Annotated in this window: 52 protein-coding genes and 1 pseudogene (2 of these 53 only partly in view); 38 read left to right on the top strand and 15 right to left on the bottom strand. The window is 70.2% G+C overall.

All coding sequences use genetic code 11. The features are described 5' to 3' along the window. From frr to purU, 5 genes are all read left to right on the top strand, one after another. On the top strand, nucleotides 1-456 hold the 3' portion of the coding sequence (gene frr / locus AC1DXJ_RS09230; protein ID WP_477636862.1) for a ribosome recycling factor. Its footprint begins 102 nt before the window's first position; the window shows 456 of its 558 coding nt (coding positions 103-558); its start codon lies off the left edge, out of view; it ends in the stop codon at nucleotides 454-456. Nucleotides 457-488: 32 nt separating this feature from the next. Then, on the top strand, nucleotides 489-1,451 hold the full coding sequence (locus AC1DXJ_RS09225) for a phosphatidate cytidylyltransferase (protein WP_477615448.1): 963 nt from the start codon (nucleotides 489-491) through the stop codon (nucleotides 1,449-1,451). 40 nt (nucleotides 1,452-1,491) lie between these two features. Further along, nucleotides 1,492-2,754, top strand: coding sequence for a 23S rRNA (adenine(2503)-C(2))-methyltransferase RlmN (gene rlmN, locus AC1DXJ_RS09220; protein ID WP_477615447.1), 1,263 nt, complete (start codon nucleotides 1,492-1,494; stop codon nucleotides 2,752-2,754). A gap of 116 nt (nucleotides 2,755-2,870) precedes the next feature. Beyond that, nucleotides 2,871-4,073 carry a monooxygenase gene (locus tag AC1DXJ_RS09215; protein ID WP_477615608.1) on the top strand — a complete coding sequence of 401 codons (1,203 nt, stop codon included), beginning with the start codon at nucleotides 2,871-2,873 and terminating at the stop codon, nucleotides 4,071-4,073. A 28-nt stretch (nucleotides 4,074-4,101) separates the two neighbouring features. After that, nucleotides 4,102-4,986: a formyltetrahydrofolate deformylase gene (gene purU / locus AC1DXJ_RS09210; RefSeq protein ID WP_477615446.1), complete on the top strand. Its 885-nt coding sequence runs from the start codon at nucleotides 4,102-4,104 to the stop codon at nucleotides 4,984-4,986. A 23-nt stretch (nucleotides 4,987-5,009) separates the two neighbouring features. Here the strand turns inward: purU and AC1DXJ_RS09205 are convergent, their stop codons facing one another. Both AC1DXJ_RS09205 and AC1DXJ_RS09200 read right to left on the bottom strand, forming a co-directional pair. Beyond that, on the bottom strand, nucleotides 5,010-6,065 hold the full coding sequence (locus AC1DXJ_RS09205) for a hypothetical protein (protein WP_477615445.1): 1,056 nt from the start codon (nucleotides 6,063-6,065) through the stop codon (nucleotides 5,010-5,012). Beyond that, nucleotides 6,062-6,580: a SigE family RNA polymerase sigma factor gene (locus AC1DXJ_RS09200; protein ID WP_477615444.1), complete on the bottom strand. Its 519-nt coding sequence runs from the start codon at nucleotides 6,578-6,580 to the stop codon at nucleotides 6,062-6,064. Before AC1DXJ_RS09200 ends, AC1DXJ_RS09205 begins: the two co-directional genes overlap by 4 nt. 165 nt (nucleotides 6,581-6,745) lie before the next feature. Here AC1DXJ_RS09200 and AC1DXJ_RS09195 point away from each other — a divergent pair, with 165 nt between their 5' ends. Then, on the top strand, nucleotides 6,746-7,783 hold the full coding sequence (locus AC1DXJ_RS09195; protein WP_477615443.1) for a hypothetical protein: 1,038 nt from the start codon (nucleotides 6,746-6,748) through the stop codon (nucleotides 7,781-7,783). An 8-nt stretch (nucleotides 7,784-7,791) separates the two neighbouring features. Here AC1DXJ_RS09195 and AC1DXJ_RS09190 read toward each other — a convergent pair whose 3' ends face one another. Together AC1DXJ_RS09190 and AC1DXJ_RS09185 are read right to left on the bottom strand one after the other, a co-directional pair. Continuing rightward, complete coding sequence (locus AC1DXJ_RS09190) at nucleotides 7,792-8,310, bottom strand: DUF1990 family protein (RefSeq protein ID WP_477615442.1); 519 nt, start codon at nucleotides 8,308-8,310, stop codon at nucleotides 7,792-7,794. Further along, nucleotides 8,307-9,449, bottom strand: coding sequence for an LOG family protein (locus AC1DXJ_RS09185; protein ID WP_477615441.1), 1,143 nt, complete (start codon nucleotides 9,447-9,449; stop codon nucleotides 8,307-8,309). The genes AC1DXJ_RS09190 and AC1DXJ_RS09185 overlap by 4 nt, the downstream gene beginning before the upstream one ends. 45 nt (nucleotides 9,450-9,494) lie before the next feature. Between AC1DXJ_RS09185 and AC1DXJ_RS09180 the strand changes: the two genes are divergently transcribed. Then, nucleotides 9,495-10,493 carry an aminoglycoside phosphotransferase family protein gene (locus AC1DXJ_RS09180; protein WP_477615440.1) on the top strand — a complete coding sequence of 333 codons (999 nt, stop codon included), beginning with the start codon at nucleotides 9,495-9,497 and terminating at the stop codon, nucleotides 10,491-10,493. A 9-nt stretch (nucleotides 10,494-10,502) separates the two neighbouring features. On the opposite strand, the gene AC1DXJ_RS09175 is transcribed toward AC1DXJ_RS09180, so the two are convergent. Genes AC1DXJ_RS09175 through AC1DXJ_RS09160 form a run of 4 tightly spaced genes read right to left on the bottom strand, consistent with a single transcriptional unit; the run spans nucleotide 10,503 to nucleotide 14,221 of the window. Continuing rightward, nucleotides 10,503-10,892, bottom strand: coding sequence for a pyridoxamine 5'-phosphate oxidase family protein (locus tag AC1DXJ_RS09175; RefSeq protein WP_477615439.1), 390 nt, complete (start codon nucleotides 10,890-10,892; stop codon nucleotides 10,503-10,505). Between the two features lie 14 nt (nucleotides 10,893-10,906). Beyond that, nucleotides 10,907-12,286, bottom strand: a complete 1,380-nt coding sequence (locus tag AC1DXJ_RS09170; protein WP_477615438.1) for an NAD(P)/FAD-dependent oxidoreductase — start codon at nucleotides 12,284-12,286, stop codon at nucleotides 10,907-10,909. 16 nt (nucleotides 12,287-12,302) lie between these two features. Next, a complete protein-coding gene (locus tag AC1DXJ_RS09165) occupies nucleotides 12,303-13,739 on the bottom strand; it encodes an aspartate aminotransferase family protein (protein ID WP_477615437.1) in 1,437 nt (478 codons plus the stop codon). Beyond that, entirely contained in the window at nucleotides 13,736-14,221 is a 486-nt protein-coding gene (locus tag AC1DXJ_RS09160) for an Lrp/AsnC family transcriptional regulator (RefSeq protein WP_477615436.1), read from the bottom strand. The genes AC1DXJ_RS09165 and AC1DXJ_RS09160 overlap by 4 nt, the downstream gene beginning before the upstream one ends. A gap of 171 nt (nucleotides 14,222-14,392) precedes the next feature. Here AC1DXJ_RS09160 and AC1DXJ_RS09155 point away from each other — a divergent pair, with 171 nt between their 5' ends. From AC1DXJ_RS09155 to ispG, 12 genes are all read left to right on the top strand, one after another. Further along, a complete protein-coding gene (locus tag AC1DXJ_RS09155; protein WP_477615435.1) occupies nucleotides 14,393-15,850 on the top strand; it encodes a gamma-aminobutyraldehyde dehydrogenase in 1,458 nt (485 codons plus the stop codon). A gap of 57 nt (nucleotides 15,851-15,907) precedes the next feature. Next, nucleotides 15,908-17,134: a polyamine ABC transporter substrate-binding protein gene (locus tag AC1DXJ_RS09150; RefSeq protein ID WP_477615434.1), complete on the top strand. Its 1,227-nt coding sequence runs from the start codon at nucleotides 15,908-15,910 to the stop codon at nucleotides 17,132-17,134. After that, entirely contained in the window at nucleotides 17,134-18,243 is a 1,110-nt protein-coding gene (locus tag AC1DXJ_RS09145) for an ABC transporter ATP-binding protein (RefSeq protein WP_477615433.1), read from the top strand. Before AC1DXJ_RS09150 ends, AC1DXJ_RS09145 begins: the two co-directional genes overlap by 1 nt. Then, a complete protein-coding gene (locus tag AC1DXJ_RS09140) occupies nucleotides 18,243-19,157 on the top strand; it encodes an ABC transporter permease (protein ID WP_477615432.1) in 915 nt (304 codons plus the stop codon). The genes AC1DXJ_RS09145 and AC1DXJ_RS09140 overlap by 1 nt, the downstream gene beginning before the upstream one ends. Nucleotide 19,158: 1 nt before the next feature. Further along, complete coding sequence (locus tag AC1DXJ_RS09135; RefSeq protein WP_477615431.1) at nucleotides 19,159-19,959, top strand: ABC transporter permease; 801 nt, start codon at nucleotides 19,159-19,161, stop codon at nucleotides 19,957-19,959. Nucleotides 19,960-19,965: 6 nt separating this feature from the next. Next, the gene (locus AC1DXJ_RS09130; RefSeq protein WP_477615430.1) at nucleotides 19,966-21,243 is read left to right on the top strand and encodes a saccharopine dehydrogenase family protein; all 1,278 of its coding nucleotides are present in this window, start codon (nucleotides 19,966-19,968) and stop codon (nucleotides 21,241-21,243) included. A 34-nt stretch (nucleotides 21,244-21,277) separates the two neighbouring features. After that, entirely contained in the window at nucleotides 21,278-22,372 is a 1,095-nt protein-coding gene (speB, locus tag AC1DXJ_RS09125; RefSeq protein WP_477615429.1) for an agmatinase, read from the top strand. Further along, on the top strand, nucleotides 22,372-23,832 hold the full coding sequence (locus AC1DXJ_RS09120) for an NAD-dependent succinate-semialdehyde dehydrogenase (protein WP_477615428.1): 1,461 nt from the start codon (nucleotides 22,372-22,374) through the stop codon (nucleotides 23,830-23,832). The genes speB and AC1DXJ_RS09120 overlap by 1 nt, the downstream gene beginning before the upstream one ends. Nucleotides 23,833-23,915: 83 nt before the next feature. Next, nucleotides 23,916-24,983, top strand: coding sequence for a DnaB-like helicase C-terminal domain-containing protein (locus AC1DXJ_RS09115; protein ID WP_477615427.1), 1,068 nt, complete (start codon nucleotides 23,916-23,918; stop codon nucleotides 24,981-24,983). Nucleotides 24,984-25,067: 84 nt separating this feature from the next. Next, nucleotides 25,068-26,336, top strand: a complete 1,269-nt coding sequence (gene dxr / locus AC1DXJ_RS09110; protein WP_477615426.1) for a 1-deoxy-D-xylulose-5-phosphate reductoisomerase — start codon at nucleotides 25,068-25,070, stop codon at nucleotides 26,334-26,336. Then, nucleotides 26,336-27,697 (top strand): M50 family metallopeptidase, encoded by a 1,362-nt coding sequence (locus tag AC1DXJ_RS09105; protein ID WP_477615425.1) that lies wholly within the window; start codon nucleotides 26,336-26,338, stop codon nucleotides 27,695-27,697. The genes dxr and AC1DXJ_RS09105 overlap by 1 nt, the downstream gene beginning before the upstream one ends. 88 nt (nucleotides 27,698-27,785) lie before the next feature. After that, nucleotides 27,786-28,946 carry a flavodoxin-dependent (E)-4-hydroxy-3-methylbut-2-enyl-diphosphate synthase gene (gene ispG / locus AC1DXJ_RS09100; RefSeq protein ID WP_477615424.1) on the top strand — a complete coding sequence of 387 codons (1,161 nt, stop codon included), beginning with the start codon at nucleotides 27,786-27,788 and terminating at the stop codon, nucleotides 28,944-28,946. Between the two features lie 91 nt (nucleotides 28,947-29,037). Here the strand turns inward: ispG and AC1DXJ_RS09095 are convergent, their stop codons facing one another. Further along, on the bottom strand, nucleotides 29,038-30,405 hold the full coding sequence (locus AC1DXJ_RS09095) for an esterase-like activity of phytase family protein (RefSeq protein WP_477615423.1): 1,368 nt from the start codon (nucleotides 30,403-30,405) through the stop codon (nucleotides 29,038-29,040). A gap of 284 nt (nucleotides 30,406-30,689) precedes the next feature. Between AC1DXJ_RS09095 and AC1DXJ_RS09090 the strand changes: the two genes are divergently transcribed. From AC1DXJ_RS09090 to AC1DXJ_RS09035, 12 genes are all read left to right on the top strand, one after another. After that, complete coding sequence (locus tag AC1DXJ_RS09090; RefSeq protein WP_477615422.1) at nucleotides 30,690-31,535, top strand: GNAT family N-acetyltransferase; 846 nt, start codon at nucleotides 30,690-30,692, stop codon at nucleotides 31,533-31,535. 33 nt (nucleotides 31,536-31,568) lie between these two features. Further along, nucleotides 31,569-31,808, top strand: a complete 240-nt coding sequence (locus tag AC1DXJ_RS09085) for a hypothetical protein (RefSeq protein WP_477615421.1) — start codon at nucleotides 31,569-31,571, stop codon at nucleotides 31,806-31,808. Nucleotides 31,809-31,938: 130 nt separating this feature from the next. Beyond that, nucleotides 31,939-33,876, top strand: coding sequence for an HNH endonuclease signature motif containing protein (locus tag AC1DXJ_RS09080; RefSeq protein WP_477615420.1), 1,938 nt, complete (start codon nucleotides 31,939-31,941; stop codon nucleotides 33,874-33,876). A 78-nt stretch (nucleotides 33,877-33,954) separates the two neighbouring features. Further along, nucleotides 33,955-34,353: a DoxX family protein gene (locus AC1DXJ_RS09075; RefSeq protein ID WP_477615419.1), complete on the top strand. Its 399-nt coding sequence runs from the start codon at nucleotides 33,955-33,957 to the stop codon at nucleotides 34,351-34,353. 392 nt (nucleotides 34,354-34,745) lie between these two features. After that, entirely contained in the window at nucleotides 34,746-36,548 is a 1,803-nt protein-coding gene (locus AC1DXJ_RS09070) for a proline--tRNA ligase (protein WP_477615418.1), read from the top strand. Beyond that, on the top strand, nucleotides 36,548-37,309 hold the full coding sequence (locus AC1DXJ_RS09065; RefSeq protein WP_477615417.1) for an HAD family hydrolase: 762 nt from the start codon (nucleotides 36,548-36,550) through the stop codon (nucleotides 37,307-37,309). The genes AC1DXJ_RS09070 and AC1DXJ_RS09065 overlap by 1 nt, the downstream gene beginning before the upstream one ends. Continuing rightward, on the top strand, nucleotides 37,310-38,092 hold the full coding sequence (locus tag AC1DXJ_RS09060; protein WP_477615416.1) for a TSUP family transporter: 783 nt from the start codon (nucleotides 37,310-37,312) through the stop codon (nucleotides 38,090-38,092). A 6-nt stretch (nucleotides 38,093-38,098) separates the two neighbouring features. Beyond that, on the top strand, nucleotides 38,099-38,821 hold the full coding sequence (locus tag AC1DXJ_RS09055; RefSeq protein WP_477615415.1) for a nucleoside/nucleotide kinase family protein: 723 nt from the start codon (nucleotides 38,099-38,101) through the stop codon (nucleotides 38,819-38,821). An 86-nt stretch (nucleotides 38,822-38,907) separates the two neighbouring features. Beyond that, entirely contained in the window at nucleotides 38,908-40,383 is a 1,476-nt protein-coding gene (locus AC1DXJ_RS09050) for a ferredoxin reductase family protein (RefSeq protein ID WP_477636861.1), read from the top strand. Between the two features lie 8 nt (nucleotides 40,384-40,391). Beyond that, nucleotides 40,392-40,889 (top strand): FMN-binding protein, encoded by a 498-nt coding sequence (locus AC1DXJ_RS09045; RefSeq protein WP_477615413.1) that lies wholly within the window; start codon nucleotides 40,392-40,394, stop codon nucleotides 40,887-40,889. A gap of 8 nt (nucleotides 40,890-40,897) precedes the next feature. Next, nucleotides 40,898-41,674 (top strand): FAD:protein FMN transferase, encoded by a 777-nt coding sequence (locus AC1DXJ_RS09040; RefSeq protein ID WP_477615412.1) that lies wholly within the window; start codon nucleotides 40,898-40,900, stop codon nucleotides 41,672-41,674. A 46-nt stretch (nucleotides 41,675-41,720) separates the two neighbouring features. Further along, entirely contained in the window at nucleotides 41,721-42,341 is a 621-nt protein-coding gene (locus tag AC1DXJ_RS09035) for a histone deacetylase (protein WP_477615411.1), read from the top strand. Here the strand turns inward: AC1DXJ_RS09035 and AC1DXJ_RS09030 are convergent. Next, complete coding sequence (locus AC1DXJ_RS09030) at nucleotides 42,319-44,295, bottom strand: thioredoxin domain-containing protein (protein WP_477615410.1); 1,977 nt, start codon at nucleotides 44,293-44,295, stop codon at nucleotides 42,319-42,321. The genes AC1DXJ_RS09035 and AC1DXJ_RS09030 overlap by 23 nt on opposite strands. A 74-nt stretch (nucleotides 44,296-44,369) precedes the next feature. Then, nucleotides 44,370-44,771 (bottom strand): L,D-transpeptidase, encoded by a 402-nt coding sequence (locus AC1DXJ_RS09025; protein ID WP_477636881.1) that lies wholly within the window; start codon nucleotides 44,769-44,771, stop codon nucleotides 44,370-44,372. Between AC1DXJ_RS09025 and AC1DXJ_RS09020 the strand changes: the two genes are divergently transcribed. After that, a complete protein-coding gene (locus AC1DXJ_RS09020; RefSeq protein ID WP_477636883.1) occupies nucleotides 44,724-45,155 on the top strand; it encodes a hypothetical protein in 432 nt (143 codons plus the stop codon). The two genes, AC1DXJ_RS09025 and AC1DXJ_RS09020, sit on opposite strands and share 48 nt — an antisense overlap. On the opposite strand, the gene AC1DXJ_RS09015 is transcribed toward AC1DXJ_RS09020, so the two are convergent. The 3 genes from AC1DXJ_RS09015 to AC1DXJ_RS09005 form a co-directional block, all read right to left on the bottom strand. Next, the gene (locus AC1DXJ_RS09015) at nucleotides 45,145-45,990 is read right to left on the bottom strand and encodes an ice-binding family protein (protein WP_477615408.1); all 846 of its coding nucleotides are present in this window, start codon (nucleotides 45,988-45,990) and stop codon (nucleotides 45,145-45,147) included. The genes AC1DXJ_RS09020 and AC1DXJ_RS09015 overlap by 11 nt on opposite strands. Nucleotides 45,991-46,160: 170 nt before the next feature. Next, nucleotides 46,161-48,767 (bottom strand): hybrid sensor histidine kinase/response regulator, encoded by a 2,607-nt coding sequence (locus AC1DXJ_RS09010; protein WP_477615407.1) that lies wholly within the window; start codon nucleotides 48,765-48,767, stop codon nucleotides 46,161-46,163. Next, nucleotides 48,764-49,180, bottom strand: a complete 417-nt coding sequence (locus tag AC1DXJ_RS09005) for a response regulator (protein WP_477615406.1) — start codon at nucleotides 49,178-49,180, stop codon at nucleotides 48,764-48,766. Before AC1DXJ_RS09005 ends, AC1DXJ_RS09010 begins: the two co-directional genes overlap by 4 nt. A gap of 234 nt (nucleotides 49,181-49,414) precedes the next feature. On the opposite strand from AC1DXJ_RS09005, the gene AC1DXJ_RS09000 reads away from it, so the two are divergent. The 5 genes and pseudogenes from AC1DXJ_RS09000 to AC1DXJ_RS08980 all read left to right on the top strand — a co-directional run. Next, complete coding sequence (locus tag AC1DXJ_RS09000; protein ID WP_477636860.1) at nucleotides 49,415-49,777, top strand: response regulator; 363 nt, start codon at nucleotides 49,415-49,417, stop codon at nucleotides 49,775-49,777. Next, the gene (locus AC1DXJ_RS08995) at nucleotides 49,777-50,130 is read left to right on the top strand and encodes an Hpt domain-containing protein (RefSeq protein WP_477615404.1); all 354 of its coding nucleotides are present in this window, start codon (nucleotides 49,777-49,779) and stop codon (nucleotides 50,128-50,130) included. Before AC1DXJ_RS09000 ends, AC1DXJ_RS08995 begins: the two co-directional genes overlap by 1 nt. 23 nt (nucleotides 50,131-50,153) lie before the next feature. Then, nucleotides 50,154-51,116 carry an alpha/beta fold hydrolase gene (locus AC1DXJ_RS08990; protein ID WP_477615403.1) on the top strand — a complete coding sequence of 321 codons (963 nt, stop codon included), beginning with the start codon at nucleotides 50,154-50,156 and terminating at the stop codon, nucleotides 51,114-51,116. Next, complete coding sequence (locus AC1DXJ_RS08985) at nucleotides 51,113-53,278, top strand: molybdopterin-dependent oxidoreductase (protein ID WP_477615402.1); 2,166 nt, start codon at nucleotides 51,113-51,115, stop codon at nucleotides 53,276-53,278. Before AC1DXJ_RS08990 ends, AC1DXJ_RS08985 begins: the two co-directional genes overlap by 4 nt. Before the next feature lie 18 nt (nucleotides 53,279-53,296). Next, nucleotides 53,297-54,535: pseudogene (locus AC1DXJ_RS08980) on the top strand (wax ester/triacylglycerol synthase family O-acyltransferase); the annotation flags it as partial. 40 nt (nucleotides 54,536-54,575) lie between these two features. Here the strand turns inward: AC1DXJ_RS08980 and AC1DXJ_RS08975 are convergent. Further along, entirely contained in the window at nucleotides 54,576-55,994 is a 1,419-nt protein-coding gene (locus AC1DXJ_RS08975; RefSeq protein WP_477615401.1) for a cation:dicarboxylate symporter family transporter, read from the bottom strand. A 115-nt stretch (nucleotides 55,995-56,109) separates the two neighbouring features. Here AC1DXJ_RS08975 and AC1DXJ_RS08970 point away from each other — a divergent pair, with 115 nt between their 5' ends. Then, a protein-coding gene (locus AC1DXJ_RS08970; protein ID WP_477615400.1) for a sensor histidine kinase crosses the window boundary here: on the top strand, nucleotides 56,110-56,510 show its beginning. Its footprint extends 1,210 nt past the window's final position; 401 of the gene's 1,611 nt are visible here — the first part of the coding sequence; it begins with the start codon at nucleotides 56,110-56,112; the stop codon falls past the right edge of the window.

The raw sequence follows: 56,510 nt of genomic DNA, 5'->3' as shown, positions 1-56,510 counted from the left end.
GGCATGTTCAACAAGCTCACCGTCGACTACTACGGCGCTCCGACCCCGCTGCAGCAGCTGGCGTCGTTCCAGACGCCGGAGGCACGCACCATCCTGATCACGCCGTTCGACAAGTCGGCGACGCACGAGATCGAGAAGACGCTGCGCGACTCCGACCTGGGTGTGAACCCCAGCAACGACGGCAATGTCATTCGCTGCGTGCTGCCGATGCTCACCGAGGAACGTCGCAAGGACTACGTCAAGCTCGCTCGGCACAAGGGCGAGGACGCCAAGGTGTCGATCCGCAACGTCCGCCGCAAGGCCAAGGACGAGCTGGACAAGCTGGTCAAGGACGGCGACGTGGGCGAGGACGACGGCAGCCGCGCCGAGAAGGAGCTGGACGCGAGCACCAAGAAGTACGTCGAGCTCATCGACGAGCTGCTGAAGGGCAAGGAGACCGAGCTGCGCGAGGTCTGAGCGCTCGTCCTCAACCTCAGCCAGCGCTGGTCATGAACATGTCCCAGTCCCGTCGCGACCGTCGCGCGGCCTCTGCCGCCGCGGGCTCTGGCGTGCCCGGAGGGTCGACCTCGCCGGACACCTCCCGAGACGGTGCGGCTCCCGACGAGTCCGTCCCCGCGTCGGCCCGGGGCGGTCGGCCGTCGAGGGCGGGGCGCAACCTGCCCGCAGCGATCGGGGTCGGCCTCGGCCTGGGTGCACTCATCATCGGCTCGCTGGCCCTGCGCAAGGAGCTGATGCTCGGGATCATCGTCGTGGCCATCGTCGTCGGCGTGTGGGAGCTACGTCGCGCGCTGGCCCAGGTGTCCATCAACGTGCCCCTGGTCCCCAGTGTGGTCGGCAGCGTCAGCATGCTCGTCTCGGCCTACGTCGGCGGCGGGGAGGCCCTGGTCGTGACCGTCGGCCTGACCTGTGTCGGCATCCTGTTGTGGCGCATCGCCGACGGCGTGCTCGACGCAGTGCGCGACATCGCCGGGGGATTCTTCGTCGCGGTCTACCCCTCCTTCCTCGCGGGCTTCGCCGCCCTCATGCTGGCCACGCCGCACGACGGCGCCCGCCGGGTCTTCATCTTCCTCCTCGTCGCGGTGCTCAGCGACGTGGGCGGCTACGCCGCCGGGGTCCTGTTCGGCAAGCACCCCATGGCGCCGTCGGTCAGCCCCAAGAAGTCCTGGGAGGGCTTCGCCGGCTCGATGGTCGCGTGCGTCGTCGGCGGTGCGATCGCGGTCGTGCTGACCCTCGACGGGCCGTGGTGGGGTGGCGCGCTGCTGGGAGCGAGTGCAGCGGTGGCTGCCACCGTGGGTGACCTCACCGAGTCCACGATCAAGCGCGACCTGGGCATCAAGGACATGGGCACGCTGCTGCCCGGGCACGGCGGGATCATGGACCGGCTCGACTCCGTGCTGCTCGTCGCGCCGCTGGCCTGGGCCCTGCTCGCCTGGGTCGTCCCACCCGCCTGACACCACGGCATACCCGCGCACCTGCGAGACTGGGGGCACCATGACCACGGACCTCCCCGAGCCCACCAGCGAGCGCCCCCAACCTGGCCAGCTGACCTTCACCGCCCCTCGTCGGGGCAAGCCACCACGGCATCTGGCCGACCTGTCTCCGGCTGAGCGCAAGGAGGCCGTCGAGGCGCTGGGGCACAAGGGCTTCCGGGCCAAGCAGCTGTCGACGCACTACTTCGAACGGCTGGTCGCCTCGCCCGAGGAGATGACCGACCTGCCCAAGGCGATCCGCGACGAGCTCGTGGCCGACCTGCTGCCGACCTTGCTCACCCCCCTCGTGCAGCGCACGGCCGACGACGGCATGACGATCAAGAACGCCTGGAAGCTGCACGACGGTGCCATCGTCGAGTCGGTGCTGATGCGCTATCCCAAGCGCGTCACCATCTGCATCTCGAGCCAGGCCGGCTGCGGCATGAACTGTCCCTTCTGCGCGACCGGACAGGCCGGGCTCACCCGGAACATGAGTGCGGCCGAGATCGTCGAGCAGGTCGTGGCCGGTGCGCGGCTGCTGCGCAGTGGCGAGCTCGCGCAGGGCGCGGGCGGCGCCGGAGCGCGCAGCCAGCGCACTGTCGGGAATGCCGAACACCAGGCCGAGCTGGGCGACGAGGACGGCACCGAGGACGGCGACGAGCGTCCCGTCGAGGCGACGGGCCCCACCCGCATCTCGAACGTCGTGTTCATGGGCATGGGCGAGGCGCTGGCCAACTACAAGGCCGCGATCGGCGCGATCCGGCGGCTGACCGACCCCGCGCCGGACGGCCTCGGGATGTCGGCGCGGGGCATCACCATGTCGACGGTCGGCCTCGTCCCGGCGATCGACAAGCTCGCCGCGGAGGGGATCCCGGTCACGCTGGCCCTCTCGCTGCACGCGCCTGACGACGAGCTGCGCAACGAGCTCGTGCCGATCAACACCCGGTGGAGCGTTGACGAGGCCCTCGACGCTGCCCACCGCTACTACGAGGTGACGGGGCGCCGGGTGAGCATCGAGTACGCGCTCATCAAGGACATCAACGACCACGCGTGGCGGGCCGACCTCCTCGGAAAGAAACTCAATGCGCGTGGCCGGGGCTGGGTGCACGTCAACCCGATCCCCCTCAACCCCACGCCGGGCTCGAAGTGGACGGCCTCCCGACCCGGGGTCGAGCAGCAGTTCGTCGAACGGCTGCGCGCCCACGGCATCCCGACGACGATCCGCGACACCCGGGGCCAGGACATCGACGGCGCCTGCGGCCAGCTCGCGGCCTCCACGGCCTAGCGATCACCAGACCAGCCTCGGGTGTGACGCTGTGGTGCTCGCCACACCCGCTGAGAGCGTCCGGTCACAGCGATCGAGCACCGGGCGGGGGCTGGTCTGCCTATGCTCGTGCGGTGATGCTGCGTGCGCCGATCCTGACGGCTGGGGCTTTCCTCCTGCTCCTCACTGGTTGCGCCGCCGGCGACCCCGAGCCTGGGGCCGCCCCGACGTCGCGCGCGACCCAGTCGACGCCAGCGGCTCCCGCGGGGACCTCGACACCGTCGTCCGGTCACCAGCACTCGGGCAGCACTGCACCGCCTGAGGCTGCATTGCGCACGGGGGAGCGCTTCGTCACCCTCCGAATGCCCACGGCATACACCCCCAAGGCGCCGGCCGCCCCGGGAACGGACGACTACCGCTGCTTCCTGCTCGACCCCCAGCTGACGGCCAAGTCGGTCGTGACCGGGATCAACGTGCTGCCGGGCAACCCCGATGTCGTGCACCACGTGATCCTGTTCCGGGTGCCGCCCGACAAGGTGGCCGCTGCGGAGGCGATGGATCGAAGCCAGACCGGCCAGGGCTGGACCTGCTTCGGTGGGACCGGCGTGGAGAGCCAGGGTGCCGGCCTCAACGGGGCGCCGTGGCTGGGTGCGTGGGCGCCCGGTGGTGGCGAGCGGGTCCTCGCCAAGGACCTCGGTATGCCGGTCGAAGCCGGCTCGCGCATCATCATGCAGGTCCACTACAACCTGCTCGCGGGACGGTCGCCCGACCTGAGCGCCGCCAAGCTGCGCGTGGCCGCCGACGACGGCTTGCGCCAGACCCTGCAGACGGTGCTGCTCCCCGCGCCGGTCGAGGTGCCGTGCCGGCCCGGGAAGAAGGGTCCGCTGTGCGACCGGGCAGCGGCGATGGCCGACGTGCAGCGTCGCTTCGGGGGCGCGAGCCGCGCGGGGGACGCGCTGCACCTGCTGTGCCCCGGCAACAAGGCCGGCCCGACGCAGACCTGCACCCGGACGGTGACCCAGGGGTCGACGATCCGGGCGGTCGCCGGGCACATGCACCTGCTCGGCACCAAGATCTCGATCACCGTCAACAAGGGGAAGGCCAACGAGCGCACCGTCCTCGACATCCCGATCTGGGACTTCGACGACCAGGGGAGCCGCCCGGTCAACCCGGCCGTCAGGATCAAGATCGGGGACACCCTCACGGTGTCGTGCACCCACGACCAGAGCCTGCGCGACAAGCTGCCGTCGTTCCAGGGCCAGCCGGAGCGCTACATCGTCTGGGGCGAGGGCACCACCGACGAGATGTGCCTCGGCATCGTGATGGTCACCCGCCCGTAGTCCTCCCGTCCGCCCCTAGGCTGGCCGCGTGAGCTCCACTCCTGCCGCACCTGCCGAGACGGGCCGAGAGTTCGTCCTGACCGTCTCGTGCGCAGATAGGCGCGGAATCGTGCACGCCGTCTCCGGGGTGATGCTGGACCTGTCGATGACCATCCTCGACAGCCAGCAGTTCGCCGACCTGAGGGCGGGGGAGTTCCACCTGCGGATGCACCTCTTGCGCGAGGGTTCTGCCCTGCCCGTGGAGGCGTTGGACGCCGCGATGGCAAGCGTCGCAACGGAGTTCGCGATGACGTATGCCGCGCACGACCTGTCTCGGCGACGCCGGGTGCTGGTCATGGTGAGCCAGCAGGGTCACTGCCTCAACGACCTGCTGTTCCGGGTCGAGAGCGGGTCGCTGCCGATCGAGGTGCCGGCCATCGTCTCCAACCACGAGGACTTCCGCGCGCTGGCGCAGTGGCACGGCATCCCCTACCACTACATTCCCGTCACTCGCGACACCAAGCCGGCGGCCGAGGCCGAGCTCCGGCGCCTCGTGGAGCACTACTCGGCCGACACGGTCGCCCTGGCGCGCTACATGCAGATCCTGTCGGGCGAGCTGTGCACCGACTTCCAGGGTCGCATCATCAACATCCACCACTCGCTGCTGCCGAGCTTCAAGGGGGCCAAGCCCTACACCCAGGCCCACGACCGCGGGGTCAAGGTCATCGGTGCGACGGCGCACTACGTCACCGCGGACCTCGACGAGGGCCCGATCATCGAGCAGGATTTCCGGCGCGTCGACCACCGGATGAGCCCGGCCGAGCTGGCGTCGGTGGGACAGGAGCTGGAAGCCATGGCGTTCGCGCGGGCGCTGCGCTGGCACGCCGAGCACCGCGTGGTGCTGCGCGGCCGTCGCACCATCGTCTTCGACTGAGCGCCCCGCCCTCCGAGCTCAGCTCAGCTCGGGGGGACGAGGGCTCGCAGTGCCGCTGTGGTCTGGGCTGAGGGGATGAATCCAGTGCGGTTCACTCCACGGACCCAGAGCTCGTCGAGGCACGCGGTGCTCAGCCTGCGCTCGTCACCGGCTTCCGTCACCCCCACGATGGAGTAGGTCCAGTGACCTTCGCCGCTGCAGCCCTCGTTGCCCCCGAAGAAACTGGGCCAGCGGGAGCTCACGTCCGCGTTGAGCTGGGCGAGGGTGTCGGAGGGGACGGGGATGGACCGGTAGCTCCGCGCGGTCAGGGGCTCCACCGGGCTCACCGGATCGCCGGATAGGAAGCTCGGTGCAAGGCAGAACGTCGCAGCCACGAATGGCGAGTGAAGCTCGTGTGTCAGGGAGCCAGGCTTGCGGGTCGTGAGCCAACTCTGTTCGCCGCGGCAGGCGTACTGCGGACGGCTGGCCGACCGCGCTCGCACGTCAGCCTCTTCCTCCGCGAGACCATTCAGGAAAGAGGCCAGCGCGCGGCTGCCATCGCAGGCGAGCTCGCGACTCCGGAAGGTGCGCAGCTGTCCGGTGCCCGACTCCACCGTGACGGTGAAGGCCGGGCCGGGGCGCCCTGTGCCACAGGGCCACTGGTCGCTTCGACCGAGGAGGTTCAGCATGCCCGTCTGCCGACCAGTGATCCGATCGGTTGGCAGTATCCAGCCGTTGTCCGTGCCGTTCGAGGTCTGGGTCCCCGCCGGGGTGGCGTCAGGGCACACCCAGGCGGCGCGCAAGCCAGCCAGGTCGGGACCGTTGACGCTGGCGATGGTGGTGACCCGCGCTTGGCGGGTGCAGTCAGCGGGCGTCAGGAAAGGCCCCGCGGGCACGACGCGGGTTGGCGGGTCGAACGAGCCCAGCAGCAGCCCGGCGGCGACCAGGATGGCGGCCGTTGCGCCGGCGACTCCGAGCTGGCGGGCCCGTCGGGCACGCGCGGCGTAGTGGCGTGCCCCGTCGGCCAGCCCGTCGGTGGCTGGTTGGGCCGGGGCGAGCTCGTGCAGGGCCTCACGGAGTCGGGTGTCGAGGTCGCTCATCGAAGTTCTCCCTCGGTCACGGCGAGTGCAGGACACTGGCGCAAGGTCGCCAGCGCCCGCGCGCTCTGGCTCTTGACGGTCCCGACGGTGCAGCCGAGCAGCTCCGCCGTCTGGACCTCTGTGCGGTCCTCGAAGTAGCGCAGCACGATGACGGCACGTTGCCCCTTCGGGAGGGAGGCGAGCGCCACCAGCAGGTCACGACGCTGGTCGGGGTCGACGCCCCTGGCGGGGAGCTCGGGCAGCTGCTCCGTCGGGTACTCGGCGTTCCACCGCCGACGCCACCAGGCGATGTAGGTGGTCAGCATGACCTTGCGGACGTACGCCTCCCGCGGACCGACCTCGATGGAGTCCCATCGGGGCCAGGTCTTCCCGAGAGCCGTCTGGACGAGGTCCTCGGCCCTCTGCCGGTCGCCGGTCAGGAGGAAGGCGGTGCGCAGGAGGGCTGGGCCACGCGCCGTGACGAAGGCGTCGAACCCCGCCGTGGTGGCGTGCTCGGCGGTGCCCACGACGGCCATGCCCCTCTCCTCTCGCTCCACCAGGAAGAGCGGCCGACCCACCCACAAGGTTGTCATCGGGAGCCAGGTCCACCAGCGCCATTCTCCTCGTCCGGCACGAAGTCGACACCGACAACCTTTTGCCGCCCCCAAGGCCTCGTGACGGATAGACGGAAGGGAGGAGCCATGTCGGCAACTCGAGTGCTCGGTGCCGTGTCGGGGGTGTTGCTGCTGGCAGTGGCCGGCTGCAGCGGGGAGGACTCGGCGGCGGCCACGTCGCCACCAGTCACGTCAGGCACCACCGCCACCAGGTCGACCCCGGCCGCGGCTCCCGTGCCGGCGGTGGGTGAGGAGTGGCTGGCCTACCAGGACAGCACATTCCGGATCCAGCTCGTGCGTCCGAACGGCTCGGACGAACATGCCCTCGACACCGTGAGCACCGGACCGGAGGACAACCCCGACTGGTCTCCCGACGGGACGCGCCTGACGTTCGTGGGCTCGGGCGACCAGGCGGGCAGCAACGCCGGGCTGTGGGTGATCGGCACCGACGGCAGCGGCCTGACGCGGGTCGTCAGCTGTGAGACGCCCTGCGAGTACCTCGACGACCCGGCGTGGTCACCCGACGGGTCGCAGATCGCCTACAGCCGCATGCAACCTCACGGTCAGACGGGCGGCACCCTGGAGACCGTGGAGGTGGGGACGGGCAGGACCAGGACGTTGCTCAGCGCGAAGGCGGGGGAGTTCTTCTCCGGCGTACGCTACGCGCCCTCGGGGAAGGCGCTCGTGGTCGAGTGGGTGCTCGCGACCCCCAAGGACCACGAGGACATCAAGGGGGTCACGCTGGCCCGCGTCGACCTCACGAAGACACCGCCAACGGTGAAGCGGCTGACCCCTCCTGCGGTGTTCGCGCAGACACCCGACTGGAGTCCCACCGGCGACCTCATCGTCTACGCCGCACTCCCGAAGGCCGGCTCCTCCGCCAACGACCTCTACCTCGTGCGACCTGACGGCGGCGCCCCCCGACGCCTGACGAACCTCGTGGCCGCAGGGAGCGGGGCCCTCTACCCCGACTTCACCGAGGACGGGTCCGCCGTGGTCTTCCTCGGCGCCGACGCGTCCGGAAAGCCGCGCTTCAGGGTCGTGGACCTGGCCACCGGCGCGGTGTCGCCGGCCCTCGGCGGCCTCGTCGCCGGGGTGCATCCACGATCCAGGCCCGTGCCGTGACCCGACCGTCACGAGCCGTGGTCGACCGCTCGCTGTACCGCCCTGAGGTAACCGAGCGCGGCGACGTGTTGAAGCCTGCGGGTCAGCGGACCGCCGAGACGCGTCAGCCAGCCGGCGGGTCGTGAGTAGGCGCGCACGACGGCGTACACGTCGGCGCCGCGGCGCTCCACGAGGAAGCCCTCCTCGCCGCTCTCGACGTGGCCCTCGAGGGTGCCGTAGCCGAACCCGGTGCGCTCCGGGCCCTCCTCGGCCCAGACGATGCGGCACGGCACGCCGACGACGAGGAGACGGCTCAGGATCTCCACGCCGACGGCAGCCCGCGGGGCCGTCGCCTGTGGCCGCAGCCCCAGTCCTCGCTGGGCCCCATAGGTCATCACGGACTCACTGGCCGATCGGTATGCCGCGTCGCCGGCTCCCAGCCGCCGCTCCACCGCGAGGTGGTGGTAGCCCTGGGGCAGCGGGCCGTCGAGCGTCAGGCCTCGCGGCTGGTAGGTGAACTGGCGTGCGGCCAGGTCAGCGAGCTTCACGGAGCCTCCTCGGTGCGCTCCGCGGTGGACGCGAGGACGATCTGGACGGCTTGCTCGGCGGTCTCGACCAGGTGGATCACCGAACCCATGCCGCGCTCCTGGCCCAGGGCCCGCACGGCGGCCCAGACCGGCACCGTCTCCGACCAGTACTCCTGGCCGACGAGGACGAGCGGCGCGAGCGGGGACTCTCCCGGCGCGTAGAAGAGAGGGGTGACCGCCTGGAAGATCTCCTGCACGGTGCCCGCCGCTCCCTCGAGGACGACCAACCCCGCGGTGGCCCGGGCGAGGAGGCCGTCCTCGCGGATCGCGTTGGAGAAGTACTTGCCGATGCCGTCACAGAAGACGTTCGGCGGCTCGTGGCCGTAGAACCACGTGGGGATGCCGAGGCTGCCCGCGTCGTCAGCGCGCGGCAGCTGCGCCCGCACCGCCAGGGCGGAGCTCACCCAGGCAGAGACCGACGGTCGGAACGACGGCACTGCCGCGAGCTGCTCGAGGGCAGCTGCGACCGAGGACTCGTCGCGGGCGAGGGCTCCGAGGTTGGCGGCCTCCATCGCACCGGGTCCGCCACCAGTGGCGACGACCAGTCCTCCCGCAGCGAGGGAACGCCCGAGTCCCGCCGCGGCGGCATACGCCGTGGTGCCACGCGCCAGTGCATGGCCACCCATGACACCGACGACGGGGCGCCCTGCGACGAACTCGTCGAGGGCATCCGTGATGGAGTCGTCGTGGATCGCCCGCAGGAGGGTGACGAAGGCGTCACGGTGCACCGCGCCGTCCCTCATCCATTGGTACGCAAGGAAATCCGGTGTCGACTCGTAGCCGCCTCCAGCGAGTCCGGCATACAGCTCGTCGGCGGTGTAGAGCGAGGCGCGATAGGGGTCGATCGGTGCGTGCGGGTCGGTCGGGAACACCAGCGCGCGGTGCGCACCGAGGTGCGCGCCCAGGGCGGGCGAGAGGCGCCCACCGAGGACCACGAGCCCCTCGACGTCGGTTCGAGCGAGCAGGCTGTCCTCGTATGCCGTGAGGTCGAGGTCCTGGAAGCGCAGGCCGGTGAGCGGGCGGCCTGACGAGAGCACGGCGTCGAGGTCGGCAAGGTTTTCGACCTCCGGGTCGGGGGTGCTCCTGCGGGCGCCGTCCATGGCCTGACTCTAGACGCGGCCGTGGCCTGTCTAGAGTCGGGTGGCATGGACGCGGGCTTCTCACAGGAGGTGGCGACCGACGCCTGGCGCGCCGAGGCAACGCGGTGGATCACCGACGAGCTCGCCGCGGTTGGTCTGGGTGTCACGGGGGACATCGAGCAGCCGCGGATCCGACCGTGGTCGACCCAGCTCGTCGTGCCGAGCGACCACGGCACGGTGTGGTTCAAGGCCAATTGCCCCTCGGCCGCGTTCGAGCCGGCCGTCCACCTCGCCCTCGCGGAGCTCGAGCCGGGGGAGGTCGAGGCGCCGCTGGCGATCGACGCCGAGCGCGGCTGGATGATGACGGCCGACCGCGGGCTGACCCTGGGGGAGCGCCACGACGCCACGCTGGCGGACTGGCAAGCCGTCGTCGCCCGGGCGGCACGCGTCCAGCGTCGTGTGGCAGGCCATGGCGGGACGCTGGTCGAGCGCGGCCTGCCGGACTGCTCTCCGGGCACCGTCCCTCAGCGGTACTCGTGGCTCATCGAGCAGCTGGCCGTCCTGCCGGCCGACCATCCGTCGCATCTCGCCGCTGACGAAGCGCGGTCCTTGCGTGGTCGGTCAGCAGTGGTGGACGCCGCCGTGGAAGCACTGCTCGCAGCGCCGATGCCTTCGAGCCTTCAGCACGGTGACCTGCACCCCCGCAACGTGTTCGTCCTCGACGACGGACTGCGCTTCTTCGACTTCGGCGATGCCCAGTGGGCACACGTGCTGGAGGTCCTCGCAGTGCCCTACGGCTTCGCGACCCGGGTCACGCACCAGCCCTGGGCCGAGATCCTCGACGCGTACGCCGCGGTCTGGTCCGACGTCATCGATGCCGAGGCGCTCCAGGCGCTGATGGGCCCCGCGATGGTCACCCACGCGGTCAACCGGTCCTTCACCTGGTTCGGTGCCGTCGTGGGAGCGCAGCCCGACGAGCTGGCCGAGTGGGGCGACGCGCCGCTGTACTACCTCAGGCTGGCACTCGAACCGTTCCCGCCGGCTGACCCGGAGTCCGGCCCGTAGCGACCGACGCTAGACGTTGCCGAGCACGCGGTCGACGGCGATCTCGACAACGACCCGTTCGGGGTTCTCCCGTGGCACGCGGTAGCGGGCGGCATAGCGGTCGACCGCGTCGGCCACCGCTGCCGCGTCGGTGAGCACCCGGGCCGTCCCCTCGAAGGAGAGCCAGTGCCGGCCGTCCACCTGGCACACGACTGCGCGACCTCCCAGGGCGGCGTTGCGGGCCTTGCGACTGCTGCCACTGGTGATCACGCGAACGACGAGTTCCGCGCTGTCCCAAGTGAATCCGACCGGCACCACATGGGGTGACCCGTCGGCGCGCAACGTCGTGAGCGTGGCCAGGTGTCGGGCCGTGACGAACTCGAGGGCGGCGGGGGACAGGTCAGCGGGGGCGGTCGACACGAGTGGAGTCTTCCCTAGTGGCCGGTGAGGGCGCTGAGCAGCCTGCCGAGCCGGGCCGGACGGCCGGTGCGCGCCTCCTCGAGGTCGGCGGCGTGAGCCAGCCTGAGACCCGCGTTGATGCCGGCCCACCGCAGGGGTTCGGGCTCCCAGCGTCGGCTGCGGTGCCCGACCCACGGCAGCTCGGTGAGCGGTGTGGGCCGACCAGTCACCAGGTCGGCCAAGGTGCGTCCCGCGAGGTTTGCGGCTGCGACCCCGTCCCCGACGTAGCCCCCTGCCCAGCCCAGGCCGGTGGACCGGTCGTGGCCCACGGAGGGGTGCCAGTCGCGCGCGATCCCCAGCGGGCCACCCCAGGCGTGCGTGAAGCGGACGCCTTCCAGCTGGGGGAGGAGGTCGGTGAGGGTCGCGCGCAGGTCGGCGAAGACGGTGGGCTCGTGGTCGAACTCGGGCCTGATGCGCGAGCCGTAGTGGTAGGGCGCTCCTCGCCCGCCGAACGCCAGTCGGTCGTCGGCCGTCCGCTGGCCGTAGATGATCACGTGGCGCTGGTCGCTGAACACCTCGCGCTCGGCGAGCCCGATCGACTCCCACCGCGCTGCCGTCAGTGGTTCAGTGGCGACCACGAGCGAGTAGACCGGGGCGACGGTGCGGCGCTCGCCGGAGAGCAGCGGCGTCCACGCCTCGGTGGCCCGGATGACGTGGCGCGCCACGACATGACCGCCGTCGGACAGCGTCGCGCGGCCGGGCTCAATGGTGCTGACCCGCGCCCCCTCGACGAGCTCGGCGCCCTGCGACCGCACTGTCGCAGCCAGGCCGTCGACGAGCATCCGCGGGTGCACCCGGGCGCAGTGTGGGGTGAACGTCGCGCCCTGGACCCGACTGGCGGCCAGCCGCTCGGTCGCCTCGGTGGCGTCGAGCCAGCGGGTGCCGGTGCCCCACTGCTCCGCGTGGGCCACCTCGGCCCGCGCCCTGACGACCTGGGCGTCGGACCGCGCCAGGGCGAGGGAGCCGCCCTTGCGGAATCCGCACTCGATCGCCGCGGATTCCGTTGCCCTGCCGACCTCGTCGACCGTGCGTCGCAGCTCCTCCAGCATGGCCAGGGCGGCGCTGCGACCCCTGCGGCGGGCCAGCGTCTCGGGACCGACCGGCCACAGCGCGGACACCCAACCGCCGTTGCGGCCGCTCGCACCGAAGCCGACCTGCTCGGCCTCGAGGACCAGGACGTCGAGCGAGGGGTCAGCCAGCAGCAGGTAGTGCGCCGTCCAGAGCCCGGTGAAACCGCCGCCCACGATGACCACGTCCGCACGGGGCGGGACGGGACGTGAGGAGGGCCCGGGTGCCGGCGACGCGGCATACGGGCCCTGCTCATGTCCGTCACTCGACCACAGGGGTTCGGTCACGGGGCGTCGACGCGTGTCAGAGGTGCTTCTCGGCGCCGGTGAGCACCGAGCGGAGACGCGACTCGATGTCGTCGAACTCGGTCTGCCCGATGATCAGCGGCGGCGCGAGCTGGATGACCGGGTCGCCGCGGTCGTCGGCACGGCAGTAGAGGCCGGCGTCGAACAGCGCCTTGGACAGGTAGCCGCGCAGCAGTCGCTCGGACTCCGCGTCGTTGAACGTCTCGCGGGTCTCCTTGTCCTTGACCAGCTCGATGCCGTAGAAGTAGCCGGCGCCGCGGACGTCGCCCACGATCGGCAGGTCGAGCAGCTTCTCGAGGGTGGCCCTGAACTTGGGGGCGTTGTCCTTCACGTGCTGGTTCAGGCCCTCGCGCTCGAAGATGTCGAGGTTGGCCATCGCCACTGCCGCGCTGACCGGGTGGCCGCCGAAGGTGTAGCCGTGCGGGAAGTAGGTCGTCCCCTTCTTGAACGGCTCGAAGAGCCGGTCGCTGGCGATCATCGCGCCGATGGGGGAGTAGCCCGAGGTCATGCCCTTGGCACACGTGATGATGTCGGGCACGTAGTTGAAGTCGTCGCAGGCGAACATCGAGCCGATGCGGCCGAAGGAGCAGATCACCTCGTCGGAGACGAGCAGGACGTCGTACTCGTCGCAGATCTCGCGGACCCGCTCGAAGTAGCCGGCCGGCGGCGGGAAGCAGCCTCCGGAGTTCTGCACCGGCTCGAGGAACACGGCGGCCACGGTGTCGGGACCCTCGAACTCGATGGCCTCGGCGATCCGGTCGGCGGCCCAGCGGCCGAACGCCTTGTCGTCGTCGCGCAGGTGCTCCGGAGCGCGGTAGGAGTTGGTGTTGGGGACCTTGAAGGCGCCTGGCACGAGCGGCTCGAACATCTCCTTGGCCGCGGGGATGCCGGTGATGGACAGGGCGCCCTGGGGGGTGCCGTGGTAGGCGACCGCGCGGCTGATGACCTTGTGCTTGGTCGGCTTGCCGGTCAGCTTGAAGTACTGCTTGGCCAGCTTCCAGGCCGTCTCGACGGCCTCGCCTCCACCCGTCGTGAAGAACACCCGGTTGAGGTCACCGGGGGCGCCGGCGGCCAGGCGTTCGGCCAGCTCGATGGCGCGGGGGTGGGCGTAGGACCACAGCGGGAAGAAGGCGAGCTCCTTGGCCTGCTTGGCGGCCGCCTCGGCGAGCTCCTCGCGGCCGTGGCCGACCTGGACGACGAAGAGCCCGGCGAGTCCGTCGATGTACTCGTTGCCGCGGTCGTCCCAGATCTTGTGGCCCTCGCCGCGGGTGATGATGGGGACGCTGTGGCCCATCCCGCCCTCGCTGCGGTCCTCGAAGACCGAGTGGCGCGTGAAGTGCATCCACAGGTGGTCGCGAGCGGCCTCGCTGTGCAGCGTGCCGAGCGGCGTGTGCGTGTCGCTGGACGGTTCGAAGATGGACAGGTCAGTGGTCATCGAGTACCCCAGTTGTAGTGCTGTTTGTTGAGTTTCAGGTAGACGAACGTCTCGGTGGTCTGCACCCCGGGGAGGGTGCGGATGCGCCGGGTCAGCAGGTCGAGCAGCTCGGCGTCGTCCTCGCAGACGACCTCGGCCAGCAGGTCGAAGGAACCTGCCGTCGTGACGACGTAGGACACCTCCGACATGGCGGTGAGGGCGTCGCCGACCGGTAGCAGGTCACCGTCGACGCGGATGCCGATCATGGCCTGCCGGCGGAAGCCCACCTGCAGGGGATCGGTGACCGCGACGATCTGCATGACCTCCTGGTCCAGGAGCCGCTGCACGCGCTGGCGCACCGCCGCCTCGGACAGCCCCACGCGCTTCGCGATCGTCGCGTAGGACTGCCGACCGTCCACCTGCAGCTGCTCGATGATCGCCTTCGACACATCGTCGAGGCGCACATCGGTGCTGGTGCTGGCGGGCCGGGTCACGGTGGCCATGGTGTCCTTCGAAACCGCTTCGCGCAAGTCCCAACACGACGGAATCGATCGCCACTGCATCAAATCGGCGACGATTTCCGCATTCTGACGGCCAGAACCTATTGAAATCCGCTGTGAGGCGGCTACAGTGCCACACACCGGAATCAGTAGCCGATCCGCATTGGAGCATCAGTGACTGCCACGTCCGCGGGCCCCCGTGTCCTGCGCAACTTCATCAACGGCGAGTTCGTGGAGGCGCGCACCGATGCGACCTCCGACATCGTCAGCCCGGTGACCGCCCAGGTGGTCGCCACTGCCCCCATCTCGACCGCGGACGATGTCGACGCCGCCTACGCCTCGGCCGCCAAGGCCTTCGAGGAGTGGGGTCAGACCACCCCCAGCGAGCGGCAGCAGGCGCTGCTCAAGTTCGCCGACGCGATCGAGAAGCGGTCCGACGAGTTCGTCAAGCTCGAGTCCGAGAACACGGGCAAGCCGCACGCCCTGACGGCGAGCGAGGAGATCCCGCCGATGGTCGACCAGCTGCGGTTCTTCGCCGGCGCCGCTCGGGTGCTCGAGGGCCGCGCCGCGGGTGAGTACATGAAGGGTCACACCAGCTGGGTCCGTCGCGAGCCGATCGGGGTCGTCGGCCAGGTGACCCCCTGGAACTACCCGATGATGATGGCCGTCTGGAAGATCGGCCCTGCGCTGGCCGCCGGCAACACCATCGTCCTCAAGCCGTCCGACACCACTCCCGAGACGACCCTGCTGATGGCCGAGATCGCCTCGGAGTTCCTGCCGCCGGGCACGTTCAACGTCGTCACGGGTGACCGCGACACCGGTCGCGCGGTCGTCGAGCACAAGACCCCCGCCCTCGTCGCCATCACCGGCTCCGTGCGGGCCGGGATGCAGGTCGCCGAGAGCGCCAGCCGCAATCTCAAGCGCGTCCACCTCGAGCTCGGTGGCAAAGCACCGGTCATCGTCTTCGACGACGCCGACATCGAGGCAGCGGTCGAGGGCATCGCCATCGCCGGCTACTTCAACGCCGGTCAGGACTGCACGGCCGCGACCCGGGTGCTGGCCGCTCCGCACATCCACGACGACTTCGTCGCGGCCCTGGGGGAGTACGCCAAGAACTCGGCGACGGTCGGTCTGCCGGACAACGACGACGCGCTGCTCGGCCCCGTCAACAACCGTGGCCAGCTCGAGCGCATCGAAGGGTTCCTGTCGCGACTGCCCGACCACGCGTCGGTCGCCGCCGGTGGCCACCGGATGTCCGGCCTGGGTGACGGCTTCTTCCTCGAGCCGACCGTGCTCTCGGGGCTGCAGCAGGACGACGAGGCCATCCAGGACGAGATCTTCGGTCCGGTCATCACCGTCCAGCGCTTCACTGACGAGGCGGAGGCCCTGCGGTGGGCCAACGGAGTCGACTACGGGCTGGCCTCCAGCGTCTGGACCAAGGACTTCGGCCGGGCGATGCGGGTGTCCAAGGCCCTCGACTTCGGCTGCGTCTGGATCAACACGCACATCCCGATCGTCGCCGAGATGCCCCACGGAGGGTTCAAGAAGTCCGGCTACGGCAAGGACCTGTCCATGTACGGCTTCGAGGACTACACGCGCATCAAGCACGTGATGGCCAACATCGACAGCTGAGCCACCCGCGTCACGCGGTCCAACGCCCCGACTGCCCCCACCCCGCAGGAGAGATCGATGAACGAACAGACCCCCGTCACCCCCATGCAGGCAGCGTTCCTGCGTGGCGTGCTCAGCCGCCGCACCCTCATGGTGGGATCCGCCGGTCTCGGGGTCGCCGCCCTGGCAGCCTGCGGATCCAAGGGCAAGACCGCCACGAACTCGGGCAGCAGCACCACCGCGCCCACGGCCAAGGCGGCCCAGGACATGTCCGACACCGAAAAGGTCATCAACTGGTCGAACTGGCAGCAGTACATCGACGTCTCGGACGACGAGAAGAGCCGCCCGACACTCGATGCCTTCACCAAGGCCACGGGGATCAAGGTCAACTACACCGAGGACTACAACGACAACGACGAGTTCTACGCCAAGGTCCGGCCTCTGCTCGCCGGCGGCCAGGACACCGGTCGCGACGTCTGGTGCTCCACCGACTGGATGGTCGCCCGGCTGATCCGACAGGGTTACGTGCAGCCGCTCGACAAGGCCAACATCCCCAACGCCAAGAACCTCGAGGCAGCCTTCCAAGACGTGTCCTTCGACCCCGGCCGCAAGTACTCCCTGCCTTGGCAGGCCGGCTTCGCCTGCATCGGGTACAACACCAAGGCGACGGGTGGCAAGAAGATCGAGACGATCACCCAGCTGCTCACGGACCCGTCGCTCAAGGGCAAGGTCACCCTGCTGTCGGAGATGCGCGACACCGTCGGTCTCGTCCTGCTCGACCAGGGCAAGGACCCGTCGAACTTCACCGATGCCGACTTCAAGGCCGCGATCGACATGATCCAGAAGGCCAAGGACGCGGGCCAGATCCAGAAGTTCACCGGCAACGAGTACACCGACGGGCTCAGCGCCGGCGACATCGCCGCCTGCGTCGCCTGGTCGGGTGACGTGGCATCGCTCGGGCTCGACGCCCCCGAGCTCGGTCTGACCCTCCCCGCCGCCGGATACACCCTGTGGTCGGACAACTTCGTGATCCCCGCGATGGCCAAGCACAAGAAGAACGCCGAGCAGCTGATCAACTACTACTACGACCCCAAGGTGATGGGCGAGGTCGAGGCCTGGGTCAACTACATCTCGCCGGTGACCGGCACCAAGGACGCGGTCGTGGCGATCGACAAGAGCCTGGGCGCCAACCAGCTGATCTTCCCCTCGGCCGAGACCTTGTCCAAGGCGAAGAAGTTCCGGGACCTCACCGCCAAGGAAGAGTCCGAGTACACCCGCATGTTCACCAACCTGGCGACGGGCTGATGGCGACTGAGACGTCCGGGGACCTGCGGCTGACCGGTCTGACCAAGCAGTTCGACACCTTCACCGCGGTCCACCCCATGGACCTCGTGATCCCCCAGGGCTCCTTCTTCGCGCTGCTCGGCCCATCAGGCTGCGGCAAGACGACGACGTTGCGGATGGTGGCCGGGCTCGAGCACCCGAGCGGGGGGCGGATCCACATCGGCGACACGGACATCACCGACACCAAGGCGCACCAGCGCAATGTCAACACGGTGTTCCAGTCCTACGCGCTCTTTCCCCACATGAGCGTGATCGACAACGTCGAGTTCGGGCTCAAGCGCCGGGGCGACAAGGCCGCCAAGGCCAAGGCCAGGGAAGTCCTCGAACTCGTCCAGCTCGGGGAGGTCGCGACCAAGAAGCCGGCGCAGCTGTCCGGGGGCATGCAGCAGCGCGTCGCGCTCGCCCGTGCGGTCGTCAACCGTCCCGACGTGCTGCTGCTCGACGAGCCCCTCGGCGCCCTCGACCTCAAGCTGCGACGCCAGATGCAGATCGAGCTCAAGCGGATCCAGCAGGAGGTCGGTCTGACCTTCATCCACGTCACCCACGACCAGGAAGAGGCCATGACCATGGCCGACACCATCGCGGTGATGAACGCCGGGCGGATCGAGCAGCTCGGCGACCCGGCCACCCTCTACGAGCGTCCCGCGTCGACGTTCGTGGCCAACTTCCTGGGCCAGTCCAACCTGCTCAAGGCCACGGTGACGGGTGGTGCGACGGGCGCGGAGGTGCCGGTCACGGCATACGACACGCCACTCACGGTGGCTGCTGACCACCTGCCCGAGGGCACCAAGGACATCTGGCTCGGGGTGCGGCCCGAGAAGCTCCGCCTGGGGGAGCACGGAGGACCCAACCGCCTCAGTGGCACGGTCACCGACGTCTCCTTCTCGGGTGTGGCGACGCAATATCTCGTGCGTATGCCGTGGGGCCAGGAGCTCACCGTCGTGCAGCAGAACGACGGGTCGGGTCGGGCGAGGCGAGGAGACGACGTCACCGTCTCGTGGGCGGCCGAACACGGGTTCGCACTCGACGCGGCGCAGGCCGCTGATGCCGGCGTCGAGGAGGAGGGGTAGTGGCCGAGGTCGCTGCCATCGGCGCGGGGACACCCGTCAACAAGCCCGTCCGTCGGGGTCGCTGGGTTCCCTACGCGCTGCTCGCCCCCGGTCTGTTGTTCCTGCTGGTCTTCTTCGTCGCACCCATGATCACGCTGGGGTCCCAGTCGCTGCAGGAGGGCAACGTCGACGAGGGCTACACGTTCACGGGCAACGTGGGCATCTACGCCGACGCCTTCGAGCGCTACTGGCCGCACCTGGTGCGGTCGGTCGGCTACGCCGGCAGTGCGACGATTCTCGCGCTGTTGCTCGGCTACCCGCTGGCGTACTTCATGGCCCAGAAGGCCGGTCGCTGGAAGAACATCCTGCTCGTCCTCGTGATCGCGCCGTTCTTCACGAGCTTCCTCATCCGCACGCTGGCGTGGCGCAACATCCTGTCCGACGACGGCCCGGTGGTGGCACTGGCCCAGAACACGGGCTTCACGAGCCTGTTGCAGGCCGTGGGCCTGACCGACAACGACACCCTCCTGGCGTCCAAGTTCGCCGTGATCTGCGGACTCACGTACAACTTCCTTCCCTTCATGATCCTGCCCCTGTACGCGTCGCTGGAACGTCTCGACAGTCGACTCGTCGAGGCGGCGGGCGACCTCTACGCCTCCCCGAGGGAGGCGTTCCGGCGCGTCACGTGGCCGTTGTCGCTACCCGGGGTCGTCGCCGGCACGTTGCTCACGTTCATCCCGGCCGCGGGCGACTTCATCAACTCGCGGCTGCTCGGCAACACCCAGACCGTGATGATCGGCCAGGTCATCGACAGCCAGTTCCTGCGGGTGCTCGACTACCCCTTGGCTGCGGCGCTGTCGTTCATCCTGCTCATCCTCATCGTCGCCCTGGTGGCTGCCTACGTGCGCAAGGCCGGCACCGAGGAGCTGGTCTGACATGGCCGTCCTCGCCTGGATTCGCCGGCACCTCGTCGCCTTCGCGGCGTTCGCCGTGCTGCTCTACCTGCTCATCCCCAACGTCGTCGTGGCGGTGTTCTCCTTCAACGACCCCGTGGGCAAGTTCAACTACAACTGGGCACGCTTCTCGACGGACGCGTGGACGAACCCGTGCGGGTCGCCCGGGATCTGCAGCTCGCTGGGGCTCAGCCTGCGGATCGGCGTGACCGCATCGGTGGTCGCCACCGTGCTCGGCACGATGGTGGCCCTCGCCCTTGGCCGCTACAGGTTCCGTGGGCGGGCGGCCACGAACCTGCTCATCTTCGTCCCGATGGCCACTCCCGAGGTCGTCATGGGCTCCAGCCTGCTGACCCTGTTCCTCATGCTGGGGATCCCCTCAGGTGCGACGGCGATCCTCATCGCGCACATCATGTTCTGTGTCTCGTTCGTGGTGGTTGCGGTGAAGGCGAGGGTAGCCACGCTCGACCCACGGCTCGAGGAGGCTGCGGCCGACCTGGGTGCCACACCCGCCCAGACGTTCCTGCGGGTGACCCTGCCCCTGGCGGCGCCCGGCATCGCGGCCGGGGCGCTGCTGGCCTTCTCGCTCAGCTTCGACGACTACATCATCACCAACTTCAACGCCTCACCCAGCTCGATCACCTTCCCCATGTTCGTCTGGGGTGCGGCCCAACGTGGCGTCCCGGTCCAGGTCAACGTGATCGGGACAGTCATGTTCCTGGCAGCCCTCGGCTTCGTGATCACCGGGCAGCTCCTCTCCAGCCGACGTCAGAAAGCAGCCTGATCCGCCATGCGCATCCTGATGATCGGCGCCGGCGGCGTCGGTGACGCTGCCGCACGCATCGCCGTCGAACGGGACTTCTTCGAGTCCTTCGTCGTGGCCGACTACGACCTCGGTCGTGCTCAGGCCACGGTCGCGGCGGCGAGCGCCAGGCGTGACGGCGAGCAGCGGCTCGTCGCGGCCCAGGTCGACGCGTCGGATGAGGACGCGGTGGCCGCGCTGGCTCGCGAGCACGGGTCGACGCACGTGTTCAACGCCGTGGACCCGCGGTTCGTCATGCCCATCTTCAGGGGCGCCCTCGCAGCAGGTGCGGGCTACCTCGACATGGCGATGAGCCTGTCCCGCCGCCACCCCGAGGAGCCCTACGCCAAGGTCGGCGTCAAGCTCGGTGACGAGCAGTTCGCCATGCAGGGGGCCTGGGAGGAGTCGGGTCAGCTGGCCCTGTTGGGGATCGGGGTCGAGCCAGGGCTGTCGGACGTCCTCGCGCGCTATGCGTCCGACCACCTGTTCTCGACGATCGACGAGCTCGGGACTCGTGACGGCGCCAACCTCGCGGTCCTCGACGACGACGGCAACGAGACCTTCGCGCCGAGCTTCTCGATGTGGACCATCATCGAGGAGTGCCTCAACCCGCCGGTGGTGTGGGAGCGCTCGCGGGCCGACGTGGGCGGGGGAGACGTCGAAGCGGGCTTCTTCACCCTGCCGGCGTTCAGCGAGCCCGAGGTCTTCGAGTTCCCCGAGGGCATCGGGCCGGTGGAGTGCGTCCACGTCGAGCACGAGGAGGTGCTCCTCATGCCCCGCTGGCTCGACGCGCAGCGGGTGACCTTCAAGTACGGCCTCGGTGACGAGCTCATCACCATCCTGCGCACCCTGCACACGCTCGGCCTCGACGGCACCGACCCCGTCAGCGTCAAGGGCGTGCAGGTGTCGCCCCGCGACGTCGTCGCCGCGGTGCTGCCCGATCCCGCCACCATCGGCCCGCGGATGAAGGGCAAGACCTGCGCCGGGGTCTGGGTCACGGGCACCGGCAAGGACGGTCAGCCGCGCAGCACCTACCTCTACCACGTGGTGGACAACGAGGAGACGATGCGTGACTACGGCGCCCAGTGCGTCGTCTGGCAGACCGCCGTCAACCCGGTGGTGGCCCTGGAGCTGTTGGCGAACGGCACCTGGAGCGGGTCTGGTGTCCTCGGCCCCGAGGCCTTCGACGCGGTGCCGTTCCTCGAGCTCCTGGCGGCGCCGAAGCCCGGCGGGTACGGCTCGCCCTGGGGCCAGGAAGACCGCTGAGACCATGACCTCGAAACGGCACTAGGGTCGAATCATGACGCGATACGGGCAGCAGTACGGCCCCGACTTCACCTTCCTCGGCGTGGACCGCTGCGACCTCGAAGACGAGAGCACGTATGCCGATGCGGACGTCGTGATCCTCGGTGCGCCCTTCGACGGGGGCACCTCACACCGGCCCGGAACGCGCTTCGGACCCCAGGCCATCCGGATGACCGACTACCTTCCGCACGACGGGTCGCGCCCCTCCCTGGCGCTGCGGACCGACGGCCTCGTCGACCTCCGGGTCGTCGACGCGGGCGACGTCGAGATGTACTCCGGCGACATCGAGCGGTCCCTGCCCAAGCTCGAGGCCGCGGTCGAGCGCGTCACGCGAGCGGGCGCCATACCCGTCGTCCTGGGGGGCGACCACTCGATCGCCTTCCCGGACGCCAAGGGTGTCGCCAACGTCCTCGGCCACGGCCGCATCTCGATGATCCACTTCGACGCGCACGCCGACACCGGTGACATCGAGTTCGGCTCCCTGTGGGGGCACGGCCAGCCCATGCGCCGGCTGATCGAGTCCGGTGCGCTGCGAGGCGACCGGTTCCTCCAGGTCGGGCTGCGGGGCTACTGGCCCCCGCCGGAGACCCTCGACTGGATGGCCGGTCAGGAGATGCGGTCGTTCGAGATGACCGAAATCGTGCACCGGGGGCTCGACGAGGTCCTCACCGAGGCGTTCACCATCGCCACGGACGACTGCGACGGTGTCTTCCTGTCGGTGGACATCGACGTCTGCGACCCGGGCCATGCGCCGGGCACCGGCACCCCGGAGCCCGGTGGGCTCTCGGCCCGACAGCTGCTCGACGCCGTGCGCCGGATCTGTCTCGAGCTGCCGGTCGTCGGTGTCGACATCGTCGAGGTGAGCCCGCCCTACGACCACGCCGACATCACCGCTGCGCTCGCGAACCGCGTTGTCCTCGAAGCCCTTTCGGCGATCGCGCGCAAGCGGCAGGACGAGCGGGAGGGAACTCGCTGGGACCCCTCGCAACCGCTGCTCGCCGGGCGCAACGGAGCCATTCCCGAGGGGCACATCCCGCAGCACCACCACACCCACGCCACGCACGACCACGTACCGGAGGACCACGGCTGATGGCCACCACCCAGAAGACCCTCATCGACTCGGTTCCCAAGGGACTGTTCATCGGCGGCGCGTGGCGCGACGCCACGGGCGGCGGCACCCTTGCCGTCGAGGACCCCTCGAGCGGTGCCACGCTCGCCCACGTGGCCGACGCCACGGTGGCCGACGGCAAGGCGGCCCTCGATGCAGCCGTTGCGGCGCAAGGGGACTGGGCCAAGACGCCTCCGCGCGACCGGGGCGAGATCCTGCGTGCCGCGTTCGAACGGATCACCGAGCGCGCCGAGGACTTCGCCACGCTGATGACCCTCGAGATGGGCAAGACGCTTGCCGAGTCGCGCGGAGAGGTGACCTACGGCGCCGAGTTCTTCCGCTGGTTCTCCGAGGAGGCCGTTCGCATCCACGGTCGCTGGTCGACGGCTCCCAACGGCGCGACCCGGCTGCTCACGATGAAGAAGCCCGTCGGGCCGACCCTGATGATCACCCCGTGGAACTTCCCGCTGGCGATGGGCACGCGCAAGATCGGGCCGGCCATCGCTGCCGGCTGCACCATGGTCGTCAAGCCGGCCAGCCAGACCCCGCTGACCATGCTCGCCCTGGCGGACCTGCTGCGCGAATGCGGGCTGCCCGCCGGTGTCCTCAACGTCGTCACGACGTCCCACACGGGTGACGTGATGGAACCCCTCATCCGCGACCCCAGGCTGCGCAAGCTCACCTTCACCGGCTCAACCGGGATCGGTCGCAGGCTGGTCGAGCAGTCGGCCGAACAGCTGCTCAGGGTCTCCATGGAGCTCGGCGGCAACGCCCCGTTCATCGTCTTCGAGGACGCCGACCTCGACCGGGCCGTCGATGGCGCGATGCTCGCCAAGATGCGCAACATCGGTGAGGCGTGCACGGCGGCCAACCGTTTCTTCGTCCACGAGGGTGTGGCTGACGAGTTCGCGAAGAAGTTCGCCGCGCGGATGGCCGGCCTGACCCTCGGCAAGGGCACCAAGAAGGGCGTCGACGTCGGTCCGCTGATCGATGCCAAGGCGCGCGACGGAGTCAGCGAGCTGGTCGAGGACGCCAAGGCCAAGGGGGGCACGGTCCTGACCGGCGGAGGACAGGTCAAGGGCCGGGGCTACTTCTTCGAGCCGACCGTGATCAGCGGGGTGCCCATGACGGCTCGGATGATGAAGGAGGAGATCTTCGGGCCCGTGGCCCCGATCGCCACCTTCCGTACCGAGGCCGAGGCCATCACCAAGGCCAACAGCACCGAGTTCGGCCTCGCCTCGTACGTCTACACGAACGACCTCGGACGGGTGATCCGGGTCAGTGAGGCGCTGGAGTACGGGATGATCGGCATCAACCAGGGGATCATCTCCAATCCGGCAGCCCCCTTCGGCGGCGTCAAGGCTTCCGGCTTCGGCCGGGAGGGTGGCTTCGAGGGCATCGAGGAGTACCTCGAGACCACCTATGTCGGGATTGCCCCTTAAGGGCTGAACTGGGGTCATCCGTTCGGTGCCAAAGTTCACCGAACCGTTTCCACCGGAGGCACATCGACGGTTCAATCTGTCGCATGACCAGCGCTGAACCAGCGGGAGCAAGCGTCCTGTCCATCACCGGCGAACCGCCAGTGCAGTCGCGCAACGTCGGCCGACTGCGATCGCTCGCCGACGTCCTCCTCGAGACGGACGAGAAGCTGCGGCTGGGCCAGACCGCCGGAGCACGCGTCTGGCCCACGGGCTTCGACGCCCTCGACGTGGCCCTGACCGGTGGCTTCCGCTCGGGCGAGCTGGTCCTTCTCGGTGGGCCGCAGGGACTGGGCAAGACGGCGATGGCACTGCAGATGCTGCGCAACGCCGTCGCGGCCAACCGCAGCGCGGTCCTCTTCTCCTACGAGCACGACGCCCACAGCATCTTGGAGCGGCTCATCGCGATCGAGGCGGGAGCCATCGCCGGCACCGACGCCGTCGGTCTGAACAAGATCAGGGCCGGCTTCGAAGCCAGGCACAGCCGCACGAAGTCGATGCGCGAGCGCTTCGGTGAGACCGTCGGCGGCATGGAGGCCGTCGAGGCCCTCGAGAGCTACGGCCAACGACTGCACGTGCACACCTCGAGTGGGATGCACACCACGCTCGATGAGATCCGTGCCGCCGTTGCCGAGATCATCGAGACCGACGGACGCCCCCCACTGGTCCTGGTCGACTACCTCCAGAAGGTCCCGGTGGCCGGGGTCATGGGCGAGGAGGAGCGAGTCTCCATCGTCGTCGAGCGGCTCAAGGACATGGCGCTCGAGCTGGGCGTCCCGGTCCTGGCGATCGTCGCCGCCGACAAGTCCAGCCTGGTGGCCGGCCGGCGGATGCGGGTCAACGACCTGCGTGGCTCGTCGGCCCTCGCCTACGAGGCCGACGTCGTGCTGATCCTCAATGACAAGTACGACATCGTCGCCAAGCACCACCTCGTCTACCACCTGGGTAACGCCGAGCGGTTCCGCCACTGGGTCGTCATGTCGATCGAGAAGAACCGCAACGGCGCCGACCACCTCGAGCTGGAGTTCCAGAAGCGGTTCGACCAGGGCCGGTTCGAGCCGGCCGGTCGCGTGGTCGAGGAGCAGCTCATCGAGGAGCGGGTCTTCCAGGAGTAGGTGTGCCCGGACGCGCCACCCAGGTGGCGCAGGACGGTCGTCCGGCCAGCGGCTCGAGCGGGATGGGACCGCGTGCCTGCCGACATGCGCGACAATGAACCAGTGACTTCCCCGCGCACCGTCGCCGTCCTCGGCTCGACCGGCTCCATCGGCACCCAGGCCCTGGACGTCATCGCGCGCAACCCCGACCGCTTCCGGGTGGTCGCCCTCTCCGCGGGGTCCAACGTCGAGCTGGTCGCCGAGCAGGCAGTCACGTTCGAGGTCGACCTCGTCGCGGTGGCCCGCGGYACCCACGAGCAGGTCGCCGAGGCCATTGGTGCGTATGCCGCGCGGGCCGGCCGCGCGGCATACCGGCCCCAGGTGGTGGTCGGGGACGACGCTGCGGTGACGGCCGCTGGGTGTGGCGCAGACGTCGTCCTCAACGGAATCACGGGGGCCATCGGGCTGCGTCCGACGCTGGCGGCCCTGGCCGAGGGCTCCACGCTCGCGCTGGCCAACAAGGAGTCGCTCATCGTGGGCGGACCACTGGTCAAGGCCGCCGCCAAGCCGGACCAGATCGTGCCCGTCGACTCCGAGCACTCGGCCATCGCCCAGTGCCTGCGCGGGGGGCGCGCCGACGAGGTGCGCCGGCTGGTGGTCACCGCCAGTGGGGGACCGTTCCGTGGGCGCAGCCGCGAGTCGTTGCGAGCCGTGACCCCGGCTGAGGCGCTCGCGCACCCGAACTTCTCGATGGGGCGCGTCATCACGACCAACTCGGCGACCCTGGTCAACAAGGGGCTCGAGGTGATCGAGGCGCACCTGCTCTTCGACATCCCGTTCGACCGCATCGACGTCGTCGTCCACCCGCAGCAGCTGATCCACTCGATGGTGGAGTTCGTGGACGGTTCGACCATCGCCCAGGCCGGACCGCCGCGGATGCTCGTGCCGATCGCGCTCGGGCTGTCCTGGCCGGCGCGGCTCGCCGACGTCGACGTCCCCGTGGACTGGACCCAGGCGCAGTCGTGGGAGTTCGAACCGCTCGACGACGCGGCCTTCCCGGCCGTGCGCCTTGCCCGACAGGTCGGCGAGGCCGGGGGCACCAGTCCAGCGGTCTACAACGCAGCCAACGAGGTCGCCGTCGATGCCTTCCACGACGGTCGCATCGGCTTCGTCGAGATCGTCGACACGGTGGCCAGGATCGTGGACATCCACGGGTCCGGCGGTGCACGCGGGATCGAATCAGGGACACTGACCGTTGAGGACGTGATGCGCGCGGACGCGTGGGCGCGCGAGGAGGCTCGGAAGGTGCTGGGTTTGCAGACTGGATCGATGACCGAGGAGTCGCTGGCGGACACCGAGGGGGCGCTTCGCTGATGACGGCCCTGCTGTACGTGCTCGGCGTGCTCTTCGTGGTCCTGGGGGTGGGCCTGTCGATCGGGCTGCACGAGATCGGGCACCTCGTCCCCGCCAAGAAGTTCGGGGTCAAGGTCACCCAGTACATGGTCGGCTTCGGACCGACCGTGTGGTCGACGAGGCGGGGCGAGACCGAGTACGGCATCAAGGGCATCCCGCTCGGCGGCTACATCCGGATGATCGGCATGTTCCCGCCGCGGCCGGGAGACAAGCCCGGGACGTTGCGCGTGTCGAGCACCGGCCGGTTCACCCAGCTCGCCGACGAGGCACGTCAGCTCAGCCTCGAGGAGATCAGGCCCGGCGACGAGGACCGCGTCTTCTACAAGCTGTCGGTGCCGAAGAAGGTCGTCGTCATGATGGGCGGCCCGGTGATGAACCTGGTCATCGCCGTCGTGCTGCTCACCGGGCTGGTGACCATCTACGGCATGCAGGTGGAGAAGGACGGGGCGGTCGTGGCCTCGGTCAGCGAGTGCGTCGTGCCCGCCAGCCAGGCGGCCGCCAAGACGACCTGTGCCCCCTCCGACCCCAAGACCCCGGCCTTCATCGCCGGCATCCGGCCCGGCGACCACATCCTGTCCATCGCGGGCCAACCCATCAAGCGCACCATCGATGTCGGCAAGCAGATCCGGCCCAGGGTCGGCGAGCAGACCGAGATCGTGGTGCTGCGCGACGGCGCCCGGGAGACGCTGCGGGTCAGCCCGATCCGCAACACCGTGCAGCAGGTCGGCCCGGACGGCACCCCGCTGGTGGACGCCGACGGTCAGCCCGTGGTCCTCGAGGCCGGTTTCCTCGGGGTCTCGTCGGCTCCCGTGCTGGCCCTCGAGCGCCAGAGCGTCACGGTTGTTCCTGGCATCCTCGGCGATCAGGTCTCGCACATCGCCGGGGTGCTCCTGCACATCCCGCAGCGGATGACCGACGTCGCGCAGGCGGCGTTCGGCTCCGAGGAACGCGACCCGAACGGACCGGTGTCCGTGGTCGGCGTGGGCCGGATGGCCGGCGAGATCTCGTCGGGCTCCATCAAGGGACTCGACGACAGCCTCGGCGGCAAGATCGCGATCCTGGTCAACCTGATGGCCGGCCTCAACCTCGCGCTGTTCGTCTTCAACCTGATCCCGCTGCTGCCCCTGGACGGCGGCCACGTCGCGGGAGCGTTGTGGGAGGGGCTCAAGCGCAACGCGGCACGCCTGCTGAACCGCCCCGACCCCGGGCACGTGGACGTCGCCAAGGCGTTGCCCGTCGCCTATGCGGTGTCCTCGGTGCTCATCGTGATGTCCGCGCTGCTCATCTACGCCGACTTCGTCAAGCCCGTCAAGCTCGGCTGACCCCGGCCTCGGGTCGGCCATGCGGCCGGCGCGGAGCCGGCTTCCAGCCGGCGTCGGCCTCCACCTCTCTCTGGGAGATACTCAACGCATGACTGTTGGACTAGGTATGCCGGCCCTGCCCCCGCCCGTGCTCGCGCCCCGCCGCAAGACGCGCAAGATCAAGGTCGGCAAGGTCGAGGTCGGCGGCGACGCCCCCATCTCGGTGCAGTCGATGTGCACGACGCCCACCACCGACATCAACAGCACCCTGCAGCAGATCGCCGAGCTCACCGCCTCGGGCTGCGACATCGTGCGCGTCGCGTGCCCGAGCCAGGACGATGCCGAGGCGCTCCCCGCGATCGCCCGCAAGTCCCAGATCCCGGTCATCGCGGACATCCACTTCCAGCCCAAGTACGTCTTCGCGGCGATCGACGCCGGCTGCGCCGCGGTGCGGGTCAACCCGGGCAACATCCGCAAGTTCGACGACCAGGTCAAGCAGATCGCAGCGGCGGCCAAGGATGCCGGTGTCTCGATCCGGATCGGCGTCAACGCCGGCTCGCTCGACCCCCGGCTTCTCGAGAAGTACGGCAAGGCAACGGCGGAGGCCCTGGTCGAGTCGGCCGTGTGGGAGGCCTCCCTCTTCGAGGAGCACGACTTCCACGACTTCAAGATCTCGGTCAAGCACAACGACCCCGTCGTCATGGTCAAGGCCTACGAGATGCTCTCCGAGCGGGGCGACTGGCCGCTGCACCTCGGGGTGACCGAGGCGGGGCCGGCGTTCCAGGGCACCATCAAGTCCGCCACCGCCTTCGGTGCGCTGTTGTCCAAGGGCATCGGCGACACCATCCGCGTGTCGTTGTCCGCCCCGCCGGTCGAGGAGGTCAAGGTCGGCAACCAGATCCTGCAGTCCCTGAACCTCAAGCCGCGCAAGCTCGAGATCGTCTCCTGCCCCTCGTGCGGTCGGGCCCAGGTCGACGTCTACAAGCTTGCCGACGAGGTCACTGCCGGACTGGAGGGGATGACGGTCCCGCTGCGCGTCGCGGTCATGGGCTGTGTCGTCAACGGTCCCGGCGAGGCTCGCGAGGCCGACCTCGGCGTCGCGTCCGGCAACGGCAAGGGCCAGATCTTCGTCAAGGGCGAGGTCATCAAAACCGTGCCCGAGAGCCAGATCGTCGAGACGCTCATCGAGGAGGCGATGCGCATCGCCGACGAGATGGGTGAGCCCATCGACGAGGAAAGCGCCGGGGCTCCGTCGGTCACGGTCGGCTGACCAGGCTCTCGGGCCCGCCCCCACCAGCGGACCCGAGAGTGACCTGTTCCCCGGCTCAGCCGTCGACCGGGCCAGCGACTTCCCCCTCAGCTCACCCCTGCGGGAGCAACCGCGGGTCGATGCCCAGCGGCTGGTCCAGGGTGACCTCGATGTACTCGTTCGGGTCGGGGACGACTGCCGATCGGCCACCGGTGTTGGGGAAGTTGTTGTCGTTCATCGCGGCGATGGTGTGGTCGTCGACCAGGGCGAGGTCCTCGATGGTCTCGAAGGCGAACGGGAAGAACGCACCCAGCTTGCCGACGTTGGCCGGGTCCGGAACGGCCAGGAGGTTCACGAGGAGCTGCTTGTCGGCATACCCGTCGTGGTCCCGGTCCTTGAGGTCCACGGTGAAGACCGCCTTGAAGCGCGCGGTCGGTCCCGCTCCCGCATCGCGTTCGACGACGAGGAGCTCGTGGTCGTTCAGCGCGATCGCGTCACCGATCGAGTCCCCGGGGCTCTCGAGGCGATAACGCCAGTAGGTGCCGGTGAACTGCGCCCCGAGGTCCTGGTTGACCTTGACCTCGAAGATCCGCAGGTCGGAGGCCAGACCGGCAGCCTTGTCCTCGGCGAGGGAACCCTCGAGCATCGGGTAGAGCCGCTGGCCGTTCGGTGAGATCGGCGTGCCCTCGAACCCGCGCGACGACGCGAGGTTGGGCTGCTCACCGACTGCGAGTGTCGGGTTCTGGGGCGCCTTCACCCCCGGGGCCGGAATGGGCGCTTCCAGGAGCCGACCGTGCTCGTCCGCGTGGAGCAGGAACGGTCCGAACTCGTCGCCGAACCAGAAGGTGCCGTCGGGCGCGACCTGCATGGACTCGGGGTCGAAGTCCCAGCCGGTCAGCACTCGGTCCGGCGGGGGGCAGGCGTAGCCCGCCGGCAGGGTCGCCGCCGCCGCGCAGCCGCCGTCGCGCCAGATCGTCCAGTCGACATGGTGGTCGGGGTCGCTGAGCAGGAACTGCAGACCGAGGTAGGTCGTCGTCCCTGTGGTGGTATCGGGCCGGATTCGGTTGACGACCAGCTCGAAGTCCTGGCTGTTGCCCTTCTGGCCGTAGCCGTTGTCGGTCATGACGAGGTAGCTGCCGTCGGCGTTGCGGTGCATCGCCGAGAAGCCCTGCACTGGTTGGGCAGGGTAGGGACGCGCAACCGCCGTCGTCCCGGTCTGGAAGTACCCCGACGGCGCAGTGCCCGGTCGATAGGTCTCGGCCGGGAGGGAGGAGCGCCCGACCAGCCGGGCCTGGGCGGCCGTCGTCGCGGGGTCGGGATCGACGGTGGCGCCCCCGACGCCGGCAGTGGCGCCGCTCGGCGATGAGGCGAGGGCGGTCGCACAGAGGGCGCCGGCTGCGGCAGCCCCCGTCGCACGTTTCCATGCACGGCGACGGCTTGCGGGACGTGGGCCCCAGAGGGCCCGGTCGTTCGTGGACATGATGGTCTCCTTGGTGATCTGGTCCGGTGCTGGTGTTGGTGCTGGTGTTGGATTCCCGCCTGGTGTCGGCGTTCGTGTCGCTCTTGCTTGTCGCTGCCGCACGAGCGGTGGCTCGTGGATCCGCAGCAAGCTGCGGCAAACTCGACGATCCCGTGGCAGACGCAGCTGCGTCGTCCACCAGGGAGCCCGACTGCGTCGCCCCCTCGGCCACAGCTGTGGACCGCAGGACGACGGGAGGGCGGCGTTCTGCGGCGCGCTGACCCGGCGAGCCCTAGGCTGGATCCGTGCTGCGCACTCGAAACCCGGTCCACGCGCTGTCGCCCTCGGACCGCGACGCCGCGTTGGAGGTGTGCGCGCGGAACCTGCCGGCGAACGTGTTCGTGGCCGCCCGCCTCCTCGAGGGAGTGCTCAGCAGCCAGCCCGGAACCGTTCTCGGGCACAAGGTCGGCGGCAGCCTCGAGGCGCTGTGCTGGTCCAGCGCCAACCTCGTCCCGGTGGAGGCCGACGAGCAGACGCTGAGCTTCTTCGCCGACCGGGTCCGCCGCTGGCGCCGCCACTGTGCCTCGATCCTCGGGCCGGCCGACCAGGTGGCCGAGCTCTGGCGGCACCTCGCACCCGCATGGGGACCGGCACGCGCCGTGCGGGCGAACCAGCCGTTGATGAGCAGCATGGACCGGCCCTCAGCCCTCGGGATCGAGCTCGACCCGAGGGTGCGTCCGGCCCGGGAGCACGAGGTGGACCTCGTGATGCCTGCGGCGGCGCACATGTTCGAGGGCGAGATCGGCTACCCGCCCTACACCGGCTCGGGCGCGGCATACCGGTCGGCACTCCTGGCCCTCATCGACCGTGGCCACACCTTCATCGCGGTCGAGGACGGCGCGGTGATCTTCAAGGCCGACGTGGGCTCCGTTGCGCTCGGCTGCGCGCAGCTCCAGGGGGTGTGGCTGGCACCGCACCTGCGGGGGCGCGGACTCTCCGTGCCCCTCATGGCGTCCGTGGTCGAGCAGGTGATGGAGACCCGCGCGCGCTGGGTCACGTTGTACGTCAACGACTTCAACGAGAGTGCCCGGGCCACGTATGCGCGGGTCGGCTTCGAGGACGTCGGTAACTTCTCGACCGTCCTGCTCTGATGAGCGGCGTTCGCTGCTGATGGACCCCTCCTGATGGACCCCTCGCTGCGGTCGGAGCCGCGCCCGGACACACCCGCTGCCGGAAACGCGCTGCTCTGGATGACCGGGTCGCTCGCCCTCTTCGGTGCCTTCCTCGTCGCCGTGCCTGGCCGGGAGACAGCCGGGCGCACGTGGCTGTGGGTCGGCCTCGTCCTGCTGGTCGTCGGTGGCGCGACCTTTGCGCTCGCCCTCAGGGCTCGGCTGTCCTATCGGCGCGAGCACCGCAGCGACTGAAGCCCGGCCTTCATAGCAGGCGGCACTGACAGTGAAGTGGTGGGGTCACTGCGCCAATTCTGTTGTCTGGCAATCGAATTCATCGCTCGTACAGGTTGAAAGGGAGTGTTGCGTGGGCTAGAGTGGACATATGTTCGAACTCGCCGACCTCCACCTTCGACTCCAGTCGGAGCTCGGTCGAGTGCGCGCCGTCGGGGCCGAGGCGTCGGGCGCGGAGTGGGTGGAGCTGGCGGGTTCGTGCCAGCAGCTGATCAACGTCGCGGCGGCGATGCAGACGGTTGCCCTGGCGCACGTGGCCGCGACCGATGACGTCGTGTGTGAGGACGGCACCATCGAGGAGGAGTTCCGGGGCCTCGGCCACCAGCGGCTGGACGCTCCCGCTCTCGTGCAGGACCGGTTGGGGCTCACCACGTCAGGAGCGACTGACCGGGTCGCGACCGCGGTGGACCTCGTGACGCGCCACCCCGCTCTGGTCGAGGCCATGGCGGCTGGCCGGCTCGACGCCTACCGCGCCGGGATCGTTTCGGAGGAGCTGGCCGACGCCACGCCGGAGGTCTGCGCCGAGGTGGCCGACCGGATCGGCGAGCGGCTCGGCACCGAAGCAGGCGGTGCGTTGCGCCGCCGGACTCGTCGCGTCCTGGCGTCGGTGGACGCAGACCTCGTGCGGCGCAAGGCCGAGCGCGCGCGGGCCGAGCGATCGCTGCGTCGCAGCGCCTTCGCTCCCGGGGTGGACGAGTGGAGTGCGAAGGTGCCCGTCGAGGAGTCGCGAACCGCGTGGTCGGTGGTCGACGGGTTGGCCCGGAGCTATGTCCTCGACGGCAAGTGCGCGGGCATCGAGCAGGCCCGGGCAGACGCCCTGATGGATCTCATTCACGCTCGGGCCACCGGTGAGGTCACGGTGCACCTGACGGTCCCGGCCAGCGCGGTCGCCCGCGAGGCCGCCGCCGCAGAGGCGGCTCGTGACGAGGGCGCAAGGAGCGACGGGGACGGCGGCCGACGCGCTGCCGAACTGGTGCCGGTGACGGGATTCGGTATGCCGGGTGTCACCCATGTGCGCGCCTCCTGGGTTGCGTCGGTGGCGCAGCGCCGACAAGGACCGCGCGGTGGCGCGACGGAGCCTGTGCCGGCTGGCGACGCGGGCGGGCCGTCAGCTCCAGAGCCCACGGCGCCCGGCGACGCGGGCGGGCCGGCAGCTCCGAAGTCCACCGCATCGTTCGACGTGGTGGCGTGTGACGACACGTCGGGCGCGCTCGCGTCCCTGCCGATGAGCGCGGAGCGCCCAGCCCGAAGGTTTCGGAGCCTCCCAGCTCCAGGGGACGGGTCCCGTGCAGGCAGTCGCGACTCAGGTCGCTATCGACCTCCCCAGTGGATGATCGACTTCGTCAAGGCGAGGGACGGTCAGTGCCGCTTTCCCGGATGTGCGATCAGTGCGAGGTTCTGCGACGTCGACCACGTGGTCCCGTGGCCCGTGGGCGCGACCGATCCGACCAACCTGGTGTGCCTGTGTCGACGCCATCACCGCATCAAGCAACGGCCACGGTGGCGATCGCGCCTCGACGCGGACGGCGCCCTGGTCTGGACCGATCCCACAGGCCACCAGAGCACCACCGTGCCCTTCGACCAGCTTCAGTGTGGATCTGAGGCCGCCTCAGCGATCACCACCATGAGTGGTGACGCCCACCCGGCGGTGGTCGTGGACGCTGAGGTGGACGTCGAGGCGGACGTCGAGGTGGGCGTCGAGGTGGGCGTCGAGATAGCCGTGGAAATGGACGGGATCGCCGGGCTGACTTCGCTGCTGGAGGAGGGAGTGCAGCACCTGACCGAGCACCACCTCGTCGAACTGGCCTGCCGTCCCGGCAATCTCACCACCCGCAACCGCCGCGCGCTGCGGACCGGGCGGCGGGTCGACTTCGGCCGCCTCGAGTGGTTCTCGACGAGAGGGCGCTCGAGGGTGGAGATCATCCGGGTGTGCGACCGGCTCGACGTGGACAGACTCCTGTTCCTCGGCCGTGGCTCCACCTCGCGCCTCATCCGAGGCTCGTCCTCCGAGGACCCGCCTCCGTTCTAGACGGCGAAGGGCGTGGGTGTGCGCATGGATCGCAGCAGCTCGCCGTTGGCCGCAAGCTCTGCCTGACAGGATGGCGGCATGCCCCGCTCCGTCGCGCCCTTGACCAAGGACATCGTCGGCCTCGCCGGCCTGTTCATCACCTCGGGGACGACCCACCTCGTCAAGCCCGAGGTGTTCGAGCCGCTGGTGCCGAACTCGTTGCCGCGCCGACGCGAGCTGATCTACCTCTCGGGCGTCGCCGAGCTCGTGTGCGCTGCCGGGCTGCTCCACCCGCGCACCCGCCGGTATGCCGGGTGGGCGAGTGCCGCCCTGCTCCTCGCCATCCTGCCGGGCAACGTCCAGATGAGCGCCAACTACGGCAAGCGCGCGCAGCGCAAGGGCACTCCGGCAGCGCAGGCCGCCTTCGCGGGCACCGTGGCACGGCTGCCGCTGCAGCTCCCGCTGATCCGCACCGCCCTCAGGGCCGCTGGGCGCTGACGCGCACGGGCGGTCGTCGCCCTAGGTCGTGGTCTGGTCTGCCGGCTGCTTGGCGTTGTTCTCGGCGCGATCCCGCGCCGCCTTCGCCTTGGAAATCCTCAGAGCCTCTTGCTCTCGACGATCCATCGATCGCTTTCGTGTAAACGGCCACACGCAGCCATCACCCCCCCGCTTGGGAACCCCCGACCCGACCGACAGGCTTCCGCAAAACGGACAAACTCACAAGCCGGCGGGGACCAATACCTGCAGGTCGCACCCCGTCCCCCAGAGATCTGATCGCTGCTGGTTGCGGCGCCCGTCAACACGACGAAGGCGACGAAGGAAACCGTGGTGAGCACGCGGAGCACCGACGGATATCCTCTGGGGGTTGTCCGCCAACCGAGGAGTGCCACGTGGCCCTGCGCATGTCGACCCTGTTCCTGCGAACCCTTCGCGAGGATCCGGCCGATGCCGAGGTGCCGAGCCACCGGTTGCTCGTCCGGGCGGGCTACATCCGACGGGTCAGCCCCGGCATCTACACCTGGCTGCCGCTGGGCCTGCGCGTGCTGCGCAAGGTCGAGACCATCGTCCGCGAGGAGATGGACGAGATCGGCGCCCAGGAGCTGCTCTTCCCTGCGCTGCTGCCCAAGGAACCCTTCGAGGCGAGCGGTCGCTGGACCGAGTACGGCCCCAACATCTTCCGCCTGCAGGACCGCAAGGGCGGCGACTACCTGCTCGGGCCGACCCACGAGGAGATGTTCACGCTCGCGGTCAAGGACCTGTACTCGTCCTACAAGGACCTTCCGCTGGCGATCTACCAGATCCAGACGAAGTACCGCGACGAGGCGCGTCCGCGGGCCGGCGTGCTCCGTGGCCGCGAGTTCGTCATGAAGGACTCCTACTCCTTCGACCTCGACGCGGCCGGCCTCGACAAGGCCTACCAGCTGCACCGCGACGCCTACATCCGCATCTTCGACCGGCTCGGCTTCCACTACGTCATCGTCCAGGCGATGGCCGGTGCCATGGGTGGGAGCAAGAGCGAGGAGTTCCTCGCCACCGCCGAGAACGGCGAGGACACCTACGTCCGCTGCCCGAACTGTGGGTATGCCGCGAACGTCGAGGCCGTGCGCGTCCCCGTCCCCGACGCCATCTCGTATGCCGACGTGCCGGCTGCGCACGCGGAGTCCACCCCGGACACCCCCACCATCGACACGCTCGTCGCCCACCTCAACGCGCACTTCCCGCGCGAGGACCGTCCGTGGGCGGCGGGGGACACCCTCAAGAACGTCATCGTGACGGTGGTCCACCCCGACGGCACGCGTGAGCCGCTGGCCATCGGCGTGCCCGGCGACCGCGAGATCGACGAGAAGCGGCTCGGCGCCCAGGTCGACCCGGCCGAGGTGGAGGCCTTTGAGGAGAAGGACTTCGCCGCCAACCCGGCGCTCGTCAAGGGCTACATCGGGCCCGGCGCGCTCGGCTCGGAGTCTGCCTCGAAGATCCGCTACCTGCTCGACCCGCGGGTCTCCGAGGGCACCCGCTGGGTCACCGGTGCGAACGAGGCCGGCAAGCACGTGATCGACCTGGTGGCCGGCCGCGACTTCACCGCTGACGGCACCATCGAGGCCGCTGACGTGCGCCCCGGCGACGCGTGCCCGAGCTGTGGCCACGGACTGGAGTCGGCCCGCGGCATCGAGATGGGACACATCTTCCAGCTCGGCACCAAGTACGCCGAGGCGCTCGACCTCAAGGTGCTGGACCAGAACGGCAAGCTGCAGACCGTGGTCATGGGTTCCTACGGCGTGGGCGTCTCGCGTGCCGTGGCCTGCGTCGCCGAGGGCAACCACGACGAGCTCGGCCTGCGCTGGCCCCGGGAGATCAGCCCCGTCGACGTGCACGTCGTCGCCACCGGCAAGGACGCGACCCGCGACCCCGAGGTCTTCGCGACGTCCGAGGAGATCACGCGCGCCCTCGAGGCCCAGGGCCTGTCGGTGCTCTACGACGACCGCCACAAGGTCAGTCCCGGCGTGAAGTTCAAGGACTCCGAGCTGATCGGCGTCCCGACCATCGTCGTGATCGGGAAGTCGCTCGAGAACGGCATCGTCGAGATCAAGGACCGCGCCACCGGCGAGCGTCGGGAGGTTCCGGTGCAGGACGTCGTGGCCGAGGTCGTCCGCGAGGTCCGCGGCGACCGCGAGGTCCGCGGCACCGAGTCCTGATGGGCGGCTCGGCGCCGATCGAAGCGCTGATCTTCGACTGGGGCGGGACGCTCACGCCCTGGCACGACGTCGACCTGCCCCAGCAGTGGCGCGTCTTCGCCCGCGAGGTGCACGGACTGCCGGTCGATGACCCGGGCATGCCCGTCGAGGAGCTCGCCGAGGCCGACTCGCTGGCCATCCGCATCCACGAGGCCGAGGAGAAGGCCTGGTCCCGCGGCCGCCAGACCCATGAGAGCGCCTCCATCGAGGAGATCCTCGCGGAGGCCGGGGTCGACGCGGACCACGACCGGCACCTCCTGGCGCTCGCGGCATACCGGAGGTTCTGGGAGCCGCACACGCACACCGACCCGCAGGTGCGCCCGCTCTGGGAGGGGTTGCACGACCGCGGCCTCAAGGTTGGTGTGCTGTCCAACACCATCTGGAGCCGCGCCTACCACCGCGAGGTCTTCCAGCGTGACGGTGTCCTCGACCTGCTCGACGGCGACGTGTACTCCTCGGAGATCCACGTCGTGAAGCCGCACCCCGAGGCGTTCCTCGCGGCGTGCGAGGCCGTCGACGTCCCGCCGCAGGCCGCCGTCTACGTGGGCGACCGCCTCTTCGAGGACGTCCACGGGCCGCAGCAGGTCGGCATGCGCGCGATCTGGATCCCGCACAGCGACATCCCGGTCAACCAGCAGGTAGCGGTCGACGTGACCCCCGACGCCCAGGCCCACGAGCTGCTCGACATCCTCTCGATCGTCGACGGCTGGCTGGGGCAGTAGGTGCCGGACGTCGACCTGACCACGGTCCTCCTCATGGCCCTGGCGGGGTTCGGTGCGGGCTGGATCGACGCGGTCGTCGGCGGTGGCGGCCTCGTGCAGCTGCCCGCCCTGCTGCTCGGCTTCACCGGGGCGTCCCCCGCGCAGCTGCTCGCCACCAACAAGATCGCCTCGATCTTCGGCACGACGACCAGCTCGATCACCTACTGGCGCAGGGTCCGTCCCGACCTGCGCACCGCGCTGCCGATGGCGGCCGTCGCCTACCTCGGCGCGGTCGGGGGTGCCTTGCTCGGCCTGCACATCCCCAAGAGTGCGTTCAACCCGATCATCCTCGTGATGCTGGTGGTCGTCGGCGCCTACACCATCGCCAAGCCCTCCCTCGGCGCCGAGACCGCCCTGCGCTTCGCGGGTCACCGGCACACCGTCATCGCGATGATCACGGGCTTCGTCATCGGGGTCTACGACGGTGCCCTCGGTCCGGGTACCGGCTCGTTCCTCGTCTTCGCGCTCGTCGGGCTGATGGGCTACGCCTTCCTGGAGGCCAGCGCGAAGGCCAAGATCGCGAACTTCGCCACCAACCTCGGGGCGCTGACCGTGTTCGTCCCCGGTGGCCACGTCATGTGGAAGATCGGGGCGGTGATGGCCGTGGCGAACATCGCGGGCGGCTACGTCGGAGCGCGGACGGCCGTGGCGCGGGGGAGTCGGTTCGTCCGCGTGGTCTTCGTGGTGGTGCTCGTGGCCTTCATCGTCAGGATCGGCGGCTCGGTGCTCGGCTGGTGGAGCTGACCGGGGATGGACGCCTCCCGCGAACCCGGTGGTCCGGAGGTGGCCGGCGCGCCGTCGCTGCCCGCGCTGAGTGAGCTGCTGGACCGGTGCGCCGGCCTCGTGTCCGAGGCTGCCGGCGGACGCCGACGGGTCCTGGGCATCGCGGGGCCACCGGGTGCAGGCAAGACGACCCTGGTCGCGGCGCTGCTGCACGCCGTGGCAGCCGACCCGCGACTGGCCGGCCGCGTCGCCCACGTGCCGATGGACGGGTTCCACCTGCCCGGTGCCGAGCTGGGACGGCTGGGCCGCTTGAACCGCAAGGGGGCGCCGGACACCTTCGACGTCCAGGCGTATGCCGCGCTGCTCGCCGCCGTTCGCGGCTCACCGCGCGTGGTGGTCCGGGCCCCCGCCTTCGACCACGCAGTGGGGGAGCCCGAGGCCGAGGCCATCGAGGTCGGCCCCGCCGCGGACCTCGTTGTCTCCGAGGGCAACTACCTGTTGCTCGACGACCCGGCGTGGCGCCCGGTGCGGGCGCTGCTCGACGAGGCGTGGTTCTGCGCCCTGGCGGACGACCGGCGCCGCCAGCGCCTCATCGACCGCCACGTCGAGGCCGGCAGGGCCCTCGAGGACGCGACGGCCTGGGTCGACCGGTCCGACGAGGCCAATGCCCGGCTCGTCGCCGGAGGCCGGGACTTCGCGGACCTGGTGCTGGTCGACGGCCGGATCGTCCGAGGCCCTGCGGCACCCTGAGATGCGCGGTGGGGTCCCTGGGACTCACGCACCGGTCATGGCTGGTGCACAGCAAACACCCAGACTCGCGACCCACAGTGCTGGATGTGACCACCACCGACCTGCCGCGCTCTGCGGTGACCTCCGCCCACGACCCCGCGCACGCGGCATACCGAGCTGAGGCCGGTCGACCTGACGCCGGTCGAGCCCACGCCCGCCGTCCCGCCGTGCGGGTCGTGCCGCGCTGGTGGCGCGATGCGTCCGTCAGCGCCTTCTGGCTGGTGCAGCTCTGGGTGACCGCGCTGTGGGTCCAGCACGGTGGCGTCCAGGACCTCGGGTCGCTCTCGGGCGCGCTCACCAGCCTCGGGCGCCTCACCGGGCTGGTCGCCTCGGCCCTGTTGCTGGTCCAGGTGTTCCTGATGGCCCGGGTGCCGTGGTTCGAACAGGCCTGGGGCCAGGACGAGCTCGCCCGCACCCACCGGCTCGTCGGGTTCACGTCCTTCAACCTCCTGTGGGCGCACGTCGTCCTCATCACGCTCGGGTATGCCGCCGCCTCACCCCTGGGGTTGTGGGGGACCATCGTCGACTTCGTCCGCAACTACCCCGGGATGCTGCTGGCGGTGGCCGGCACGGTCGCCCTCTGCCTGGTCGTCGTCACCTCGGTGCGCAGGGCACGACGGCGGCTGCGGTACGAGTCCTGGCACCTCATCCACCTCTACGGCTACCTCGGCKCCGGGCTGGCGCTGCCGCACCAGCTGTGGACCGGTCAGGAGTTCCTGGCCTCGACGGCGTCGACCGTCTTCTGGTGGGGCCTGTATGCCGTGTGGGCCGCGACCGTGCTCGTCTTCCGGGTGGGGCTGCCCCTGTTCCGCTCACTGCGGGCGCCGCTGCGCGTCGTCGCCGTGCACGCCGAGGCGCCGGGGGTGACCACGGTCGTCGTCGGTGGGCCCGGCGTGGCGCGGATGCGACCCGCGGCAGGGCAGTTCTTCCAGTGGCGCTTCGTCGACGGGCCCGGCTGGACCCGGGCCAACCCCTACTCCCTGTCGGCGGCTCCGGACGGGCGACACCTACGCGTCACCGCTGCCCACGTGGGGGACGGCACCGAGCGGCTGGCCACCCTGCGGCCGGGCACGCGGGTGCTCGTCGAGGGGCCGTACGGCCGACTCCACCCCGGGGTCCGCACTCGCCGCAAGGTGCTCCTCATGGGCGCGGGAATCGGCATCACCCCCATCCGGGCCCTGCTCGAGGGACTCGACCAGGACCCTGGCGACGTCGTGGTCATCCACCGGGCCAGCACGCGAGAGCAGTTCGTGCTCGGCGAAGAGCTGTTCCGGATCGCGACCGACCGCGGCGCCCGCTACGTCACCGTCGAGGGACACCGTGTGCCCGGGCGTGACACCTGGCTGCCTGCGGCGGCCGCGCACCTGACCGACGCCGCCGCCCTGGCCCAGCTCGTGCCGGACGTCGCCGAACGTGACGTCTTCCTGTGTGGGGCGCCTGCCTGGATGGACGCCGCCCGCCGGGCGGCGCTCGACTGCGGGGTCCCGGCCACCAACATCCACCTCGAGCGGTTCGAGTACTAGGAGGACCCATGCGAAGAATCACCCTGTGGGCCCTGTCCACCCTGACCACGTTGGTGCTGCTGTTCAGCTACCACACCTCCACCGCCGGCTCGGGGACGACGCTGGCCGCCGGGACCTCGGTCCAGGCGCCGGCCGGGGCCGGCACGACGGACTCGGGGACCACGGGCTCCGGAACGACGGACTCGGGGACCACCGACTCGGGCAGCTCCAGCTCGGGCAGCACCTCCGCCGCCAAGACCTACGACGGAGACACGGTGCAGACGCGATGGGGGCCCGTGCAGGTCCGGATCACCGTGCAGGACGGCAAGATCACCGCGTCCGAGGCGATCGTGTACCCCAACGGGAACCACGAGGACGTCCAGATCAACTCCGCCGCGCTGCCGGTCCTCAGCCAGGAGGCGGTGCAGCAGCAGAGTGCCGACATCGACATGGTGTCCGGCGCGACCGTGACCTCCGAGGGCTACCTGTCGTCGCTGCAGTCCGCGATCGACCAGGCCCACCTGTGACTGCCGTGATGGCGACCCCGCGCAGGGCGTTCGTCGAGCAGGTCATGGGGATGCCGGTCTCGATCCACCTCCGAGGAGAGGTGCGGGGTGCCCTGGACGACCCCGGGGTCGTCACCGCCGTCGACCAGGCCTTTGCCGTGCTGCGCAGGGTCGACTCGGTCTTCAGCACCTGGCGCGAGGACAGCGACCTGATGCGGGCGAGGCGAGGCGAGCTCCCCGCGGCCCAGGCGCATCCGTGGCTGGCCGAGGTCGAGCAGCTCTGTGCCGAGGCGCAGCGGCGCACGGCTGGGCTGTTCAGCGCCTCCTACGCCAGCTCCTCCCACGACAGCACCTCCCACGAGACCGCTACCACCAGCGGGACCTCCTACGACCCGACAGGGCTGGTCAAGGGGTGGGCCGTCGAGCGGGCGGCGATGCACCTGCGGCACGTGCCCGGGATCTCGTGGTGCCTGAACGCGGGCGGCGACCTGTTCGCCGGCGCCGGTCGTGCGGCCCCATCGAGCACCTGGCGCGTCGGTGTCGAGGACCCGCGCGAGCCCTCTGCCGTCGCGGCGACGATCCCCCTGCGCAGTGGCGGCTTGGCGACGTCCGGCGCAGCCGCCAGGGGAGCGCACGTCGTCGACCCGCGGAGCGGCGCGGCCATCGGCCGTCCGGGTTCGGCGACGGTCTGGGGACCCAGCCTCCTGTGGGCGGACGTCTGGGCAACGGCCCTCTTCGTGGACCCGTTGACGGGGGAACGTGCGCTGGAAGGTGCCGACCCGGCATACCGGTCGCTGTTGCTCTGAACGTGTGGTGGGGGTGGCACCGGCCTCGGCGTGGCATGGTGGAGGTGTGCAGGTCTGGTACGCGAGCTACGGCAGCAACCTCTCCCGCGACCGCTTCCAGTGCTACCTGGGCGGCGGTCGGCCTGAGGGCGCGAGCCGCACCTACCCGGGCGCCCGCGACCAGAGTCCTCCCCAGGACGACCGTGCGCTGACGTTGCCGGGCGAGCTGGTCTTCGGGTGGGAGTCGCCGACGTGGGGTGGCGGGATCGCCTTCTACGACGCCGACACGGCGGGCACGACGCTGGCGCGCGCCTACCTCGTGACCGAGCAGCAGTTCGCCGACGTCGCTGCCCAGGAGATGCATCGGGCGCCGGGCGCAGACCTCGATCTCTCGCACGTGCTCGAGCACACACGGCACGAGGTGGGGCCGGGTCGTTACGAAGCCCTCCACCTCGTCGGCGAGCTCGAGGGGACCCCGGTCCTCACCTTCACGACGCCGGATCCCACTGCGCTGCAACCCAACTCACCGACACCCGCCTACCTGCGAACGCTCACCGCAGGCCTCCGCGAGGCGCACGACCTGTCGGACGACGAGCTCACGGACTACCTGCTCGGGCGCCCGGGCATGCAGCCCGACTGGGATGCGGCCCGGCTGACCGAGCTCGTCAGCGAGCCAGCGCCGCAGTGAGCGCCGCGACGTCCGTCACCGGGGCGTCGCACACGAAACCACGGCACACGTATGCCGCGGCGCCGCCACCGACGAGAGGCCGCTGGGCGAGGAGCGGGTGCCCCGGGGCATCGGGCTCGCCCTGCACCACGACCAGTCCGGGTGAGGCCGAGCGGCGCGCGACTCCGGCCAGGGCGTCGGCATCGGCGCCCGTGCCGACGACGGCAACCTGCAAGGGGCCGGTGACCGACGCCTCGGCCACCGACAGCGTCCAGCCTGCGAAGCGCGGGTCGCGCACGGCCAGCTGCCCTGCTGCTGAGAGCCCTGCCTCTGCCCGGTCTCTCATCGCTGTGTCCCCGGTCAGGGCCGAGCAGGTGAGGAGGGCGCCGGCCAGCGCCGACTGCCCTGAGGGTTCGGCATTGTCGGCGGCGCTGCGGGGGCGGGTGAACAGCGTCTCGGCGTCGTCGCTGGTGTCGTGGAACCCGCCGTCGTCGGCGCCGAAGCGCTCGACCGCGGTCGTGAGCAGGTCGCGTGCGGTCGCAAGCCATCTCGCGTCGCCGGTGGCCTGGTGCAGCGCGAGCAGCCCCTCCGCCAGGTTGCCGTAGTCGTCGGCCACACCGGCGGCGGTTCCGACCGTGCCAGCCCTCGACGTCCGGCGCAGGCGGCCGTCGACGACGTGGGTCCCGACGACGAACTCGGCGCACGCCGCGGCGGCCTCGACGAGGTCGGGCCTGCCGAGGACGGCACCCGCGTCGGCGAGCCCGGCGATGGCCAGACCGTTCCACGAGGTGACGACCTTGTCGTCGCGGCCGGGCTGCGGGCGTGCCTGGCGTGCCTCGAACAGCCGGCGTCGCGCATTGGCCCACCAGGCCCCGTCGTCAGGGTCCGCCGGCAGCTGGAGGGTGGACGACCCATGCTCGAACGTGCCGCCGGTGGTCACGGTGAGCAGGGTGGCCGCCCGAGCGGCGTCGTCGTCACCGAGGACCTCGGCCAGCTGCGCGGGTGTCCACGCGTAGGTCAGGCCCTCGACGCCCTCGGTGTCCGCGTCCAGCGCCGAGGCGAAACCGCCCTCTTCGGTGCGCAGGTCGCGCATCAGGAACTCAGCCGTCTCGAGCGCCACCCGGCGAGCCAACGGGTCCTCGGTGATCCGGTGCAGGTGGGTGTAGACCCGGAGCAGCTGGGCGTTGTCGTAGAGCATCTTCTCGAAGTGGGGAACCACCCAGCGCGCGTCGACGGAGTAGCGCGCGAACCCGCCGGCGACCTGGTCGTAGATGCCGCCGCGTGCCATCGCCTCGCAGGTGCTCGCCGCCATCGCGAGGGCGTCCTCGGACCCGGTTCGGGCGTGGTGGCGCAGCAGGAACTCGAGCACCATCGACGGCGGGAACTTCGGCGCACCGCCGAATCCCGCTGCGCCGTGGTCGAACTGGCCACGCAGCTGCACCGCAGCCGCTTCGAGTGCGCCCTCGTCCAGCACCTGTCCAGTGACCGGGGCCGACAGCTCGCGGAGCCGCGAAGCGATGTGGGCGCCGCTCTCGAGGACGCGGTCGCGCTGGGTGGTCCAGGCGTCGGTGACCCCCGCGAGGAGCTGGAGGAACTGACCCTTGGGGAAGTAGGTGCCGGCAAAGAAGGGGTCGCCGTCCGGCGTGAGGACACACGTCATGGGCCAGCCGCCGTGTCCCGTCAGGGCCGTGGTGGCCGCCATGTACACCGCGTCGATGTCGGGTCGTTCCTCGCGATCCACCTTCACTGCGACGAAGTTCGCGTTGAGCACCCCCGCCACGTCCTGGTCCTCGAACGACTCGTGAGCCATGACGTGGCACCAGTGGCACGCGGCATACCCCACCGAGAGGAGGACGGGGACGTCTCGCTCGCGCGCCTCGGCGAACGCCTGCGGACCCCATTCCTGCCAGTCGACGGGGTTGTCCTGGTGCTGCAACAGGTAGGGGGAGGTCGAGTCGGCCAGACGGTTCGGCATGGGTCCCACTCTCCCTCAGACGCCTCGGGGAGGGCGAATGCGGGTGGAGCCGGTGCAGCGGGTGCTGAGCCTGCTCAGGCGATGGTGACGGGGGTGCCCAGGGGCAGGAGCTTGGCGAGGGTGGTGATGTCCTTGTTGCTGAGCCGGATGCAGCCGTGGCTGCTGGAGCGGCCGATGCTGGAGGTGTCACTGGTGCCGTGGAGTCCGATCTGGCCCGGACCACCGCCAAAGCTTGTGAGGACGTCCGAGAAGGCGGACAGGCCGTAGGCGTACGGGCCGTAGCCGGCGTTGGTCGGGGCCAGGAGCTCGGCCAGGAAGAACGTGCCAGCGGGGTGGGGGTGCCCCCGGTGCCGGTCGCCGCGCGGAAGGTGGCGACCAGTCGCCCGGACTTGTAGAGCCGCAGCCGGTGAGCGGTGGTGGAGACAGCGATGCGGTACAGGACCCGCGCGGTCGACACGTCGGTGCTCCGCACCCAGCCGGTGGTGCCGTTCGGCCTGACGGGCAGGGACACCTGCAGCCAGGCTCCCTCGCGCTTCATGACCAGCAGCGTCCGGGGCGCCCCGTTGGCTTGGGGGTTCGACAGGGTGTGGGTCACCGGGCCGTCCGGCTTTGCGTACACGGGCAGGGAGTGCCCCACGGCGGTGGCCGAGAGGGCTGAGGTGGCCGACGGTGAGTCGCCGGTCCCCGGCGCCGTCGTGACTGCCGCGGGTGCACGGGTGGCGGTGACCGACCCTGTAGCGGTGGCGGGCGCGGGGCCTGCGGTCGGGGCCGTGGGGTTGCAGCCTGCCAGCACGGTCGCCGCCAAGGCGATCACGAAGAGCTGGGGCAGGCGTCGCCGGGGCATGACCTCTACCCGGTGAAACGGGCTCCTGAGCGCACTGGGACCGCAGCCCCTGCAACTCCCGGTGTGCCGGCGCCCGACGGGGTGGATGCAGCCGTAGTCCCGCAGCCCGGCCGCGTGATGGTGTTGCGGTCCAGCGTCACCGCGCCGGTGCGGGCCAGGAGTCGACCGGCAATGGTGGCGCCGGTGACTGCCGTGATCGAGGCCTGGGCCATCACGGTGCCGACGAAGACCGAGTTCGACCCCAGCGTGGTCGAGCTGCCCACCTGGAAGTAGACGTTGCACGGGCTGGCGCCGTTGATCAGCCGGATGCGGCTCCCGGAAGCGGTCACCAAGGTGCTGGCCGACTTGAAGACGAAGACGGCGTTCGGGTTGCCCTGGGCATTCAGGGTGAGCGCGCCCGTCACTTCGAGCGTGGTCCCGCTGTACACGCCGGGAACCAGTGTCCTGCCGCCAAGCTCCGGAAGTACGGTCGCCGTGGTACTCCGCCCAGCGGCATCGTTGTAGGCGGTGGTGAGATCGGACTTGGCCCGCCGCGCCACCGCGTCGGCGCGGTGGATCGTCCCGTTGAACACCAGACCGGGAGGAAAGCCCACTGCTGCGGAGCCTGGACTGACGCCAGCGCTTCCACTGATGCGGGACGCTCCGGTGTTGGTGATGGTCGATCCGGCCAGCACCGCGAAGCTGGCCGCAGTGCCCAGCCCGACGGGAGCGGTGGCCGCTTCCGCGGGTCGCGTCCCCACGAAGCCGACCACGAGTGCGATGGCCAGCCCGCCGGCGACGGTCAGAAGCCGGCGGCTGCGGTGAGTGGGAAGGGAGGCGGCAGAAGGGATGGAGATGCGACGTGTGGCCACGGTGGGCGCCCTAACAGAAAGGAAATGCTGCGGACGGCCGAACCAGTTGGGGGCGCTGCCCGCGCGAATCTTCCCCGCTGTTGCTCGTGTTGAGGGTCGCCCCCTTTCTACGGTTTGTCAAAGGGGCGTTGGCTTGCCACGACTCGCGGGATGGCTCCGCTGTCGGGGATTCAGGCTGGGGTGGGTGCGGTGATGGTCCGCAGGAGTCCGATGACCTGCCGTTCGAAGTCCTCCGGCGACTCTCCCGCCTTGGTCACGAACCGGGTCTCGCCCAGGCGCAGCCGGCGCCGGTCACTCTCGTCGAGATCCCGGCCGGTGTAGACGACCATCGGCAGGGACCGCAGCCGTTCGTCGCGGCGCAAGGCGCTGACGACGGCATACCCGTCGATGTCGGGCAGCCCCAGGTCGAGGACGAGCAGGTCAGGTGCCACCTCACGGCTCATGGCCAGGGCCTGCATCCCGGTGTGGGCCACGCGGGCGTGTACCCCGTGGTCGGTGAAGAAGCCCTTGAGGACCTCGCCCAGGTCCTCGTCGTCCTCGATGACGAGGACGCTGGTGGTGGCGTCGGTGCCCAGCGCCTTGCGCAAGGAGCTCATCAGGGCGCCCTGGTCGACGGGTTTGGTCAGCCAGGCGGATGCGGTGGGGACGGCGTAGTCGTCCGGGGCCAGCGCGCTGAGGATGACGACCGGGATGTGCGCGGTTGCCGGGTTCGCGCCGAGGGCGGCGATGGTCTCCCAGCCCGACATCCCCGGCATGCGCAGGTCCATCAGGATCAGGCTGGGTGCCTGGCCGGTGGCAAGCTCCAGGGCCTGCTGGCCGGTGCGGGCGGTCAGGGTGGAGTAGCCGTGGGCTTCGAGCATGGCGGCGAGGACCTCCACGATGTCCGGGTCGTCGTCGCAGATCAGGACAGCGCCCACCGGCCCGGGTCCCGCCTGCTCGTCCTGCACCTGAGCCGGGGCGGCCGGCAGGATGAACGTCAGCGTGCTGCCCGACCCCGGTGTGCTGGTCGCCCAGATCCGGCCGCCGTGCTGTTCGACGATGCCGCGGCAGATGGGGAGGCCGAGACCGGTGCCGGTCTTGGCGCGGGTGTCCGAGGCGTCCACCTGGGCGAACCGGTCGAAGATGGTCTCGAGCTTGTCGGCGGGGATCCCGGGGCCCTGGTCGGTCACGGTGAACAGGACCATGTCGTCACCACCGGCCTCGGGCGACGCCGGCCCGGCGTGGACCGTCACCACCCCACCTTCGGGGGAGAACTTCACCGCGTTGCTGAGCAGGTTCGCCAGCGTCTGGGCGATCCTGTCCCGGTCGGCGAGCACGAAGGCGTCGCTGTGGTTCGCGCTGAGCGTCACCCCCGCCTGCTGCGCCATCGCACGCATCTCCTCGAGGGCCGCAGCGACCAGCTCGTCCACGGACAGCAGCTCCAGGTCGAGCTCGAGCTTTCCGGCGGACAGCTTCTCCACGTCGAGGATGTCGTTGACCAGGCGGACCAGGCGCTGGCAGCTGTTCAGCGCGACATCGGCCATCCGCTGCGCCTTGGGCGGCAGGGTCCCCACGGCGCCGCCGGCCATCAGGCCGAGCGCGCCGCGGATGGACGTCAGGGGAGTGCGCAGCTCGTGGCTGATGACGCCGACGAACTCGTCCTTCATCCGCTGGACCACGCGCTGCTCGGTGACGTCCTGCACCGTGCCGACCAGGCGAACGATGGTGCCGGAGTCGTCGCGCACCGCCCGCCCCATCGCCCGGACGTCGCGGACGGTGCCGTCGGGGCGCACGATGCGGTACTCCGAGTGGATATCCCGCTGCGCGGTGGCTGCTTCCTCCTGGGCCCGGACGACGTCGGCGGCATCCTCAGGGTGGACGCGGGCGGTGAACAGGTCGGCGTGATCGCCCTCGGTGTCCGGGTGGATGCCGAGGATGCGGTAGAACTCGGCGCTCCACTGGGTCTGCCCGCTCGCGAGGTCCCACTGCCAGCTGCCGATGTGAGCGAGCTGTTGGGCGTCCTGGAGCTCGTCGTTGCTGAAGGCCAGCTGTTCGGCGTTCTCCTCCACGCGGCGCAAGAGGGCCTCGTTCCCGACACCGAGGCGGTACAGCGCGAAGGCAAGCAGCAACATCGCGCCCAAGGTCGCGGCCGCGACGAGGGCCGTCCAGCGGATCGCCGTCTCCTGCCGACGGTCGGCTGCCGTGTTTGCCGTGCCGGCCTCACGGGCCAAGGCGGCCGTCAACGTCGACTGTGGCCCCCCCAGCTCGTCGAAGGCGTCGTCGAAGGCGGCGTGCTCCTCACGAGCCCGGCTCGGTGACGTGGTGGCCAGATCGGTCAGCCGGACCGCCTCGGCGCCGTAGGCCCTCAGCCTCGTGTCCAGGGCGCGGACGTCCGGGGCGAGCGTGCTGTCCAGTGTCGACGCGGCCAGCCTGCGCAGGTCGTTCTCGAGCCGGGCGACGTGGGTCCGGGTGCGGGCGGCGAGCTCGGCGCCGGTCTCGTTGTTGCCCCCGAAGGCCTCGAGCGACTCGAGCACGTCGCCGTGGAGGGTGGCGTACATCAGGTTGGCATCCTGCTGGTACTGCTGGGCCGTGTGCAGGTCGGTGGCCTTGGCGTGGGCGCGCTCAACAGCCGCAAAGCCGGTCAGGGCAGTGGTGACCACGAGCAGCGGGAGGATGATCGCGACCACCGCCGCCACGAGCAGGGCGCGGCCCAGCGGCAGGCCGCCGAGCGGGTCGCCCGACCGGAGCCGGCGCGCCCACGCGGGACCTCGCTGCGCGTCGGCGGTGGCGGTCGTCACGACCAGCCCAGCATCGAGGCCAAGGTTCCCGGCAGGAGCATCGGGTCGAACGGCTTGCTCAGGACGCCGACCACCGGCAGTGCGGACAGGTCCGGCTGCCCCTTTCCCTGGGCTTTCGCCGTGAGCAGGACTATGGGTATGCCGGCCGTCACCGGGTTCTCGCGCAACGCCACAGCAGTCGTGGGGCCGTCCATGCCGGGCATCATCACGTCCATGACGATGGCATCGGGTCGTTCCGAAACCGCCCGGTCCAGCCCCTCCTGGCCGCTGCTGGCCGTGGTCACCTGCCAGCCTCCCACCGCTTCCAAGCACATCTGGGCCACCTCGAGGATGAGCTCGTCGTCGTCGACGACGAGAACCCGTCGGGCCCCCACCCCTGTCGGTCCCGCGGCAACACCCCCGGCGTCGCTCATCGAGTGCGCTGGTCGCTCGCTGGTGCTTTTGTCCTCATGCGCACAGTGTGCCCTCTATCTGACCCTGCGGCACCGGTTCGCGGCCAACGCGCAGTGTGTGCGCCAGCCGGTCGAGTGTGCGCAGGGGGTGAAGGTGCTGCACACTGGCCAAATGGCCGCAAAACCACTCCCATCCCAGCAGCCCTGCAGGTGAACGGGGCCGCGCACGGTTCTCAGGAAGGCGTTGCCCGCCGAGTGCTGGTCGTCGACGACGACGAGCTCATCCTCGAGGTGGCGCAGATGAGCCTGGAGGTGGTCGGCGGCTGGCTCGTCATCACCGCAGCCGACGGCCAGGAGGCGCTGGACCGCGCTCGCAGCGAACAGCCGGACGCGATCGTCATGGACGTGATGATGCCGCGCATGGACGGTCCCACGGCGGTGGTGGCCCTGCGGGCTGATCCCGCCACGGCCGGCATACCCATCGTGCTGCTCACGGCCAGTGTCCTGGCCGCCGAGCGCGCCGCCCTGGCGGCCCTGCCAGTGAACGGGGTGCTGCGCAAGCCGTTCGACCCGATGCTGCTCCCGGCTGAGCTGTCCACGATTCTCGGCTGGTCCTGATGCCCCCCGACCAGCCCATCGATCCGGAGACAGCGCTGCCGACGATGGCATCCTTTCGTGACCGCGCCAGGCTCACGAACCTCGCGCGGGTGGAGGTCATCGCGGACGCCCTTCACCGCCTCGGTGACGGGGGCCCGGCCGACGACGCGCGGCTGACCGCGCGCCGGGCAGCACACTCCCTGGTGGGTTCGGCAGGCACCTTCGGGTTCGGGGAGGCGAGCCAGCTCGGTCGCGCCCTGGAATCCCTTCTGGACGAGGCGGATGACGCCGAGGACGGACAGGTCCGGGCCCAACGGAGGCTGGACGTGGTCGAACGGTTGCGCGAGGCACTGGCGATCCCGACTTCAGGTTGAGATCCTCTGAGGGTGAGCAACAGGTGACAACAGAGACGGCATCGCGGCCCGCGAGCCTCCAGCTCGCCGAGCCCTGGGGCGGGACCGGGTGGGTCACCGACCTCGGCGGGCCGGTGCACTGGGTGGACTACGGCGGGCCGGACGAGTCGGACGACTCCACTGCGGGAGTGCCGATCGTCATGGTGCACGGCCTCGGCGGATCGCACCTCAACTGGGTCGGGGTCGCGCCGCCGCTGGCTCAGAGGCACCACGTGTATGCCGTGGACCAGGCGGGTTTCGGACTCACGCCCGGGACCCACCGGTCCACCTCGGTGCAGGCCAACGCAGACCTCCTGGCGCGGTTCGTCAGGGAGGTCGTGGGGCGTCCCGCGGTCCTCGTCGGCAACTCGATGGGTGGGATGGTCGCACTGCTGATGGCGGCGGCCCACCCCGAGCTGGTCGAAGGGCTCGTGCTCATCGACCCGTCCATCCCGGTGCCGCGGCAACGCCCGGACCTAGCGGTCAGCGCCACCTTCCTGGTCTACGCCACACCGTTCGTCGGTGAGCGTTACCTGGAGCTGCTGACCCGGCGGGCCAGCGACCGCCAACGGGTCCAGAGCGTCGTCAACCTGTGCTTCGCCGATCCGAGTCGCGCCAACCCGGACGTCGTCGACGCCGGTGTCGTCCTCGCGGCACATCGCCGGGGTGTGCCGGGCCAGGAGGCGGCCTTCCTCGGCGCCGCGCGGTCTCTCATGAGGGTGCTGGCGAACCCGCGCCGGTACCGGTCGGTGATGCGCAGCATCGACAGGCCCGTCCTGCTGGTGCACGGCGAGCTGGACCGGCTGGTCCCCGTCGCGGCCGCGCGTGCCGTCGCTGCCGCGAACCCGTCCTGGGAGACGATGTTCCTACCCGGAGTCGGGCACACCCCTCAGCTCGAGGTGCCCGACGCAGTCAGGGACCGGATGGTGACCTGGCTGGGAGACCACGGCTTCGCCCCGAGCCCATGACCACGGCATACCTGACCTGTCCGTTGTGCGAGGCCACCTGTGGCCTGGCCGTGACGCTCGACGGTGAGACGGTCACGTCCGTGCGCGGCGACGCGGACGACGCCTTCTCGCACGGCTTCATCTGTCCCAAGGGCGCTTCGCTCAAGGCGCTCCACGAGGATCCCGACCGGTTGCGCGGTCCCCTCGTGAAACGTGACGGGCAGTGGCACGACGTGAGCTGGGACGAGGCGTTCGAGGAGATCGACCGACGGCTGGTGCCGATCATCGCCGAGCACGGCCCTGACGCGGTCGCGTTCTACCTGGGCAATCCCTCCTCGCACAACCTCGGGGTGACGCTCTACGGCCGAGCGTTCTACCGCGCCGTCGGCACCCACAACATCTACACCGCCGGCAGCGTTGACCAGCTGCCGAAGCACTACTCGTCCGGCTACCTGTTCGGCGACCCCATGACCATCCCGGTGCCGGACCTCGACCGCACGCGGCACCTGCTGCTGCTCGGCGCCAACCCCTTGGTGTCCAACGGGTCGCTGATGACCGTGCCGGATGCCCGCGGACGGCTGAAGGCGATCCGCGACCGTGGCGGCAAGGTCGTCGTCGTCGACCCGCGACGGACCCGCACCGCCGAGCTGGCTGACGAGCACCACGCCATCAGGCCGGGCGCCGACGCCCTCCTGCTCTTCGGGTTGGTCAACGTCATCCTGCGTGAGGGCCTTGCCGACCTGCGCCACCTCGCCGACCACGTGACCGGGCTCGATGCACTGACGGGGCTCGCCGCCCCGTTCACGCCGGACGCGGTCGCCGAGCACACCGGCATCGCGGCCGCTGAGATCGAGCGGATGGCCCGGGAGCTCGCAGCTGCGGAGGCTGCAGCCGTCTACGGCCGGATCGGGACGACGACGCAGGCGTTCGGCACCCTCGCCAGCTGGCTCGTCGACGTGCTCAACGTCATCACCGGCAACCTCGACCGACCGGGCGGCGCGATGTTCCCGCTCGCCCCGGCCGGACAGACGAACAGCGTTGCGGCGAAAGGCGATACGCCGAGCAAGGTATGGCGACACGGGCGGTGGACCAGTCGGGTGCGGGGCCTTCCGGAGGTGATGGGGGAGCTGCCCGTCGCGACCCTGGCGGGGGAGATCCTCACGCCGGGGTGGGGGCAGGTGCGTGCCCTGGTGGTCGTCGGAGGCAACCCCTGCCTCAGCACCCCCAACGCCGAGCGGCTCCGTGCGGCGGTGCAGACCCTCGACCTCATGGTGTCGCTGGACGTCTACCTCAACGAGACGAGTGAGCACGCCGACGTCATCCTGCCGGGGCCGTCCCCGCTCGCCCGCGACCACTTCGACCTGACCTTCACCCAGCTGTCCGTGCGCAACATGGCGAACTGGAGTCCGGCCGCCATCGAGACCGACCTGCCCCAGGAGTGGCAGACCCTCCTGCGTCTGGCTGGAATCGCGGCCGGACAGGGGCCCAAGACCGACGTCGAGGCGCTCGACGACCTCCTGGCCGCGCAAACAGCGGCCCGCTACCAGCTCGACCCGGCCGTGAGCGAGCCGCGGCGCGGACCTGCGCGGCTGCTCGACCTCATGCTTCGCGGCGGCCCCTACGACCTGACCCTCGCTGACCTCGAAGCCGCACCGCACGGACGCGACCTCGGACCTCTCGCACCTCGCATCCCTGAGGTGTTGCGCACCGCCAGCCGCACCATCGAGCTGACACCGACGGCCATCACCGACGACGTGGCACGGCTGGTCGCCGTGCTGGAGACGGCTCCGACCGGCGGCATGGTCCTCATCGGGCGGCGTCAGCTCAGCTCCAACAACTCGTGGATGCACAACCTGGCCCCCCTGGTGCGGGGGGCCAACACCTGCACCGCCCACGTCCACCCCGAGGACGCGGCGCGGATCGGGCTGCGCGACGGCGGTGACGCGGTCGTCCGCTCGCGGGCCGGGTCGATCACCGTGCCGGTGGAGGTCACCGACTCGGTGCGGCCGGGCGTCGTCAGCATCCCGCACGGCTGGGGGCACTCCAGTCCAGGCGCCCGTACCGCGGTCGCGGCGTCGCACGCCGGCGTCAACAGCAACGTCCTCGCCGACGACCTGTTCGTCGACGCCCTCACGGGAACGGCCGCCCTCAACGGCATCCCGATCACCCTCACCCCAGCCTGAGGAGCCGTCGTGGACCGGATGAGCGCGATGGACGCGATGTTCTACTACATGGAGGGCGAGAACACGCCGATGCACGTGGGCGGGGTCTCCGTCCTGGAGGGTCCCGCGCCCGCCTACGGCGACCTCGTCCGACTTCTCGCCGCCAAGATGGACCTGGTCCCGCGCTACCGGCAGGTCATCAAGACCGTGCCGTTCCAGCTCGGTCGCCCGGTCTGGGTCGACGACCCGCACTTCCAGCTGCTCTACCACGTGCGACACACGTCGCTGCCGAAGCCCGGTGGACCGGAGCAGCTGCGCAACCTTGCCGGCCGCGTGTTCGCCCAGCGCCTCGACATGACCAAGCCGGTGTGGGAGGCGTGGCTGGTCGAGGGCCTCGCGGACGACCGGTGGGCGCTCATCTCCAAGGCGCACCACTGCATGATCGACGGCGAGGGCAGCACCGACCTCATGCAGGTCATCTTCGACGTCGAGCCGGAGCCGCAGCGTCGGGAGCCGTCGGACTGGTCGCCCTCGTCGTCCCCGTCCCTGCTGGCCCTCACGGCGGGGTCCTTGCGGGACTTCGTGACAGAACCCCTGCAGGCTCTCGGTGTGCCCAGCATCTCCGACCTCGGCAAGGTGCCCCTGGCGCTCGCCGGTGTCGGCGTCGCGGCCAAAGAGCTTGTCCCGCAACAGATCGCGCAACTGATTCCCGGTCGTGGTCAGCTCACTCCCAGGAGCATGAACGGCCCCCTCGGCCCCAACCGCCGCTGGGTCTGGACCGAGGCCACGATGGCCGAGGTCAAGACCATTCGCACCGCACTCGGCGGCACCGTCAACGACGTCATCCTCGCGGCGGTCACCCGCGGCCATCGCGACCTGCTGGTCGGCAGGGGTGAGCTGGTCCCCGACATGGTGGTGCGATCGCTCGTGCCGGTGTCGACCCGCCAGGCGTCAGGACGCGGCCAGGTCAACAACCAGGTGACCAGCGTCGTCGTCGACCTGCCGGTCGGCGAGGAGGACCCGAGCCGGCGGCTGACCCTGATCCGTGAGCAGATGGACCGCAACAAGCGGGGGATGGGCGCGGTGGACGCAGCGGCCATCGTCGGGCTGGCCGACTACGCCGCCCCGACCCTGCTCGCCCTCGGCGCACGGTCGATGTCGCGGATGCCCAACAAGCTCACCCAGACCGGCACGACCAACGTCCCGGGTCCGCGGATCCCGCTCTACCTCCTGGGCCACCGGCTCATCGGGTCGCACCCCTACGTGCCGGTCTTCGCCGGCGTGCGGGTGGCCACTGCAGGACCCGGCACCTCCAGCATCAGTGGCCGGGAGTGCCGGCCATCCGTGGGTCGGACTGGGTGCCGGAGTTCGCACCGGAGTGGGTGTCGGGGACGGGGTCAGCCTGCCCACCGGGCTCGTGGTCGTCGATCAGCGTCGACTCGTCGAACGGCAGGTCGCCGGCGAGCACCGCGTCGAGCCGAGGTCGGTCCAGCTCGCCGACCCAGTGCCCGATCAGCACCGTCGCGATCGAGTTGCCGGCGAAGTTGGTCAGCGCCCGCGCCTCGCTCATCATCCGGTCGATGCCGACGATGAATCCGACGCCGTCGACCAGGTCGGGGCGGTGCGACTGGAGGCCGCCGGCCAGCGTGGCCAGACCCGCTCCGGTCACGCCTGCAGCACCCTTGGAGGCGATGATCATGAACACCAGCAACGAGACCTGCTGGCCGATGGAGAACGGCTTGTCCATGGCGTCGGCGATGAACAGCGACGCCATCGTGAGGTAGATCGCGGTTCCGTCGAGGTTGAAGGAGTAGCCCGTCGGCACCGTGATCCCGACGACCGGCCGGGACACACCCGCGTGCTCCATCTTGGCGATGAGGCGCGGCAGGGCCGACTCCGACGAGGACGTCGAGAGGATCAGGAGGAACTCGCGGGCGAGGTAGCGCAGCAGGGCGAAGACGTTGACCCCGGTCGCCAGCTTGAGCAGCGTCCCCAGGACGACGAACACGAAGAGCGCGCACGTGATGTAGAACGCGACCATCACCTGGGCCAGGCTCTTGAGCGCGTCGACGCCGGTGGCGCCGACCACGGCGGCCATCGCTCCGAACGCACCGATCGGCGCGACATACATGATCATCGCCATCAGGCGGAAGACGAGGCGCTCGAGGTGCTTGATGCCGACCAGGATCGGCTCTCCCGCGCGGCCCATCTTCTGCAGCGCGAAGCCCACCAGCAGTGCCACCAGCAGGGCCTGGAGCACCGAGCCCGACGTCAGCGACGAGACGACGGTGTCAGGGATGAGGCCGAGGATGAAGTCGGTGGTCGTCGTGTGGGCCTCACCCACCTGCTTCTGGCCGGCGGCGGCCAGCGTGTCCGTGAGGTGAAGGCCGGCGCCGGGCTTGACGATGTTGCCGACCAGCAGGCCGATCGCGAGGGCGAACGTCGACATCGTGACGAAGTAGGCCAGCGCCAGACCTCCGACCTTGCCGACCTGGCTGGCCCTGCGGACGGAGCCGATGCCCAGCACGATCGTGCAGAAGATGACCGGGGTGATCATCATCTTGATGAGGCTCACGAAGCCGGTGCCCAGCCACTTGAGCTTGATCCCGAACTCGGGGTTGACGAACCCGACGATGATGCCGAGGACCATCGCCACGATGACGGCGATGTAGAGGTAGTGCGTGCGGTCCCGCTTCGGTACGGGGCGTTCGACGACGCTGTCGGCGCTGGTGCTCACGGTGGTCTCCAGGGGATCGGGTCCCGGGCGCGGCCCGGGAGCGGTGAACAAGGACGAGGGTGGCCCCACGAGTGACTAGGGTCACGTTTGTGTTCATTGAGTTCCCGGTTTGCCGGTGAGCGCACCTCGGTGGCTCACCGCACCGGCGCGGTGGAGCGTGGCGGCGCAGACCTTCGCGCTGCAGGTGCTCGTCGCGCTGCTCGTGGTCGGCGTGGGAACCCTCGCGGCCTACGCGCAGGCGCAGCGGGCCGGCACGCAGGAGGCGACCGCACGGGCGACCGCCGTCGCCGAGACGGTTGCCAGCACGCCGTCCGTCGTCGCGGGTGTCCGCACCGGTGCGCCGGGAGCCGGGCTGCAGGCGTTTGCCGAGGACGTGCGTCGGGAGACGCGCACCGACTTCGTCGTCATCATGAGCCCGACCGGCATCCGCTACACCCATCCCGACCCCCGGCAGATCGGTGGCCAGTTCCTCGGTCACATCGCGGCGGCCCGAGCCGGAGGCACCGTCGTCGAGGA

It is taken from the genome of Pedococcus sp. P2_D9, from assembly GCF_056404275.1.
This window is presented reverse-complemented; position numbering and strand designations above follow the sequence as displayed.

Excerpts from the sequence above, each read along its gene's own strand:
- AC1DXJ_RS09225 (WP_477615448.1), top strand. The coding sequence starts at position 489 with ATGAACATGTCCCAGTCCCGTCGCGACCGTCGCGCGGCCTCTGCCGCC.
- rlmN (WP_477615447.1), top strand. The coding sequence starts at position 1,492 with ATGACCACGGACCTCCCCGAGCCCACCAGCGAGCGCCCCCAACCTGGC.
- AC1DXJ_RS09215 (WP_477615608.1), top strand. The coding sequence starts at position 2,871 with ATGCTGCGTGCGCCGATCCTGACGGCTGGGGCTTTCCTCCTGCTCCTC.
- AC1DXJ_RS09205 (WP_477615445.1), bottom strand. The coding sequence starts at position 6,065 with ATGAGCGACCTCGACACCCGACTCCGTGAGGCCCTGCACGAGCTCGCC.
- AC1DXJ_RS09200 (WP_477615444.1), bottom strand. The coding sequence starts at position 6,580 with ATGGCCGTCGTGGGCACCGCCGAGCACGCCACCACGGCGGGGTTCGAC.
- AC1DXJ_RS09195 (WP_477615443.1), top strand. The coding sequence starts at position 6,746 with ATGTCGGCAACTCGAGTGCTCGGTGCCGTGTCGGGGGTGTTGCTGCTG.
- AC1DXJ_RS09185 (WP_477615441.1), bottom strand. The coding sequence starts at position 9,449 with ATGGACGGCGCCCGCAGGAGCACCCCCGACCCGGAGGTCGAAAACCTT.
- AC1DXJ_RS09180 (WP_477615440.1), top strand. The coding sequence starts at position 9,495 with ATGGACGCGGGCTTCTCACAGGAGGTGGCGACCGACGCCTGGCGCGCC.
- AC1DXJ_RS09165 (WP_477615437.1), bottom strand. The coding sequence starts at position 13,739 with ATGACCACTGACCTGTCCATCTTCGAACCGTCCAGCGACACGCACACG.
- AC1DXJ_RS09160 (WP_477615436.1), bottom strand. The coding sequence starts at position 14,221 with ATGGCCACCGTGACCCGGCCCGCCAGCACCAGCACCGATGTGCGCCTC.
- AC1DXJ_RS09150 (WP_477615434.1), top strand. The coding sequence starts at position 15,908 with ATGAACGAACAGACCCCCGTCACCCCCATGCAGGCAGCGTTCCTGCGT.
- AC1DXJ_RS09145 (WP_477615433.1), top strand. The coding sequence starts at position 17,134 with ATGGCGACTGAGACGTCCGGGGACCTGCGGCTGACCGGTCTGACCAAG.
- AC1DXJ_RS09135 (WP_477615431.1), top strand. The coding sequence starts at position 19,159 with ATGGCCGTCCTCGCCTGGATTCGCCGGCACCTCGTCGCCTTCGCGGCG.
- AC1DXJ_RS09130 (WP_477615430.1), top strand. The coding sequence starts at position 19,966 with ATGCGCATCCTGATGATCGGCGCCGGCGGCGTCGGTGACGCTGCCGCA.
- speB (WP_477615429.1), top strand. The coding sequence starts at position 21,278 with ATGACGCGATACGGGCAGCAGTACGGCCCCGACTTCACCTTCCTCGGC.
- AC1DXJ_RS09120 (WP_477615428.1), top strand. The coding sequence starts at position 22,372 with ATGGCCACCACCCAGAAGACCCTCATCGACTCGGTTCCCAAGGGACTG.
- AC1DXJ_RS09115 (WP_477615427.1), top strand. The coding sequence starts at position 23,916 with ATGACCAGCGCTGAACCAGCGGGAGCAAGCGTCCTGTCCATCACCGGC.
- AC1DXJ_RS09105 (WP_477615425.1), top strand. The coding sequence starts at position 26,336 with ATGACGGCCCTGCTGTACGTGCTCGGCGTGCTCTTCGTGGTCCTGGGG.
- ispG (WP_477615424.1), top strand. The coding sequence starts at position 27,786 with ATGACTGTTGGACTAGGTATGCCGGCCCTGCCCCCGCCCGTGCTCGCG.
- AC1DXJ_RS09095 (WP_477615423.1), bottom strand. The coding sequence starts at position 30,405 with ATGTCCACGAACGACCGGGCCCTCTGGGGCCCACGTCCCGCAAGCCGT.
- AC1DXJ_RS09085 (WP_477615421.1), top strand. The coding sequence starts at position 31,569 with ATGGACCCCTCGCTGCGGTCGGAGCCGCGCCCGGACACACCCGCTGCC.
- AC1DXJ_RS09080 (WP_477615420.1), top strand. The coding sequence starts at position 31,939 with ATGTTCGAACTCGCCGACCTCCACCTTCGACTCCAGTCGGAGCTCGGT.
- AC1DXJ_RS09075 (WP_477615419.1), top strand. The coding sequence starts at position 33,955 with ATGCCCCGCTCCGTCGCGCCCTTGACCAAGGACATCGTCGGCCTCGCC.
- AC1DXJ_RS09065 (WP_477615417.1), top strand. The coding sequence starts at position 36,548 with ATGGGCGGCTCGGCGCCGATCGAAGCGCTGATCTTCGACTGGGGCGGG.
- AC1DXJ_RS09055 (WP_477615415.1), top strand. The coding sequence starts at position 38,099 with ATGGACGCCTCCCGCGAACCCGGTGGTCCGGAGGTGGCCGGCGCGCCG.
- AC1DXJ_RS09045 (WP_477615413.1), top strand. The coding sequence starts at position 40,392 with ATGCGAAGAATCACCCTGTGGGCCCTGTCCACCCTGACCACGTTGGTG.
- AC1DXJ_RS09040 (WP_477615412.1), top strand. The coding sequence starts at position 40,898 with ATGGCGACCCCGCGCAGGGCGTTCGTCGAGCAGGTCATGGGGATGCCG.
- AC1DXJ_RS09030 (WP_477615410.1), bottom strand. The coding sequence starts at position 44,295 with ATGCCGAACCGTCTGGCCGACTCGACCTCCCCCTACCTGTTGCAGCAC.
- AC1DXJ_RS09020 (WP_477636883.1), top strand. The coding sequence starts at position 44,724 with ATGCGGTACAGGACCCGCGCGGTCGACACGTCGGTGCTCCGCACCCAG.
- AC1DXJ_RS09005 (WP_477615406.1), bottom strand. The coding sequence starts at position 49,180 with ATGAGCGACGCCGGGGGTGTTGCCGCGGGACCGACAGGGGTGGGGGCC.
- AC1DXJ_RS08995 (WP_477615404.1), top strand. The coding sequence starts at position 49,777 with ATGCCCCCCGACCAGCCCATCGATCCGGAGACAGCGCTGCCGACGATG.
- AC1DXJ_RS08985 (WP_477615402.1), top strand. The coding sequence starts at position 51,113 with ATGACCACGGCATACCTGACCTGTCCGTTGTGCGAGGCCACCTGTGGC.